At 72.4% G+C, this 55,153-nt stretch carries 58 protein-coding genes (1 of these 58 cut by a window edge); 22 read left to right on the top strand and 36 right to left on the bottom strand.

Translation table 11 applies throughout. The annotated features are described in order from the left end of the window. The first annotated feature begins 270 nt into the window (after positions 1-270). Positions 271-774 carry an MFS transporter gene (locus tag ABZ459_RS47620; protein WP_357986376.1) on the top strand — a complete coding sequence of 168 codons (504 nt, stop codon included), beginning with the start codon at positions 271-273 and terminating at the stop codon, positions 772-774. Positions 775-909: 135 nt separating this feature from the next. Here ABZ459_RS47620 and ABZ459_RS47625 read toward each other — a convergent pair whose 3' ends face one another. Next, positions 910-2,055 (bottom strand): NAD(P)/FAD-dependent oxidoreductase, encoded by a 1,146-nt coding sequence (locus ABZ459_RS47625; RefSeq protein ID WP_357986379.1) that lies wholly within the window; start codon positions 2,053-2,055, stop codon positions 910-912. A gap of 57 nt (positions 2,056-2,112) precedes the next feature. Between ABZ459_RS47625 and ABZ459_RS47630 the strand changes: the two genes are divergently transcribed. From ABZ459_RS47630 to ABZ459_RS47640, 3 genes are all read left to right on the top strand, one after another. Next, positions 2,113-2,715, top strand: coding sequence for a TetR family transcriptional regulator (locus ABZ459_RS47630; protein ID WP_357986382.1), 603 nt, complete (start codon positions 2,113-2,115; stop codon positions 2,713-2,715). 27 nt (positions 2,716-2,742) lie between these two features. Next, the gene (locus ABZ459_RS47635; RefSeq protein ID WP_357986385.1) at positions 2,743-3,561 is read left to right on the top strand and encodes an SDR family oxidoreductase; all 819 of its coding nucleotides are present in this window, start codon (positions 2,743-2,745) and stop codon (positions 3,559-3,561) included. A 100-nt stretch (positions 3,562-3,661) separates the two neighbouring features. Continuing rightward, on the top strand, positions 3,662-4,486 hold the full coding sequence (locus tag ABZ459_RS47640; protein ID WP_357986388.1) for a GNAT family N-acetyltransferase: 825 nt from the start codon (positions 3,662-3,664) through the stop codon (positions 4,484-4,486). Here ABZ459_RS47640 and ABZ459_RS47645 read toward each other — a convergent pair. The 11 genes from ABZ459_RS47645 to ABZ459_RS47695 all read right to left on the bottom strand — a co-directional run bounded on the left by ABZ459_RS47645 (position 4,432) and on the right by ABZ459_RS47695 (position 18,065). Next, entirely contained in the window at positions 4,432-5,106 is a 675-nt protein-coding gene (locus tag ABZ459_RS47645; RefSeq protein ID WP_357986390.1) for an ATP-binding cassette domain-containing protein, read from the bottom strand. The two genes, ABZ459_RS47640 and ABZ459_RS47645, sit on opposite strands and share 55 nt — an antisense overlap. Further along, positions 5,106-6,905: a dipeptide/oligopeptide/nickel ABC transporter permease/ATP-binding protein gene (locus ABZ459_RS47650; RefSeq protein WP_357986393.1), complete on the bottom strand. Its 1,800-nt coding sequence runs from the start codon at positions 6,903-6,905 to the stop codon at positions 5,106-5,108. The genes ABZ459_RS47645 and ABZ459_RS47650 overlap by 1 nt, the downstream gene beginning before the upstream one ends. Continuing rightward, positions 6,905-7,834, bottom strand: a complete 930-nt coding sequence (locus tag ABZ459_RS47655; protein ID WP_357986396.1) for an ABC transporter permease — start codon at positions 7,832-7,834, stop codon at positions 6,905-6,907. The genes ABZ459_RS47650 and ABZ459_RS47655 overlap by 1 nt, the downstream gene beginning before the upstream one ends. Continuing rightward, positions 7,835-9,412: an ABC transporter substrate-binding protein gene (locus ABZ459_RS47660; protein ID WP_357986399.1), complete on the bottom strand. Its 1,578-nt coding sequence runs from the start codon at positions 9,410-9,412 to the stop codon at positions 7,835-7,837. Between the two features lie 96 nt (positions 9,413-9,508). Beyond that, a complete protein-coding gene (locus ABZ459_RS47665) occupies positions 9,509-11,092 on the bottom strand; it encodes a helix-turn-helix domain-containing protein (RefSeq protein ID WP_357986402.1) in 1,584 nt (527 codons plus the stop codon). A 29-nt stretch (positions 11,093-11,121) separates the two neighbouring features. Then, positions 11,122-11,976, bottom strand: a complete 855-nt coding sequence (locus ABZ459_RS47670) for a serine hydrolase (RefSeq protein WP_357986404.1) — start codon at positions 11,974-11,976, stop codon at positions 11,122-11,124. After that, on the bottom strand, positions 11,969-13,288 hold the full coding sequence (locus ABZ459_RS47675; protein ID WP_357986407.1) for a serine hydrolase domain-containing protein: 1,320 nt from the start codon (positions 13,286-13,288) through the stop codon (positions 11,969-11,971). Before ABZ459_RS47675 ends, ABZ459_RS47670 begins: the two co-directional genes overlap by 8 nt. Positions 13,289-13,297: 9 nt before the next feature. Further along, on the bottom strand, positions 13,298-14,611 hold the full coding sequence (locus ABZ459_RS47680; protein WP_357986410.1) for a serine hydrolase domain-containing protein: 1,314 nt from the start codon (positions 14,609-14,611) through the stop codon (positions 13,298-13,300). Beyond that, positions 14,575-16,422 carry a S9 family peptidase gene (locus tag ABZ459_RS47685; RefSeq protein ID WP_357986413.1) on the bottom strand — a complete coding sequence of 616 codons (1,848 nt, stop codon included), beginning with the start codon at positions 16,420-16,422 and terminating at the stop codon, positions 14,575-14,577. The genes ABZ459_RS47680 and ABZ459_RS47685 overlap by 37 nt, the downstream gene beginning before the upstream one ends. 100 nt (positions 16,423-16,522) lie before the next feature. Next, a complete protein-coding gene (locus ABZ459_RS47690) occupies positions 16,523-17,029 on the bottom strand; it encodes a pyridoxamine 5'-phosphate oxidase family protein (RefSeq protein ID WP_357986416.1) in 507 nt (168 codons plus the stop codon). Between the two features lie 97 nt (positions 17,030-17,126). Beyond that, positions 17,127-18,065 carry a LysR family transcriptional regulator gene (locus ABZ459_RS47695; RefSeq protein WP_357986419.1) on the bottom strand — a complete coding sequence of 313 codons (939 nt, stop codon included), beginning with the start codon at positions 18,063-18,065 and terminating at the stop codon, positions 17,127-17,129. A gap of 116 nt (positions 18,066-18,181) precedes the next feature. Here ABZ459_RS47695 and ABZ459_RS47700 point away from each other — a divergent pair, with 116 nt between their 5' ends. Together ABZ459_RS47700 and ABZ459_RS47705 are read left to right on the top strand one after the other, a co-directional pair. Beyond that, positions 18,182-19,099 (top strand): NAD(P)H-binding protein, encoded by a 918-nt coding sequence (locus ABZ459_RS47700; RefSeq protein WP_357986422.1) that lies wholly within the window; start codon positions 18,182-18,184, stop codon positions 19,097-19,099. After that, complete coding sequence (locus ABZ459_RS47705) at positions 19,089-19,454, top strand: darcynin family protein (protein ID WP_357986425.1); 366 nt, start codon at positions 19,089-19,091, stop codon at positions 19,452-19,454. Before ABZ459_RS47700 ends, ABZ459_RS47705 begins: the two co-directional genes overlap by 11 nt. Before the next feature lie 17 nt (positions 19,455-19,471). On the opposite strand, the gene rox is transcribed toward ABZ459_RS47705, so the two are convergent. Then, positions 19,472-20,929, bottom strand: a complete 1,458-nt coding sequence (gene rox / locus ABZ459_RS47710) for a rifampin monooxygenase (protein WP_357986427.1) — start codon at positions 20,927-20,929, stop codon at positions 19,472-19,474. Between the two features lie 182 nt (positions 20,930-21,111). Further along, the gene (locus tag ABZ459_RS47715) at positions 21,112-22,107 is read right to left on the bottom strand and encodes a WYL domain-containing protein (protein WP_357986430.1); all 996 of its coding nucleotides are present in this window, start codon (positions 22,105-22,107) and stop codon (positions 21,112-21,114) included. A 103-nt stretch (positions 22,108-22,210) separates the two neighbouring features. Here ABZ459_RS47715 and ABZ459_RS47720 point away from each other — a divergent pair, with 103 nt between their 5' ends. Continuing rightward, positions 22,211-22,606, top strand: a complete 396-nt coding sequence (locus ABZ459_RS47720) for a RidA family protein (RefSeq protein ID WP_357986575.1) — start codon at positions 22,211-22,213, stop codon at positions 22,604-22,606. Between the two features lie 227 nt (positions 22,607-22,833). On the opposite strand, the gene ABZ459_RS47725 is transcribed toward ABZ459_RS47720, so the two are convergent. The 3 genes from ABZ459_RS47725 to ABZ459_RS47735 form a co-directional block, all read right to left on the bottom strand. After that, positions 22,834-23,316 carry a carboxymuconolactone decarboxylase family protein gene (locus ABZ459_RS47725; protein ID WP_357986433.1) on the bottom strand — a complete coding sequence of 161 codons (483 nt, stop codon included), beginning with the start codon at positions 23,314-23,316 and terminating at the stop codon, positions 22,834-22,836. A gap of 44 nt (positions 23,317-23,360) precedes the next feature. Continuing rightward, a complete protein-coding gene (locus ABZ459_RS47730) occupies positions 23,361-23,834 on the bottom strand; it encodes a carboxymuconolactone decarboxylase family protein (protein ID WP_357986436.1) in 474 nt (157 codons plus the stop codon). Positions 23,835-23,934: 100 nt separating this feature from the next. After that, positions 23,935-24,534 carry a CGNR zinc finger domain-containing protein gene (locus tag ABZ459_RS47735; protein WP_357986439.1) on the bottom strand — a complete coding sequence of 200 codons (600 nt, stop codon included), beginning with the start codon at positions 24,532-24,534 and terminating at the stop codon, positions 23,935-23,937. 87 nt (positions 24,535-24,621) lie between these two features. Between ABZ459_RS47735 and ABZ459_RS47740 the strand changes: the two genes are divergently transcribed. Both ABZ459_RS47740 and ABZ459_RS47745 read left to right on the top strand, forming a co-directional pair. After that, the gene (locus ABZ459_RS47740; RefSeq protein ID WP_357986443.1) at positions 24,622-25,410 is read left to right on the top strand and encodes an MBL fold metallo-hydrolase; all 789 of its coding nucleotides are present in this window, start codon (positions 24,622-24,624) and stop codon (positions 25,408-25,410) included. A 76-nt stretch (positions 25,411-25,486) separates the two neighbouring features. Further along, positions 25,487-26,752: an MFS transporter gene (locus tag ABZ459_RS47745; RefSeq protein WP_357986446.1), complete on the top strand. Its 1,266-nt coding sequence runs from the start codon at positions 25,487-25,489 to the stop codon at positions 26,750-26,752. Positions 26,753-26,755: 3 nt separating this feature from the next. Here the strand turns inward: ABZ459_RS47745 and ABZ459_RS47750 are convergent, their stop codons facing one another. Next, positions 26,756-28,243, bottom strand: a complete 1,488-nt coding sequence (locus ABZ459_RS47750) for an FAD-dependent monooxygenase (protein WP_357986449.1) — start codon at positions 28,241-28,243, stop codon at positions 26,756-26,758. 202 nt (positions 28,244-28,445) lie between these two features. On the opposite strand from ABZ459_RS47750, the gene ABZ459_RS47755 reads away from it, so the two are divergent. Further along, positions 28,446-29,534, top strand: coding sequence for an ArsO family NAD(P)H-dependent flavin-containing monooxygenase (locus ABZ459_RS47755; protein ID WP_357986452.1), 1,089 nt, complete (start codon positions 28,446-28,448; stop codon positions 29,532-29,534). 55 nt (positions 29,535-29,589) lie between these two features. Here the strand turns inward: ABZ459_RS47755 and ABZ459_RS47760 are convergent, their stop codons facing one another. Then, the gene (locus tag ABZ459_RS47760; RefSeq protein WP_357986454.1) at positions 29,590-30,171 is read right to left on the bottom strand and encodes a TetR family transcriptional regulator; all 582 of its coding nucleotides are present in this window, start codon (positions 30,169-30,171) and stop codon (positions 29,590-29,592) included. 123 nt (positions 30,172-30,294) lie between these two features. Between ABZ459_RS47760 and ABZ459_RS47765 the strand changes: the two genes are divergently transcribed. The 4 genes from ABZ459_RS47765 to ABZ459_RS47780 all read left to right on the top strand — a co-directional run bounded on the left by ABZ459_RS47765 (position 30,295) and on the right by ABZ459_RS47780 (position 34,069). Then, positions 30,295-31,257 carry a VOC family protein gene (locus tag ABZ459_RS47765; protein WP_357986457.1) on the top strand — a complete coding sequence of 321 codons (963 nt, stop codon included), beginning with the start codon at positions 30,295-30,297 and terminating at the stop codon, positions 31,255-31,257. A gap of 224 nt (positions 31,258-31,481) precedes the next feature. Further along, on the top strand, positions 31,482-32,558 hold the full coding sequence (gene rsgA / locus ABZ459_RS47770) for a ribosome small subunit-dependent GTPase A (RefSeq protein WP_357986460.1): 1,077 nt from the start codon (positions 31,482-31,484) through the stop codon (positions 32,556-32,558). Between the two features lie 89 nt (positions 32,559-32,647). Continuing rightward, a complete protein-coding gene (locus ABZ459_RS47775) occupies positions 32,648-33,160 on the top strand; it encodes an N-acetyltransferase (RefSeq protein ID WP_357986463.1) in 513 nt (170 codons plus the stop codon). Between the two features lie 165 nt (positions 33,161-33,325). After that, a complete protein-coding gene (locus tag ABZ459_RS47780; protein ID WP_357986466.1) occupies positions 33,326-34,069 on the top strand; it encodes a glucose 1-dehydrogenase in 744 nt (247 codons plus the stop codon). Positions 34,070-34,097: 28 nt separating this feature from the next. Here the strand turns inward: ABZ459_RS47780 and ABZ459_RS47785 are convergent, their stop codons facing one another. Next, entirely contained in the window at positions 34,098-34,583 is a 486-nt protein-coding gene (locus ABZ459_RS47785) for a hypothetical protein (RefSeq protein ID WP_357986469.1), read from the bottom strand. A gap of 101 nt (positions 34,584-34,684) precedes the next feature. Here ABZ459_RS47785 and ABZ459_RS47790 point away from each other — a divergent pair, with 101 nt between their 5' ends. Next, a complete protein-coding gene (locus ABZ459_RS47790; protein ID WP_357986472.1) occupies positions 34,685-36,016 on the top strand; it encodes a tetratricopeptide repeat protein in 1,332 nt (443 codons plus the stop codon). Here the strand turns inward: ABZ459_RS47790 and ABZ459_RS47795 are convergent, their stop codons facing one another. From ABZ459_RS47795 to ABZ459_RS47805, 3 genes are read right to left on the bottom strand one after another with little or no spacing between them, the layout of a single operon-like run. Then, positions 36,017-37,255 carry a DUF6596 domain-containing protein gene (locus ABZ459_RS47795; protein ID WP_357986475.1) on the bottom strand — a complete coding sequence of 413 codons (1,239 nt, stop codon included), beginning with the start codon at positions 37,253-37,255 and terminating at the stop codon, positions 36,017-36,019. Further along, positions 37,252-37,575 carry a YciI family protein gene (locus ABZ459_RS47800; protein ID WP_357986478.1) on the bottom strand — a complete coding sequence of 108 codons (324 nt, stop codon included), beginning with the start codon at positions 37,573-37,575 and terminating at the stop codon, positions 37,252-37,254. The genes ABZ459_RS47795 and ABZ459_RS47800 overlap by 4 nt, the downstream gene beginning before the upstream one ends. 41 nt (positions 37,576-37,616) lie before the next feature. After that, entirely contained in the window at positions 37,617-38,237 is a 621-nt protein-coding gene (locus ABZ459_RS47805; protein WP_357986481.1) for a dihydrofolate reductase family protein, read from the bottom strand. A 148-nt stretch (positions 38,238-38,385) separates the two neighbouring features. Here ABZ459_RS47805 and ABZ459_RS47810 point away from each other — a divergent pair, with 148 nt between their 5' ends. The 3 genes from ABZ459_RS47810 to ABZ459_RS47820 all read left to right on the top strand — a co-directional run bounded on the left by ABZ459_RS47810 (position 38,386) and on the right by ABZ459_RS47820 (position 41,188). Further along, positions 38,386-39,369 carry an AraC family transcriptional regulator gene (locus tag ABZ459_RS47810; RefSeq protein WP_357986484.1) on the top strand — a complete coding sequence of 328 codons (984 nt, stop codon included), beginning with the start codon at positions 38,386-38,388 and terminating at the stop codon, positions 39,367-39,369. A 101-nt stretch (positions 39,370-39,470) separates the two neighbouring features. Continuing rightward, positions 39,471-40,694, top strand: a complete 1,224-nt coding sequence (locus ABZ459_RS47815; RefSeq protein WP_357986487.1) for a styrene monooxygenase/indole monooxygenase family protein — start codon at positions 39,471-39,473, stop codon at positions 40,692-40,694. Then, the gene (locus tag ABZ459_RS47820; RefSeq protein WP_357986490.1) at positions 40,691-41,188 is read left to right on the top strand and encodes a flavin reductase family protein; all 498 of its coding nucleotides are present in this window, start codon (positions 40,691-40,693) and stop codon (positions 41,186-41,188) included. The genes ABZ459_RS47815 and ABZ459_RS47820 overlap by 4 nt, the downstream gene beginning before the upstream one ends. 16 nt (positions 41,189-41,204) lie before the next feature. On the opposite strand, the gene ABZ459_RS47825 is transcribed toward ABZ459_RS47820, so the two are convergent. The 8 genes from ABZ459_RS47825 to ABZ459_RS47860 all read right to left on the bottom strand — a co-directional run bounded on the left by ABZ459_RS47825 (position 41,205) and on the right by ABZ459_RS47860 (position 49,791). Then, positions 41,205-41,807, bottom strand: a complete 603-nt coding sequence (locus tag ABZ459_RS47825; protein WP_357986493.1) for a methyltransferase domain-containing protein — start codon at positions 41,805-41,807, stop codon at positions 41,205-41,207. 142 nt (positions 41,808-41,949) lie between these two features. Then, positions 41,950-43,677, bottom strand: coding sequence for an ABC transporter ATP-binding protein (locus ABZ459_RS47830; RefSeq protein WP_357986496.1), 1,728 nt, complete (start codon positions 43,675-43,677; stop codon positions 41,950-41,952). Beyond that, positions 43,674-45,107 carry an ABC transporter ATP-binding protein gene (locus ABZ459_RS47835; RefSeq protein WP_357986499.1) on the bottom strand — a complete coding sequence of 478 codons (1,434 nt, stop codon included), beginning with the start codon at positions 45,105-45,107 and terminating at the stop codon, positions 43,674-43,676. The genes ABZ459_RS47830 and ABZ459_RS47835 overlap by 4 nt, the downstream gene beginning before the upstream one ends. Positions 45,108-45,265: 158 nt before the next feature. Further along, positions 45,266-47,248 carry a serine/threonine-protein kinase gene (locus ABZ459_RS47840; RefSeq protein WP_357986502.1) on the bottom strand — a complete coding sequence of 661 codons (1,983 nt, stop codon included), beginning with the start codon at positions 47,246-47,248 and terminating at the stop codon, positions 45,266-45,268. 95 nt (positions 47,249-47,343) lie between these two features. Next, positions 47,344-47,862 carry a DUF402 domain-containing protein gene (locus tag ABZ459_RS47845; RefSeq protein WP_357986505.1) on the bottom strand — a complete coding sequence of 173 codons (519 nt, stop codon included), beginning with the start codon at positions 47,860-47,862 and terminating at the stop codon, positions 47,344-47,346. Positions 47,863-47,989: 127 nt separating this feature from the next. Then, positions 47,990-48,394, bottom strand: a complete 405-nt coding sequence (locus ABZ459_RS47850; RefSeq protein ID WP_357986508.1) for a hypothetical protein — start codon at positions 48,392-48,394, stop codon at positions 47,990-47,992. Positions 48,395-48,647: 253 nt separating this feature from the next. Continuing rightward, the gene (locus ABZ459_RS47855; protein WP_357986511.1) at positions 48,648-49,181 is read right to left on the bottom strand and encodes a hypothetical protein; all 534 of its coding nucleotides are present in this window, start codon (positions 49,179-49,181) and stop codon (positions 48,648-48,650) included. A 106-nt stretch (positions 49,182-49,287) separates the two neighbouring features. After that, positions 49,288-49,791: a helix-turn-helix domain-containing protein gene (locus ABZ459_RS47860; protein ID WP_357986514.1), complete on the bottom strand. Its 504-nt coding sequence runs from the start codon at positions 49,789-49,791 to the stop codon at positions 49,288-49,290. 80 nt (positions 49,792-49,871) lie between these two features. On the opposite strand from ABZ459_RS47860, the gene ABZ459_RS47865 reads away from it, so the two are divergent. Next, complete coding sequence (locus ABZ459_RS47865) at positions 49,872-50,468, top strand: dihydrofolate reductase family protein (protein ID WP_357986517.1); 597 nt, start codon at positions 49,872-49,874, stop codon at positions 50,466-50,468. Then, positions 50,462-51,298, top strand: coding sequence for an MBL fold metallo-hydrolase (locus ABZ459_RS47870; protein WP_357986519.1), 837 nt, complete (start codon positions 50,462-50,464; stop codon positions 51,296-51,298). The genes ABZ459_RS47865 and ABZ459_RS47870 overlap by 7 nt, the downstream gene beginning before the upstream one ends. Positions 51,299-51,377: 79 nt before the next feature. Here the strand turns inward: ABZ459_RS47870 and ABZ459_RS47875 are convergent, their stop codons facing one another. The 5 genes from ABZ459_RS47875 to ABZ459_RS47895 form a co-directional block, all read right to left on the bottom strand. Then, on the bottom strand, positions 51,378-52,370 hold the full coding sequence (locus ABZ459_RS47875; protein ID WP_357986522.1) for an MBL fold metallo-hydrolase: 993 nt from the start codon (positions 52,368-52,370) through the stop codon (positions 51,378-51,380). Positions 52,371-52,576: 206 nt separating this feature from the next. Further along, positions 52,577-52,774 (bottom strand): hypothetical protein, encoded by a 198-nt coding sequence (locus ABZ459_RS47880; RefSeq protein ID WP_357986525.1) that lies wholly within the window; start codon positions 52,772-52,774, stop codon positions 52,577-52,579. Between the two features lie 119 nt (positions 52,775-52,893). Beyond that, positions 52,894-53,154 carry a hypothetical protein gene (locus tag ABZ459_RS47885; RefSeq protein ID WP_357986528.1) on the bottom strand — a complete coding sequence of 87 codons (261 nt, stop codon included), beginning with the start codon at positions 53,152-53,154 and terminating at the stop codon, positions 52,894-52,896. A gap of 9 nt (positions 53,155-53,163) precedes the next feature. Then, entirely contained in the window at positions 53,164-53,352 is a 189-nt protein-coding gene (locus tag ABZ459_RS47890) for a hypothetical protein (RefSeq protein ID WP_357986531.1), read from the bottom strand. Positions 53,353-53,553: 201 nt separating this feature from the next. After that, positions 53,554-54,018 (bottom strand): MarR family transcriptional regulator, encoded by a 465-nt coding sequence (locus tag ABZ459_RS47895; protein WP_357986534.1) that lies wholly within the window; start codon positions 54,016-54,018, stop codon positions 53,554-53,556. A 131-nt stretch (positions 54,019-54,149) separates the two neighbouring features. On the opposite strand from ABZ459_RS47895, the gene ABZ459_RS47900 reads away from it, so the two are divergent. Both ABZ459_RS47900 and ABZ459_RS47905 read left to right on the top strand, forming a co-directional pair. Then, positions 54,150-54,971 (top strand): NAD(P)H-binding protein, encoded by an 822-nt coding sequence (locus ABZ459_RS47900; RefSeq protein ID WP_357986537.1) that lies wholly within the window; start codon positions 54,150-54,152, stop codon positions 54,969-54,971. 151 nt (positions 54,972-55,122) lie between these two features. Then, a protein-coding gene (locus ABZ459_RS47905; RefSeq protein ID WP_357986540.1) for a hypothetical protein crosses the window boundary here: on the top strand, positions 55,123-55,153 show its beginning. It continues 1,391 nt past the right edge of the window; the window shows 31 of its 1,422 coding nt (coding positions 1-31); it begins with the start codon at positions 55,123-55,125; its stop codon lies off the right edge, out of view.

Below are 55,153 nucleotides of genomic sequence, written 5' to 3' on the forward strand. Positions count from 1 at the left end.
TTTTCACCTACCCATAAACTCCATCTCCCCCCGGGCGGGCGGTTCCCCACTATACAAGCCCCCCGGCCGCTTCTCGCGCAACGCGCGAGAAGCGGCCTTCTGCATGTCAGGCCCAGAGAGCCGCCGCTCCCGAGCGCGGCCCGACGCGGCCCGGGGTCGAGGACCGACGGGACAGCCGTCGGCGGTACGGGCGCGCACGAGCACGTAGGACCCTGGTGTGCACAGGCCCTCTGAACGTCCCTGCCCCTCGGGCTGCAGCAGCTGCGGGGCATGGGCGCCACACCGGCCGGTCTGGGGCTGTCCGCCGGAGCCATCACGTGGGTTGTCGGCGCAGGTCTGCAGGCCAGGCGGGACAACGGGAAGAACAGCACGCGCACGGCTGCCACCGTGCTGGGCTTCGCCGTCCTGCTGGCGGGCGTCGCCCTGATCGCGCTGACGATCCTGACCAGCGCACTCCCCTCCTGGCTCGCCCTGGTCGGATGGGCCGTCGGCGGCCTCGGCATGGGCATCGGCTTCAACGCCTCCACCACCGCCACCCTGGAGCAGGCCCCGCCGGAGCGGCAGGGTGAGGCCAGCGGCGCACTGCAGCTCGCCCAGACCCTGGCGACCGGGGTGATCGCCGGGCTCGGCGGCGCGGCCATCGCGTTCGCCCAGAACTACGGCGGCTCCACCCGCACCGCACTGCTGGGCGTCTTCGTCCTCACCGGCCTGCTGGCCATCGCGGGCATGCTGATCGCCCGCAGGCTGCGCCCCGAGGCGGCACGGCAGGGCTGACCTCCGTAGCGCCCGGTGTTCCGCCGGAGGGGCTCGGCCGAGGCCGCCGTCCCCCGCTCGCTGTCGTGCCGCGCGCGGTCGAGATGCGCGTCCCGCCGTTGCTCCTGCCGGCCGCCGACGGCGGGCGGCGCAGCCCTAGACGCGCCAGAGGGCGGCGAGCTGGCGGGTGGCCAGCCGGGACGGCACCGCGCGCAGCAGGGCGTCGCGCAGCGCCGCGGCGAGGCCGGTCCGGGTGGTCAGCCACGACTGCCGGGACGCCGCCCGCATCATGCGGTTGGCGCTGGGCCTGCGTTCGGCGTCGTAGCGCAGGAGCCGCCGGGCGGCGTCCGCCGGCTCGGCGCCGGTCAGGTGGCGGGTCAGTGCGGCGGCGTCCTCGAAGGCCTGGCTGGAACCCTGGCCGAGGTCGGGTGGCATGGCGTGCGCGGCGTCGCCGAGGAGCGCGATCCTACCGACCGCGTACGAGGGCAGGGGCGCGGCCAGGTGGGTGATCGGGTCGACGTAGATGTCGGCCGGCGGGGTGGCCTCGATCAGTGTCGCGACGAGGGGATGCCAGTCGGCCATCAGAGACGACATCTGCCGGCGCGCCTCCTCCGCGTCCGGCGGCTCGCCGTGCAGGGCGGAGTCGGTGAACCAGTACAGCAGGTCCGCGCCGACGGGATACAGGCCGAACATCGCCCCGTTGCGGCGGTCGACCAGCTGGCTGGTGAGCAGGTCCGCCGGCAGTCCGGGCGGACGGGGCAGCATGCCGCGCAGATCCAGCCGGCCGGTCCGGCGCACCCCGGGGTGGCCGGGGAAGAGTTGTGCCCGCAGCCGGCTGCCGATGCCGTCGGCGGCGATCACGGCGTCCGCTCTGGCGACGGGCTCCCCGCCGGCGATCACGGTCACCCCGGTGGAGTCGGGTTCCAGGCGCTCGACCGGGGTGGAGGTGCGCACCAGCTCGGCGGGAAGCGGGGCGCGCAGCGCCCGGTGCAGCCGCGCCCGGTCGATGATGACGGGTATCCCGATCTGCTCCCGCACCCGGTCCATGTCGGTGATCAGCAGCGGCCGTCCGCGCCGGTCGCGCAGCCCCCCGCGGCCCTCGTGCACGACGTGCGCGCGAACCTCCTCGCCCAGCCCCAGCGCGTCCAGCGCCCGGAGCCCGTTCGGCATGACCACGATCCCGGTTCCCGCCTCCCTGAGCTCGGCGCCGCGCTCGACGAGCGTCACCTCGTGACCCCGGCGATGCAGACCCACCGCGGCCGCCACTCCTCCGAGCCCGGCGCCGACCACCACGATCCTCACAGGGCCTCCCTATTCACTACGCTCGTACTAGTACGACTATTGGTTTAGCATGGCCGTATGCCGCCCACGAATCCGGCCCGTCGCCGCGCCCTGACCGATGCCGCCATCGCGCTGCTGGCATCGTCGGGCGTGCACGGGCTGACCCACCGCGCGGTGGAGAAGGAGGCGGACCTTCCGCCCGGGACCGCCTCCAACTACTTCCGCAATCGGGAGGCGCTGCTGGTGGCCGCCGCGGAGCGCATCGTCGAGCTGCACCTCGCCGACACCGGCCGGGCCACCGACCTGGCCGCCGAGCAGCCCGCGACACTGGCCGACCTGCTGACCGAATCGCTGCTCACGGCGGCGACCACACTGCGCGACCGCTACCTGGCGATCTTCGAGCTCCAGCTGGAGGCCGTGCGCCGTCCGGTGCTCGCCGCGGCCCTCGCGGGCCTGTCGGGCGCGGCGGCCAGGATCACCGCCGGGCAGCACGACAAACTCGGCCTCCCCGTCCCCCGCGAGCGGATCCCCATCCTGATCGCGCTCTACGAAGGGGCGCTGTTCACCCTGGTCACCGCACCGCCGCAGAACGTCCGCAGGGACGCCGTCCAGGCCCTGGTCCGCGCCATCATGGACGGCTGCGGACCGACTGATCCGGCGGATCGCGCTACTGTTCCGTAAACGGAACGCCTGACGAAGAGGAGCCACATGACGTCCCAGGAAGACAGGGCGATCCCCGGCCGCCCCGTGCACGCGGGGCCCGCCGGTCCGGAGGCGCCCCTGGCCGGGCAGGTGGCGATCGTCACGGGCGGCTCGGCGGGGCTCGGCCGGGCCATCGCGCAGGGGCTGGCGTCCGCCGGATGCACGGTGGTGCCGGCCGGCCGGCGGTTGTCGGCGTGCCAGGAGGCGGCGGCCGAGATCACCGCCGCGACCGGCGTCGCCGCCACGGGCATGGCCTGCGACGTCACCGACGAGGACGCGGTCCACGGTCTGGTGCGGGACGTCGTCGCCGCGCACGGCCGCCTGGACGTGCTCGTGACCAGCGCCGGAATCCAGGCCCGCGGCGAACTGGACGCCCTAGACGCCGCCACGCTGCGCCGCTGCCTGGACGTCAACGTCGTCGGCACCTTCCTCGCCTGCCAGGCCGCCGTACCGGTGATGCGCGCGGCCGGGTACGGCCGCATCGTCACCCTGGCCAGCGCTCTCGGGCTCGTCGGCGCCGCGGGCCGGGCGGGCTACGCGGCCAGCAAGGGCGCGGTCGTCCAGCTCACCCGCAGCCTCGCCGTCGAGCTCGCGGGCACCGGAATCTGCGTCAACGCCCTGGCCCCCGGCCCCTTCCGCACCCCGCTGAACGAGGGCGTCGAGGACGACCCGCACGTGCGGGAGTTCCTCGACCACCAGGTCCCCATGAGGCGCTGGGCCGACCCCGGCGAGCTCGTCGGCGCGGCGGTCCTGCTGGCCGGTCCGGCGGCCTCCTACCTCACCGGCGCCGTGCTGCCGGTCGACGGAGGCTGGACCGCCCACTGAAGGCGTCCGACCGCTGTCTGATCCCACGAAGCCCCGGGTGCTCTTTGGTGTCCCGCACGATTCGGTCCCGCCGCACGGTGCCGTAGCGTCACCGTGACACTTGAGCATTCGGAGGGCCGGCACGTTGATCGCGATCAGGGAACTCCATGGGATCGCGGAGTTCGAGCAGGTCAGTGAGCTGTTCGACGGGATCTGGCACTTCGACCCGGACAGCCGGCCGATCACGGTCGAGCTGATGCGGGCGATGTCGCACGCGGGCAACTACGTGGCCGGCGCGTACGACGACGCGGGCCGCCTGGTGGGCGCCTCCGTCGGCTTCTTCGGCGCGGCCAACACGTTGCACTCCCACATCACCGGCGCGGCGAGCGGCCACGGCGTCGGCTTCGAGCTGAAGCTGCACCAGCGCCGCTGGGCACTGGAGCGCGGCATCGACCGCATCACCTGGACCTACGATCCGCTGGTGCGCAGGAACGCCCACTTCAACCTGGCCAAGCTGGGCGCACGTCCCGAGGAGTACCTGCCGAGCTTCTACGGCGTCATGACCGACGCCATCAACCAGGGCAGCGACTCCGACCGGGTGCTGGCCTCCTGGTCGTTGTCGGCGCCGCACGTGGCGGCCCTCGTACGGGGCGAGCCCTGCCGGCGGCCCCTCCCGGCGGACGCCGCGGTCGTGCTGGCCGACGAGGACGGACGGCCGGTGACGCGCGACAGCGACGCCTCCACCCTGCTCGTGGCGTTGCCGGAGGACATCGAGGCGCTGCGCGTCGCGGACCCCGGAGCCGCCAAGGCATGGCGGCTGGCCGTCCGGGAGGTCCTGGGCGGCCTGCTCGTGGAAGGCGGCGTGGTGACCGCCTTCCACGACAAGGCGTTCTACGTGGTGGAGCGGCCCAGCCTGGGCACGGCCTCCAGCAGCGACCGGGTGTAGCCGTGGGTGGGGGCGCCGACCACTTCCTCGGTCGGCCCCAGCTCCACGATGCGCCCCTGGTGCAGCACCGCGACCACGTCGGAGACGTAGCGCACCACTGCCAGGTTGTGCGAGATGAACAACATCGACAGGCCCAGCTCGTCGCGGAGCCTGCGCACGAGGTTCAGCACCGAGCCCTGGACGGACACGTCCAGGGCGCTGGTGATCTCGTCGGCGACCAGCAGGTCGGGCTCGGCGCCCAGCGCCCTGGCGATGGCCACGCGCTGCCGCATGCCGCCTGACAGCTCGCGCGGGTAGCGCCGGGCCACCTCGGGCGGCAGGGAGACGAGCGACAGCAGCCTCTCGACCGATTCCTTGCCGCAGCCCTCGGCGACGGACGCCCCGACCCTCATCCGGGGGTCGAGCGAGGCGTAGGGGTCCTGGAAGACCATCTGGACGCGGCTGGCGCCGGTGATGGTGCCGGTGTGCGGCACCAGGCCGCTCACCGCCCTGGCCACCGACGACTTGCCCGACCCCGACTCGCCGACCAGCCCGACGATGGACCCGCTCGGCACCTCCAGGGTGATGTCGTCGACGGCGGTGAACGAGCCGAACCGCACCGTCAGGTTCTCGATGATCATCAGACCTCCCAGCAGGCGACCTGGTGCGCCTTGCCGTACGTCGTCAAGGGGGGACGCTCGCCGGCGCAGCGGGCCGTGGCGAGCTCGCAGCGGGCGGCGAAGGCGCAGCCGTCGCCCACGTCGGAGGGGGCGGGCTGTCGGCCGGGGATGCTGGCCAGCGGCAGTGACCTGTCGGTGTCCATGTCGGGCAGCGAGTCGATGAGCGCCCGCGTGTAGGGGTGCGCGGCGCCGCCGGCCAGCAGCTCGACCGGCAGTTGCTCGACGACGCGGCCGGCGTACATGACGACGACCACGTCGCACAGCTCGCCGACGACGGCGATGTCGTGGGAGATGAACAGGGCCGCCGCGCCGGTCTCGTCGGTGACCTCGCGCAGCAGCTTGAGTATCTGCCGCTGCACCGTCACGTCGAGCGCGGTGGTGGGCTCGTCGGCGATGAGCAGCCTGGGGGTGCCCATGAGGCCCATGGCGATGACCGCGCGCTGCCGCATGCCGCCGGACAGCTCGTGCGGGTGCCGGCGCGCCACCCGTTCGGGCGCGGGCAGGTGCACGTGGCCGAGCCGGTCGACGGCGCGCTGGTGGGCCTCCGCCTTGCCGGCGCCCTGGTGCACGATCGCGACCTCGGCCAGCTGGCCGCCGACCTTCAGCGCGGGATTGAGCGAGGCCATCGGGTCCTGGAAGACCATGGCGAGCGCGGTTCCGAGCTCCTTGGGCGACATCTCGGAGATCTCCTGGCCGGCCAGCGCCAGCCTGCCCGCCGTCACCACGCCCGGGTACGGCACCAGCCCGCCGATCGCGGCCGCGGTGAGGCTCTTGCCGCTGCCCGACTCCCCCACCAGCCCGGCGATCTGCCCGGGCGCGACGGTCAGCGACACCTCGCGCACCGGCGTGATGCCGCCCGGGAAGGTCACCGTCAGGTCCTTGACCTCCAGCACCGCCTCGGGGTCCGGCTCGCCGGGGACGGGCGGCGCGGCGGGCCTGGCCTCGCGCGTGTGCACGGCGGTGCGGGAGGCGGCCTTGGCCAGCGCGTCACCCAGCAGGTTGAAGCCGATGCCGGCCAGCGCGACCGCCAGGGCGGGCCCCAGCGCCACCTCGGGCGTGACGTAGATGCGGCCGAACCCGTCGAACAGCAGCCGCCCCCAGTCGAAGGCGGGCGGCTGCACGCCGAGCCCCAGGAACGACATCCCGGCCAGGCCCAGCAGCGCGCCGCCGAGCGCCTGGGTGAGGTTGAGGATGAGCGGCTCGGCGATGTTGGGCAGCACGTGCCTGGTCAGGATGCGCATGCGTGGCACGCCGAGCATCCGGGCGGCCGCCACGTAGTCGGCGCCCGCGACGGTCGCGGCCAGCGTCTGGGTGAGCCGGGCGAAGCCCGGGGCGATGGCCACGCCGATGCCGAGCACCGCGCCCTTGGCCCCGAGCCCGGCGACCACCGCGGTGAACATGGCCAGCAGCAGGCCGGGGAAGGCGACGAGCGCGTTGACGGCGCCGGTGACGAAGCGGGCGCCGCGCGCCGGCAACACCGAGGGCAGCGCGCCGAGCACGGTGCCGACGGCCGCGCCGAACAGCGTGGCCGCCAGCGCGAGCAGGAGCGAGAAGCGGCCCGCGACCAGGACCCTGGCCAGCAGGTCGCGTCCCAGGTTGTCGGTGCCGAACGGATGGGCGGCCGAGGCGCCCTGCAGGATGGCGCCCGCGTCGATCTTCTCCGCCGCCGCGCCCCAGATCGGCGGTCCGACGACGGCCAGGACCACCATGAGCGTGACCAGCACGGCTCCGGCGACGGCGGCCGGGGTGCGCAAACGCATCAGTTTTCCTTGATCTTGGAGGTGGGGTCGAGCGCGCCCAGGATCAGATCGACGGCGAGGTTCACGACGAGCACGATCGCGCCGTAGACGAGGATGACGCCCTGGGCGACGGGATAGTCCTTCTGCGTGATCGACTCGACGATCTTCAGGCCGAGCCCGGGCCAGGCGAAGACGTACTCCACGAGCACGCTGCCGGCGATCAGCGAGGTGAGCAGCAGCCCGCCCACGGTGAGCGTCGCGGTCAGCGTGTTGGGCAGCACGTGCCGCAGGTGCAGACGGGCTGCGGGCAGCCGTTTCGACCGGGCCAGCCGCACGTAGTCGGTGGCGAGCTCGCGCAGGGTCTCCACCCGGGAGATGCGGGCGATCATCGCGACCGGGCCGATCGCCAGCGAGGCCACCGGCAGGATGTACGACATCGCCCCCTCCTTGCCGGCCGGCGGGAACAGGCCGAGCCCGATCGAGAAGACCGCCACCAGCGCGATGGAGTAGAGGAACTCCGGGACGGCGACGGCGGTGCCGGTGACCGAGCTGAAGGTGATCTCGGTGCCCCGGTTCCTGCCGTTCTCCGTGCGGACGGCCGCCCACATGCCGAGCGGCACGGCCAGCAGCAGCGCCACCACGGTGGCCAGCAGCGCCAGGCCCAGCGTGTTGGGCAGCCGGGCGGCGATGATGTCGCCGACCGGCTCGCCCGTCAGGAACGAGGTGCCGAAGTCGCCGGTGAAGATGTGCCCGACGTAGGCGGCGAACTGCTCGGGCAGCGACTTGTCCAGCCCGAGCAGCTGCTCGCGGGCTTTGACCAGCTCGACCGGCGCGGCCGGGCCGAGCGAGGCCCGCACCGGGTCGCCGGGGATGAGGTGGATCATCGCGAACGACGCCACGAGCAGCACCGCCAGCGACACGACGAAGCGCACGAGGCGCCGTACGGTCACTCAGCCTCCCTGGGTGAGGCGGATCGTCGAGGGCAGGAACAGGCCGGCCATCGTCCGGAAGGTGGCGCCCTTGGTGGCGGTCAGCGTGTTCATCTCCACCACGGGCACCAGGTCGGCGTTGTCGAACAGGGCCGACTCCGACGCCAGCCACTTGGCGCAGCCCTCGGGGCCGGTCAGCTTGGCGGCCTCGGCGACCAGCCGCTCGTACTCGGCGTTCTTCAGGTGGGCGAAGTTGGCGCCCTTGGGGGCGGCGGGGCCGGACAGGAAGCCGACCAGTTGCGAGGGCAGCGTGACGCCGATGGGCAGCCAGACGACGTCCCAGTCCTGGGTGGCGTTGAGCGACTCCGACAGCTTGGTGTCGATGACGCCGTCGAGCTTCACGTCCACCCCGATCTTCTTCCACACCGCCGCCATGTACTCGGCGGCGGCCACCATGCTGGGGCCCTTGGTGGTGGCGTACAAGAGGCGCAGGGAGAGCTTCTTGCCGTCCTTCTCCCTGACGCCGTCGGCCCCGGTCTTCCAGCCGGCCGCGTCCAGCGCCGCGGTGGCGGCCGCCGTGTCGAAGGTGGGAACGTGACCGGTGACGGTGTCGCCCTGGCACGGGCGGGGCGGCGGCACGAGCGCGGTGGCCGGCTTGCCGGTGCCGCCCGTGGCGATGCCGCCCAGCTCCTTCATGTCGAGCGCCTGGGTCAGCGCCTTGCGCACGGCGGGATCGTGGCCGGGCCTGTCCTCGCCCTGGTGGTAGAAGAACTGGCCGTTGCCCTGCGGCTCGATCATCTTGCCGAGGGCGGGGTTGGCCTCCAGGCGGGTCCGGTCGGGGCCGAAGAAGGTGGCCGAGTTGAGCGAGCCGGCGAGGAGCAGGTTGGCCGCGGTCTGCTCGTTCGGCACCACCTTGAGCACGAGCGTCTCGGGGAGGTCCTTGGCGGTCGCGCCCTCCGGGCCCCAGGCGTACTCCCGGCGCACCTTGAAGGTGTAGTGGTCGCCGGGGACGGCCTCGGTGAGCTTGTACGGGCCCGTCCCTGAGGTGGTCCGCGCGATGAGCGAGCGGTCCTTGACGGCCTTGCCGCAGACGATGAACAGCAGCCGCGAGCTCTCCAGGATGAAGCTGAACGGCTCGGGCGTCGACAGGGTCACGGTGCCGGCGGTCTCGTCGGGCTCGGCCTTCATGCCGACCGGTACGAGCACGCCGTAGATGGGCGATTTCGTGGCGGGGTCGGCGATGTGGTTGATGTTCTCGGCGACGTCGGACGGGGTGAGCTTGGAGCCGTCGGAGCAGGTGACGTTCTTGCGCAGGGTGAAGGTCACCCTGTCGGGCTTGACGTCCCACTTCTCGGCCAGGGCGGGCACGGTCTTGCCGTCCGCCGAGACGGACACCAGGGTGTCGTAGGCCACCGACAGGACCTCGTTGGTGACCGAGAGCACGCCCGTGGCGGGGTCGAGCACCCCGGGGTCCGCGCTGATGGCGGCGGTGAACGTGCCGCCCGTGACAGGCTTGCCCGTGCTGCCCGCCGTACCTCCGCCGCTGCCGCACGCGGCCGCTAGCAGGGCCAACGCGGTGAGCACCGCTGTCTTCTTCATGGCGACTCCAGGAGAGCGTGGGGTGGTGACCCACCTTCGTCCCTCGCGGCCCGACCTTCTTCGTCGCCCTTCACAAAAAGCGCGGACGGCCTCGTGCTAGCGTCCGAAGATCCGCATCTGCAGCATCACCGTGAGTCGCGCGTCGGGGTCGGACAGGTCGAGCCCGCTGATCTCGGTGAGCCGCTTGAGCCGGTAGCGGAAGGTGTTGGCGTGCACGTGGACCTTCGCGCAGGCGGCGTTGACGTCGCCGAACGCGTCGAGATAGGCCCGCAGGGTGGCCACCAGCTCGCTGCCGTGCTCGGCGTCGTGCGCGAGCAGCCGCTCGTACGGGCCGGTGGGCACCTGCTCCTCGGCGGCGACCACGTCGGAGACCTGGAGCAGCAGCGACTCGAAGTGCACGGCCGTGTAGCCGGCGACCTGGCCGGCCAGGCCGCGGGCGCGCAGCACGCGCAGCGCCCGGTCGGCGTCGGCGCGGGCCCGCGCGACCTGGGAGAGGTTGGCGGCCAGCCGGCCGACCCCGATGTTGGCCGCGTGCCGCGGTCCGACCCTGGACAGGAACGACTCGGCGACGCGCACGGCACGCGTCTCCTCGTCGCCGCCCGAGCTCAGCGGGAGGACGGCGTAGGCGACCGAGCCGATCATCGCGGCGGCCGCCTTGGGATGGATGGCGCCGACGTGCAGCGCCAGGGCGTCGCAGAAACGTTGCCGGTCGCTCTCGGCGCGCGCCGGGTCGGCCGCGTCGCCGTCGGCGAGCTGGGCGGCGAGCACGCACAGGCGCTCGGTGGCGATGCCGAGCCGGCCCGCGGCGTCGGCCGCGTCGGAACCGCCGGCCAGGACCGTGGACAGCAGGTCGGCGCGCAGCCGCCGCTGGGTGTCGGCGCCGGCGCGCTCGCGCAGCAGCTGCAGCGCGACGATCTTGGCCGCGTCGGCCAGGGCGCGCTCGCGCTGCGGGGTGAGCGGCTCGCGCACGGCGACCCAGATGGAGCCGAGGATCTCGTCGCCGATCCGCACGGCCACGGCCGCCCGGTTGATGCTGTCGCCGTCGAGCTCGATGTAGATCGGGTCGCGGCTCTGGTAGAGCTTCTTGAAGAAGCCGCGCTCGTCGAGCATGCGCTGGAAACGCTCGGGCACCTGGCGGCCGAGCACGGTCTCGACCCGGCCGGGGTCGGCTTCGTCCTGCCGGCCGGAGAAGGCCAGGACGCGGGTCGACCGGTCCTCGATGGTGACGGGCGCGTCGAGCAGCGCGCAGACGGCGTTGGCCAGCGCGAACAGGTCGCCCTGCGGCCCCTTCTCGGGCATGGCCAGGTCGCCCTCGGCCAGCAGGGAGCGCAGCAGCGCGGCGACCTGCGACCAGGACGCGGCCCTGGTCAGCCCGAGCACGGCGACGCCGGTCTCCAGGACCTTGCTGCGCACCTGCTCGTCGACGTCGACCGGCAGCTTGACGACGATGCCGCTGGCCTCGCGGGCGGCGTCGAGCAGGCCGCAGATGGCGGTGGCGCCCTGCACGCCGACGGCCAGCAGCAGCCCGCCCGGCGGCACGTACAGCTCGTCGAGCGGGTCGTAGATGTGCACCCCGGTGACCTCGGTGTCGAGGTCACCGGGTGAGGCGGCCACGTCGAGGACCGTGCTGCCGAGATCGAACAGGATCCGCTCAAGGCTGGCGCGCGGACGGCTGTTCATCCGCTCACGATAGTCGACGTAGACCGTCATCAGCCGCGCAGGTGCTCGACGGCGAGACGGGCGGCCTGGCCGATGGCGGCGTCCGCGGCCGGAATGCGGAAGGCCAGGTTGTCGCCGTGCAGGAACACCGCGACGGCGTACCGACCGCCGTCGGGGTACTCCACGACGCCCGCCTCGTTGCGCACGCCCCACAGGGTGCCGGTCTTGGCCGACACCCGCACCTCGTCCGGGAAGCCCGAGGAGAGGCGGTGCGGCCAGACCTGCCTGCTCATGATGTCGCGCACCTCCGCGCACGCCTCGGCGGGGCCCGCCTCGTCGCGCCAGAGGAGACCGAGCAGGGTGGTGATCTCGCGGGGCGTGCCCGCGGTGGTCCGTTCCGGATCGCGTACGGCCAGCGCCCTGATCCGCTCCTCGGGGATGCCGGCCACGTCGATGGTGCCCAGCTCCTCGATCACGGACTCGAACAGCGTCGCGCAGCCGCCGATCAGGCGGGTGCGCCTGAGCCCGAGCTCCTCCAGCGTGGCGTTGACGCGATCCAGCCCCACCCGGCGCAGCAGCACGTCGGTGGCCGCGTTGTCGCTCATGGACATCATGAAGTGGGCCAGGTCGCGCAGCGTCAGCGACACGTCGTCGGCGCAGCCCGAGGTGCCGATGCCGCCGTCCTTGTCCGCCGCGGTGACGGTGAGCCGTTCGGTGCGGTCCACCTCGCCCGCCGCGGCCTGCCTGGCGTACTCCAGCAGGATCGGCAGCTTGAACACCGAGGCCAGGACGACCGGGGCGTCCGGGTCGAGCCCGGTCTCGGCCTCGCCGTCCACGTCGCGGGCGTGCACGAAGCCGCGCACGCCCGCCGCCGCGAAGACCTTCCGCGCGTCCTGCTCAAACACGGGGGACCGCGCGGCTGTTGTGCAGGTGCGTGGCGATCCCGTCGCGCACGACGAACGTGACGGTGTCGTGCCTGCCCTCCTCGGGCTGCTCGGCGATGAAGGTGTCCTCGGCGAGGTGGACGTACCTGGCGGTGGTGCCCTGCTGGCCCATGCTGGCCATGAACGCGCCGGGGATCAGGGTGACCTCGACGCCGCCGTCCGCGGGCGAGACCTCGTAGGCCATCTGCGGCCCCTCGTACCGGCCGGTGTACGGCGCGGCGTCCACGGCGCGCGGCTGCTCCGGCGGGGCGGGCAGGTCGGGGGCTGCCAGCCCGCCCTCCCTGAGCAGCGGCAGGAGCAGGTCGTTCATGACGCCGAAGAAGTTGCCGCCGTTCACGCTCATCGCGATCGCGTACGAGCCGTCGTCGGCCACCCGCCAGAACGTGCTCTGGCCCGGGGTCCCGCCGTCGTGGCCGTAGGCGCCCCAGGTGAACAGCTCGAAGCCGAGCCCCCAGTTGGCGGCCATCAGGCCGGGCACGCCCGGCACCGCGGCCTGCGGGGTGCGCATCGCGGCGACGCTCTCCGCCGACAGCACCCGGGTGCCGTCCTCGGCGAGGCCGCCCGCGGCGAACATGCGGCCGAACCGCACCAGCTCGCGCGGGGCCAGGCACATGGTGGACCCGGCGGGCGCGTTGGAGCGGGGCATCTGCCACTGGGGGCAGACGTCGTTGCCCGGCCTGATGTGCCCGGCCGCCGCGCGGAACAGCACGGCCTCCTCGGCCAGCAGCGCCGCGTGGGTGGCGCCGAGCGGCTTCAGCAGGTGCTCCCACATGGCCTGCTCCCAGGTCATGCCGCGCAGCCTGGCCACGATGGCGCCGAGCACGCAGTAGCCGGCGTTGCAGTACGAGAACAGCTCGCCCGGCTCGTGCACCTTGCCCGCGCCGTGCAGGTAGGTCACGAACTTGTCGAGGCTGTCGTCGCCGCGCCCGGTGTCCTCGAACAGGTCGCCGTCGAAGCCGCCGGTGTGCGTCAGCAGCTGCCGGACGCTGATCACGGCGTCGTAGGACAGGGCGAACTCGGGCAGGTACGCCCCGACCTCCTCGTCCAGGTCGAGCAGGCCCTCCTCGGCCAGCTGCATGATCAGCGCGGCCGTCCACACCTTGGTGGTGGAGCCGACCTGGAAGACGCTGTCGGGGGTGGTCTCGACGCCGGTGTTGCGGTTGACCACGCCCGTGGCCGCCTCATGCAACTGGCCGCCGGTCCACACGGCGATGGCCGCGCCCGGCACGTCGTGAGCCGCGGCCGCTTCGTCGAGGCGTTTCTGCAGGTCCATGCGGTCTCCTCAGGCGATCTTGGGGGTGGCGCGGACGCCGAGGTGGAAGTAGGGCGAGCCGTCGTCGAGCTGGTAGAACACGCCCGAGACCCAGTCGGGGTCGCCCTCGCGACGGCCGACGAAGGTGACGTCGTCGACCGCGACGAGGTCGAGGTCGAACGGCTCCTGAAGGGCGGCGAGCGCGCCGGTCGACTCGACGCGCAGCCTGAGCGCGCCGTCGTGCACGCTCGCGGTCATGCGCGCGCCGACCCGCTCGTAGACGCCGGCGTAACGCTCGACGTCCACCTGCACGGGGGTCTCCGGCGGGCCCAGCACCGGCGGCACGGCCAGGCCGTCGAGCTCGGCGAACAGCTCGGTGGCCACGGCGTGGGTGAGGGCGCCGCTGTGGCCGCCGTTGGTGGTCACGCACACGACGGTGCCGGTGTCGGGCACGACCCAGAGCATGGCGTGCTGGCCGATGGTGTTGCCGCCGTGCGAGATGACGCGGTGGCCCGACCACTCGTCCAGGATCCAGCCGATGCCCCACTGCCTGCCCAGGGTGTGCGGGTTGGGGATGTCGACCTGCGGCTCCCACATCGCCCGCGGGTCGTCCAGCAGGCCGCCCTCCAGGTGGGCGCGGCCGAAGGCGACCACGTCCCGCGGACGGGCGCAGATGAGGCCGGCCGGGCCGCACGAGCGCATGAGGCCCCACACCGGGGCCGCCTTGCCGTCCTCGACGTGGCCGTGCGCGGCGCGGAAACGCAGCACGTCCTCCGGCAGCGTCCAGGTGTGGGTCAGGCCGAGCGGCTCGCAGATGTTCTCGCGCAGCACCTCGTCCCAGGTCTTGCCCTCCAGCACCTCCAGGATGCGCCCGGCGATGACGAAGCCGGAGTTGCAGTAGGACTGGGTGGCGCCGAGCGGGTGGTTCTGCGCCAGGTCGGCACAGGCCTCGACGTACTTCTCGATGCAGTCGTCGCCGCGGCCGGTGTCGAGGAACAGGTCCCCGTCGATGCCGCTGGTGTGCGACAGCAGGTGCCGGACCGTGACGGTCTTGGTCACCTCGGCGTCGGCGACCCGGAAGCCGGGCAGCAGCTCGGCGACCGGGGTGTCCAGGGTCAGCCGGCCGCGCTCGACCTGCTGCATGAGCAGGGTGGCCGTCCAGACCTTGGAGACCGAGCCGATCTGGAACAGGGAGTCGGGGGTCGCCTCCACGCCGGTGTCGACGTTGAGCACGCCCGCGGCGAACTCGTGCAGCTCCCCGTTGTGCAGGTAGGCGAGCGCCGCGCCCGGGACCTCGTACTTCTCGATCAGTTCGGCGAGACGCTGACCCATTGTTCCAGCCACGCGAGGATCCTTTCGTTGTAGTCGAAGCGGTGTGATGGCCGTCCGTTGAGGATAAAAAGGTGTGAACCACCGGGATACCGGACCAGACGGACCGGCACCCGGCGCTCGCGCAGCGCCTCGAACCACTGCTCTGCCTGGCCGATCGGGCAGCGGTCGTCCGACCCGCCGTGCAGGATCAGCGTCGGGGTGACGACGTCGCCGGCGTAGGTGATCGGCGACTGGTCGACGAACTCGTCCCTGACCTCGTGCTTGGCCAGGAAGTAGCCGAGGTCGGCGGTGCCGGCCATGCTGCGCAGGTCGACCACGACCCCGCCGGGGACGGCCGCGGCGAAGCGCCCGGTCCTGCCGGTGAGCCAGCAGGTCATGTAGCCGCCGTAGCTGTAGCCGGTGACCGCCAGCCGGGCGGGGTCGGCGACGCCCTCCTCGACCAGGACGTCGAGCGGGGTGAGGAAGTCGTCCTCGTCCGAGAGGCCCCAGGCGCCGGCCGTGGCGGTGTAGAACGCCTCGCCGTACCCGTCGCTGGCCCGGGGGTTCACCAGCAGCACGGTCCACCCCTGGGCGGCGAGCGCCTGGTGGTAGAGGTGCACGCCGTCGAACACGGGCGCCCAGGCGTTGTGCGGGCCGCCGTGGATGTCCAGCAGCAGCGGGCCCGGCTCGGTGAGCGTCTCGTCGCGCAGCACGAACGCCTCGACCGGCGTGCCGTCGGGTGCGGTGAAGGTGCGGCTGCGCGCCTGGAACAGCTCGACGCCCTCCGGGGCGTGGTCGGTGAGGGCGTCGCCGTCGAGGTAGACGTCACCGGCGCTGCGCGGCGTGGCGGCGACGTAGGCCACCCGGCCGGCGGCGACGCTGACGCCGGCCACGTTCCGGTCGGCGTCGACGATGCGCTCGGCGACGCCGCCGGGCGCCAGCCGGTACAGATGGGTGAATCCGCGGTCGCGGACGCAGAACAGCAGGTCGTCGCCGCTGAGCGTGGGCGTCGCCCCCGGGTAGCCGGGCGCGCCGATCATCACGTTGCGGTCGAGGCCGGTCTCGATCTCGGCGAAGTCATCCCCTTCCAGGGCGAACAGCCGGGTGTGGCCCTCGGGCACGCCGCGGTAACCGGCCACGATCCAGCGGCCGCCCAGCCACCAGACGCCCATGCAGATCACGCCGTCGCCGCCCACGCGTTCGAGGGCGCCGTCCTGCTTGGGCTCGACCAGGTAGAGGCCGCCGCAGATGTCCAGGTCGCGGTCGGGGTCCAGGCCGGCGGTGAAGGCCAGCAGGTCGCCGTCCGGGGCCCAGGCGGGCGCGCCGGCGTGGAAGTCGCCCGAGGTCACCTGTGCCGAGGCGCCGTCCTCGACGTCGACGACGAACAGGTGCGTGGTCAGGCCGCACAGCAGCCCGGCGCCGTCTGCCTTGTATTCCAGCGTGTCGATGACGATGGGCGCGTTCGGGTCCACCTCGCCGGACGGCCCGGCGTAGGCGATGCGGGTGCCGTCGGGCGACCAGACGGGCACGCCGGCGCCGAGCGGCGCCGAGGTGAGAACGCGCGGCTCACCGCCGTCCATGGGCAGCAGGTGGATCTGCGGCGGCCCGCCGGCCGGGCGCAGGAAGGCGAGGGTGCGGCCGTCGGGCGACCAGCGGGGGGCCGCGCCGGTGGCCAGCCTGCGCGGGGCGGCGCCCGGGGTGGCCAGCCAGATCTCGGTCACGTTGGCGTCGGACTTGCGGTCCGCGGTCGTCAGGGTGTAGGCGACGGCGGAGCCGTCCGGACGCAGTTGCGGATCACCGGGTACGGCCAAACCGTACAGGTCGTCGAGGGAGAGGCGGCGCATGACCGAACGCTAGGCCAGGCCGCCGCAGTCCTCTTCATCGTGGACGACGAATAGCGTCTGAGACCTTGTGCCCGGGGCCAAAGCGCCCCGGGCCGCCCTTCTACCGCGTCGTGGCGCTCTCGCGCTCTGCCCGCTCCCTGATCAGCTCCTCGACCGCGCTCGGCAGGGTCGTCTCGAAGTCGATGAGCTTCACCCACGTCGGGGTGACGACGATGCGGACCATGCCGTCGTAGAGCGAGCGGACCTCGGCCTCCCACTCGACCCGCTGCTCGGGCGTCATCTCGTACGAGCCGTTCATCTGCAGGAACTCCTCCGGGATGCCGTCCACGACGTCCAGTTCTGCCCGGCCGCGGATCAGCAGGATCTTGGGCGGGTGCACCTCGGTGTCGATCGTCAGGGCGACCATCGGGTTCGCGCGCAGGGCCGGGAGCTTGGGGGCGTTCTTCGTGGTGCACATGACGATCCGGGAACCGTCGTAGGTGAACGAGATCGGGACGTTGCGCGGCGTGCCGTCCTTGGCCACGTACGCCAGCCGGGTCAGGTCGCGGGCCAGCAGCTCCCGGCTGATCGGCCGGTCCAGGATCTCGGTGATCTCGTTCGTTCGCATGGTCGTCCCTCCAGGGTTGTCGTGTTCCGCCCCTGGGACGGAGCCGCCGGAGCGTTCTCGACATCCGCCGGCGGAGATTTTTTCGGCCTGCCGGTGGCTACCGTCGCCGGTCCGGACGGAATACCCGGCGCACGGCGTCACGCAACCACCGGTGGGCCCCGTCGGCAGTGTGGCGCGGGTGCCAGGCCATGCCGATGGTCAGCGGCGGCAGCGGCATCGGGATCTCCAGCAGGCGCAGCCCGAGCGCGCGCGCCGCGTCGCCGAGCGGCGAAGGCGGCTCCCCCGGCAGCTCGGCCGGCACCAGGCAGACCACGTCACCGGCCGCGGCCAGCGCCATGGCCGCCAGATGTCCGGGCAGGACGGCGCTGACCCGCCGGCTGAGCCCCTGCTCGGCGAGGGCCACGTCCAGCGGGCCGGTGAAGCGTCCCCGGCGGCTGACCGTCACGTGCTCGGCGGCGGCCAGCCCGGCGGGCGTCAGGGATTGCCCGGCGAGCGGGTGCCCGTTCCTCACCCCGGCGGCCATCCGCAGCGTGACCAGCTCCTCGACCCGGGTCTCCGGGTCGACGTGGTCGATGGCCCCGATCTCCAGGTCGACGCGGCCCTCGCGGAGCGCGGGGCCCGCCTCCCACTCCTCGGCCAGCACCCGCAGCGAGACGCCCGGCGCCCCGCGCCGGGCCAGGTCGAGCAGGCCCGGCGCGAGCGCCGCGCCGACCAGGTCCGACGCCTGGACGGTGAAGGTGCGCCGCATCGCGGCCGGATCGACCCCGCCGCTCGGGGTGAGCAACGCCTCCAGCCGGCGCACCACCGCGGCGGCCTCGTCCCGCAGCGCCTCGGCGCGGGGCGTGGGCACCATCGCCTGCCCCGCCCGCACGAGCAGCGGGTCCTGCAGCACCCGGCGCAGCCGGGCCAGGGTGCGGCTCATCGCCGCGGGTGACGTTCCCAGCCGGGCGGCGGCACGGGTGACGCTCTGCTCGGTGAGCAGGGCGTCGAGGGCGACGGCGAGGTTGGCGTCGAGGTTCGCGGCTGTGCTGGTCAACGGCGTCATTCCAGTTCCGGCAAGGATTGCATGCTGAAGTTCCCATTGTGGCAATAGGGGCCGGATCTGCACGATGAAAGCGCTGTACCGATCCGACACGAACCGCGAGGTTTTTCATGATTGTCATCACCGCCCCCACCGGGAACATCGGCCGGCGGCTGCTGTCCCTGCTGGTCGAGGCCGCGCCCGCCCGCGGAGAGGAGGTGCGCGTCGTGGTCCGCGACCCCGCCCGGCTCCCCGCGGCCGTCCGCGGCCGGGTCGAGGTGGTCACCGGCTCGCACGGCGACGCCGCGACCGTCGAGCGCGCCTTCGCCGGGGCCGACGCCGTCTTCTGGCTGGTGCCGCCGGACGCCTCGGTCACGCCCGAGGAGGGGTTCAGCGGCTTCACCCGACCGGCCGCGCGGGCGTTCACAGCCTCCGGCGTCGGCCACGTCGTCGGCGTCTCGGCGCTCGGCCGCGGCACCCCGCAGGCCGTCCGGGCCGGGCTGGTCACCGCCTCCCTGGCCATGGACGACCTGATCGCCGCCTCCGGCGTCGCCTACCGTGCCCTGGCCTGCCCGTCCTTCTACGAGAACCTGCTGGAGGAGGCCGGCTCGATCCGCGCGGACGGCGTCTTCACCGACACCGCCGCCGCGGACCGCCCGGCCCCGATGGTGGCCGTCGCCGACATCGCCGCGACGGCGGCCGGGCTGCTGCTGGACCGCTCCTGGACCGGCGTCGGCAGTGTTCCGGTGCTCGGCCCGCAGGACCTGTCGCCCGACGACCTGGCCCGCATCATGACCGAGGAGCTGGGCCGGCCGGTCCGCTACCGGCGTCAGCCGCTCGGCGAACTGCGCTCGGCCCTGCTCGGCCACGGCCTCGACGAGGCGTTCGTCGAGGCCGTCGTCGACATGAAGCGCGCCAAGGACGAGGGCCTGGACGCGGGCGTCCACCGCGCGCCGCAGGCCGCACAGGCCACCGGATTCGCGCAGTGGTGCGCGCGCACGCTCAGGCCCGCCGTCCTCGGCACGCCGGAGGCAGCCGATGCCCGCTGACCGGACCGAACCGCCCGTCACCGCGTTCATGCTGGTCAAGACCACGCCCGAGTGGCTGGCGATGACCGTGGCCGAGCGCGTGCACGCCTTCACCACCCAGGTCGTCCCGGTGATCGAGGCCCGCACCCGCGGCGTGCGCTCCCGCTTCTACGACACGGAGTTCTACTCGGCCCGGGTCACCGACATCTGGGTCTGGGAGGCCGACGACCACGACGCCTACCGGCTGCTGATCGACGCGCTGCGCGAGACCCCCTTCTGGGACCGTTACTTCGTCGTCGTGGACCTGCTCGTGGGCACCGAGAACGGCTACGCCCGCACCTACGGCGTGGCGCCGGTGGCCACCCTCGCCACCTGACCCCGCTCAGGGGGACATCAGCCGGCGGGCCTGCCGAACCAGCGGGACAGGTGGCCGTCCAGGTCGCGCTGGTCGTCGCCGATCCAGGCGACGTGGCCGTCCGGACGCAGCAGGACGCACGGAACGTCCAGGGCCGCGGTGGGATCCGCGAGGTGGTCGACCCGGTCCGACCAGCCGCCGGGAGTCAGGCGTTCCGTGCGGTCCAGCAGCAGGCCGCGGCCGCGGCGCAGCAGATCATAGAGGCGGCCCTGTTTCACGTCGATGTCGCGCAGGCGGCGGCCGAGCAGGTCGGGCCCCTCGCCGAAGTCGTAGCGGACGCCGATCGCGGTGATCTTCTCGATCAGATGCCGGTTCACCTCGTCGAAGTCCATCAACTCGGTGAGCAGCCTGCGCACGGCCCGCGGCCCCGGTTCGGCGGACAGCAACTCCGCCTGGGCGCGGGTGTTGTCCAGCACGTCCGCCGCGACCGGCCGGCGTTCGGCCTGGTAGGTGTCCAGGAGCGGGTCCGGCGCCCAGCCGTGGATCTGCGCGGCCAGTTTCCAGCCGAGGTTGACGGCGTCCTGAACGCCCAGGTTCAGGCCCTGTCCGCCGATGGGCGGGTGGATGTGCGCCGCGTCGCCGGCCAGCAGCACCCGCCCGACCCGGTAATGCTCGGCCAGCCGGGTGGCGTCCCCGAATCGCGACAACCAGCGCGGGGAGTGCACGCCGAAGTCGGTTCCGGCGACGGCGCGCAGTTGTCGCCGGAACTCGTCGAGGGTGGGCGGCTCCGCGCGGTCGCCGACCTCGGCGGCGGGCACGACGACGCTGTAGACGCCCTGGCCGAAGGGCCGGAGCCAGAACGGCTGAGGTTTGTCGCGCATCCCGGCCACCGTGGCGGCGATCTCCTCCTGCGGTACGCCCACCTCCATCTCGCCCATCAGCGTCCCGGTCCGCGAGGGCTCGCCCGGGAAGCCGACGCCGAGCAGTTTGCGCACTGTGCTGCGCGCGCCGTCGCAGCCGACGAGAAAGCGGGCACGCACCCGTTCCCCGTCGGCCAGTTCGACGGTCACGCCCTCGTCGTCCTGGTCGAGACCGGCCACCGCGCGACCGCGCCGGACGTGCGCGCCCAGTTCGAGCGCGTGTTCTTCGAGCAGCCGCTCGATGACCGGCTGCGGGATGCCCACCATGTAGGCGTGCGCGGAATCCAGGCTCTTGGGCGCGGGCTTGTCGATGGCGGCGAAGAAACCGGCGGCCGGACGCTGTCGTCCCTGCTGGAGCACGCGTTCCAGCAGGCCGCGCATCGCCATCAGCTCGAGGCTGCGGATGTGCAGACCGACGATGCGGACGAACGACTTGGGCTCGGTCTCCTTCTCCAGGACGAGGACCCGTACGTCGTGCAGCCGCAGTTCGGCGGCGAGCATCGCGCCGGTCGGCCCGCACCCGGCGATGACCACGTCGTAGGCGAAAGGTTCTGCGGTGGACTGCGGAGAATGCATGGTTGTTGCCTTTCGGGAGTGCCTGCTGGCGCGGCGCTCCCGGCGACACCTGCCTCAGTCGCCGACCGTGACCCCCAAGGGGAGCACCCATGTCGTTGCTGTGTCCACGGGTACCACCTCCTCGATCTCCTGCACGGCCACCGGCAAACTAGCAGTGGCCGCCGCGGTCCGCCAACGGGTTTTCACGCAGGCTCCTGGCGACAGGCGGACGGCGCCTGGTAGCGGTCGGCGAGCGCGGTCGCGCGGGTGTGCAGGGAGTCGCGCAACCACTGCGGGGCCAGGGCCTCGGCGTCCGTGCCGAGCTGCCACAACGCCCAGACGGCGTGCCTGTCGTCCTGGAAGGTCACCTCCAGCCGCAGCCGGCCGTCGGCGTCGGCCTCCTCGGCGAGGACGGCCAGCGCGGTGCCCAGCAGCTCCTCCCGCCGCCTCGGGGCCATCCGTACCAGCACGGTGACCTGGTCGCCGCCGGTGCGGAACCGGGTGCCGCGTTCCTGCCAGGCCCGGTCCAGGTCGACCCGGTCGGGCCGCTGCGCGGGTTCGGGGAGCGCCCTGGCGGCCTGGACGCGCGACAGCCGGTAGGTGCGGTCGGCCCCGGACCTCGTGGCCAGCAGGTAGCCCCGGTCGCGGATGGTGACCAGGCCGATGGGGTCGACCGTCCGCCACTCCGGTGCTCCGCCGAAGGGCGCGTAGTGGATCTCCAGCTTGCGTCCGGCGAACACCGCGCGCAGGACCTCGGCCGCCACGGCGTCGGGAACCTCCTCGGCGGCCAGCCGGCGGGACAGCAGGTCGGTCTCCGGGTCGATGAGCAGCCGCTCGGCCGCGCCGGCCGCGGTGTCCCGGTAGCTCTCGGGGAGCGCGTCGACCACCTTGAGCATCGCCGAGGCGAACGCCGAGCCGAGGCCGAACGCCTGAGCGCCGCGCCGCGATCCGGCGACCAGCAGGGCGAGCGCCTCGTCGGGGTTGAGGCCGGTGAGCTCGGTCCGGAAGCCGGGCAACAACGCGAAACCGCCGTGCCGGCCGCGTTCGGCATAGACCGGGACGCCCGCCGCGGACAGCGCCTCGATGTCGCGCAGCACCGTGCGGGTGGACACCTCCGGCTCGCGGGCGAGGGTGGTCGCGGACAGCCGTCCGTGCTGCCGCAGCAGCAGCACCAGGGAGACCAGCCGGTCGGCACGCATGCGAAAACCCTACCGAGATACACGACACAGGATGTCGTGATTCGTTGGGAGGCTGATCACCATGACGTCGAAGAACGTGACATCGAACGGAGCTGACGTGACATTGGAACGAACGGCGATCAACCCGGTCACCTGGTCGGTCGAGATGGGATTCAACCAGGGCGAGCTGGTCTCCGGGCAGACCCGCACCCTGTACTGCTCCGGGCAGACCGCGATGGGCGACGACGGCACGCCCCGGCACGACGGTGACATGGCGGCGCAACTGGCGTCGAGCCTCGACAACCTGGAGGCCGTCCTCGCGAAGGCCGGCATGTCCTTGGCGAGCCTCGTCCGGCTCAACGTGTACACCACGGACGTGGATCTGCTCTTCCAGCACTACGGCGTGCTGGCGGCGCGGCTGGGGGCCGCCGGGGCGGCGCCGGCCACCACGATGCTCGGCGTGACCCGGCTGGCGATCCCCACCTTGATGGTCGAGCTGGAGGGGACCGCGGTCGCCTGACGACCGCACCGCCGGCGGCCGGTGTCGGTCGAGCGACCCGAGGTCGGTGCCGACCAGGGTGACGGTGCCGCCGCCGGCCTGGTCGAGCCCGGCCAGGCAGCGTCACAGCGTGGTGGCGGTCGGCGCGGCCATGGTCGCCAGGCGGCGTGCTGGACATCATCGGCCGCACCCAGACCCCGGGGAACGAACCCGGCCTGCGGTGACGGGCGCGGTGTCACCTCAGGCGATCAGCCCGCCATCCCGGCGAACATGCCGGGCTCGTAGGAACCGCCGGGCTTCCGGACGATCACGTTGAGCCGGTTGTTCGCGTTGATCATGGCGACCAGGGAGACCAGCGCGACGGTCTGGTCGTCGTCGTAGTGCCTGCGCACCTCGGCCCAGGTCTCGTCCGACACGCCGTGGTGGCCGTCGGCGATCCGGGTGCCCTCCTCGGCCAGCGCCAACGCGGCCCGCTCGGCCTCGGTGAACACGGTCGACTCACGCCAGGCGGCGACCAGGTGGATGCGGGTCGCGCTCTCACCGGCGGCCGCGGCGTCCTTGGTGTGGTAGTCGACGCAGAAGCCGCAGCCGTTGATCTGGCTGGCCCGCAGCATCACCAGGTCCTGGACGGTTTTGGGCAGCGGTGACTTCTCGATCAGCACGGCGACGTTGTAGATGCGCTTCGCGATCTTGGCGCCGAGTTCGTTGGTCAGCAGGTCGAGACGTTCCATGACGGGGGTCCTCACTTCGCGGGGCTGTGTGTCGTCGGGGTCGTTCACCGGGCGGCGGGCTGGTAGGCGCCGCCGCGCTGCCGGTTGATGACGGCGAAGCGGTTGGTGGCGTTGATGAGCGCGATGAACGCCACCAGGGCGGCGAGCTGGTCGTCGTCGTAGTGCTCGGCGGCGTTCGCCCAGGCCTCGTCGGTGACGCCGCCGGCGTCGTCGGCGATGCGGGTGCCCTGCTCGGCCAGCTCCAGGGCGGCGCGCTCGGCGTCGGTGAACACCGTCGACTCACGCCACGTGGCGACCAGGTTCAGGCGGGTGATGCTCTCGCCGGCGTGCGCGGCGTTCTTGCCGTGGACGTCGGTGGCGTAGCCGTCGCCGTTGATCTGGCTCGCGCGCAGCATCACCAGGTTCTGGGTCGCGGCCGGCAACGCCGACTCCTGGATGAGCACCGGGGCCACTGCGCCGTAGTGCCCCATGGCCTTGGCGACGACCGGGCTGCCGAAGAGGTTCAGGCGGGTTTCCATGATGTGCTCCTTGCTTCTCAGTGGTTCGACCAAGAGATGCCGGAGACCCGCGTCCTGTGACAGATGAGAACGTGACGTGCGTCACACCAGCGCGGAACGGTCAGCCAGGAGCCGGCTGGGTGCGCCGGGCGTAGGCGCGGGCGGCGCGGGCGCGGTCGCCGCATCGCGTGGAGCACCAGTGGCGGCGGCCGTGCCGCAGCAGGTAGCGGTTGCACGGCGGAGATCCGCAGCTGGTGAGGCGTTCGGCGTCGGGGCCGGTGAGCAGGTCGGCCGTGTCGGCGGCCAGGGTCGCGAGAGCGCGGTCGAGGATCTCGTTGGTGGGGCACGGCGTCGCGCGGTAGGGGCCGTTCTTCTCGTCCCAGTACAGCAGGGCGGCGGTGGGGGCCTTGCTCAGCGCGTCGTTGACGGCGGACAGGGCCGTGGGCAGGACGGGCAGCCCCGCGACCCGCGCGCTGAACAGCGCCCTGACGTGCTCGCGCAGCGAGCGCAGCTGCGTCGCGCACATCTCCTGCACCCCGGCGTCGGCCGGCGCGAGGCCGCGTTCGGTGAGCCAGCGGTTCGTCGCCGCGGGGGTGCCGAGGAGGTCGATGAACTGCCCTCCGGGCAGCGCGATGGCGCTGTTGACGAAGTCGAGGGCGAGGTGGTCCTCCGCCCCCGGCGCGGGCGGCAGCACGGACTCGGCGGTCGGCGTCTCGCTCATGTATCTCATGGTACGGCTTGCGCTCGTCCGTGAGACACCGTTACCTTCATCACGGATAAACCACTTCTCATCCGTGAGGTATTGCGCATGGCCAGTTTCGGCGCGCCCATCGAGCAGATCCCCGTCCGCGTCCTGGGCGGTCCCACCGCCCTCTTCGAGTACGGTGGCCTGCGATTCCTGACCGACCCGACCTTCGACGCCCCCGGCGACTACCACGTCCCGGGCGGCCGGCTGACCAAGACGGCTCCCCCCTCCGCCACGCCTGCCGACCTCGGCCGCATCGACGTGGTCCTGCTCTCCCACGACGAGCACCCCGACAACCTGGACCATGCGGGCCGCGCACTGCTGGCCGACGTCCCGCTCACGCTCACCACGCCCGGGGGCGGGCAGCGCCTGGGCGGCGGGGCCAAGGGCCTGGCCGACTGGGAGTCGGTCGAGCTGGACCGCCGCGACGGCGGCACGATCACCGTCACCGGTGTGCCCGCCGTGCACGGCCCCGGCCCGCGCGAGGAGGTCGAACCGATCACCGGCCAGGTCGTCGGGTTCGTCCTGACCGGGGAGGGCCTGCCCACGGTCTACGTCAGCGGCGACAACGCCTCGCTGGACGCGGTCCGGCAGATCGCCGACCGGTTCGGCCCGGTGGACACCGCCGTGCTCTTCGCCGGTGGGCCCCGGTTCTCCGTCCTGTTCGACGGGCGGCTGATCGTTCTCGACAGCGCGCAGGCCGTGGAGGCGGCCGGGATCCTCGGCGCCCGCCGGGTGGTGCCCGTGCACTATGACAGCTGGGCCCACTTCACCGAGGGCCGCGACGAACTGGTGGCCGCCTTCACCGCCGCCGGCCTGCTCGACCGCCTGGACCTGGGCGACCGAGCCTGACCACGCCTGCGGCCCGGGCAGCCGTCCGGGCCGGAGCCCACGCCGTCGACGGCGACCACCTCTCGAAAGAACTCTCGTGACCACCAATGTGCCCGTCCGGACATACGACGTCCCGCGCGTCGAGGCGCAGCGCCACTCCCTGATCGTCCTGGTCATCGCCCAGGTTCTCAGCGGCGTCGGGCTGGCGGCCGGCGTGACCGTCGGCGCCCTGCTCGCCCAGGACATGCTCGGCTCCACCGGCCTCGCCGGGCTGCCCAGTGCCGTGGGCACCGCCGGCTCCGCCCTGGCGGCCGTCGCCGTAGGGCGCGTCTCCCAGGCCCGCGGCCGCCGCCCCGGCCTCGCCCTGGGGTATCTCGTCGGCGCCGTCGGCAGCGGCGGCGTCATCGTCGCCGCCGTCGCCGGCGCCCCCGTCCTGCTGTTCCTCTCACTCTTCCTGTACGGCGCCGGCACCGCCACGAACCTCCAGGCCCGCTACGCCGGAGCCGACCTGGCCGCTCCCGCACGCCGGGCGGGCGCCGTGTCCACCGTGCTGGTCGCCACCACCCTGGGCGGCGTGGCGGGGCCCAACCTCGCCGCGCCCACCGGCAGCCTCGCGGCCGTCCTCGGCGTCCCGTACCTGGCCGGGCCGTTCCTGCTCGCCGGGGTCGCCTACGCGCTGGCCGCCCTGGTCCTGGCCGTCTGGCTGCGTCCCGACCCGCTCCTGCTGGCCCGCGTCCTGGAGGCCGGCCCCGCGGCCACCCCGCACGCACAGCCGGACGACGCCGGCAGCCGGACCCGGCCGCCCGTCGCGAGGCGCCGTCCCGGCGTGCCGGTCGGGGCGCTGGTCATGGTGCTCACCCAGGTCGTCATGGTCGCGATCATGACCATGACGCCCGTCCACATGCACGACAGCGGGTCCGGCGCCGCCGCGTCGGGCCTGGTCATCGCGATCCACATCGGCGCGATGTACCTGCCCTCGCCCCTGACCGGCCGGCTCGTCGACCGTCACGGCCCGCTCGCGGTCGCCGCCGCCTCCGGGCTGGTGCTGCTGGCCGCCGGTACGCTCGCCGCCGTCGCCCCCGACGACTCCGTCGCCGCGTACGCGGTGGCCCTGGCGCTGCTGGGGCTGGGCTGGAACCTCGGCCTCGTCACCGGCACCGCGATCATCACCGACGCCGTCCCCCTGGCCACCCGTGCCAGGACACAGGGCTGGGTCGACGTGTCCATCGCGATCGCCGGCGCGGTCGGCGGCATGGCCTCGGGCCTGGTCGTCGCCGTCGCCGGTTTCCCTCTCCTCGCCGTCGGCGGCGGCGTTCTGGCGCTGGCCATCGTGCCGGTGGTCGTCATCGCACGCAGACGGTGAGCGTCACCCCATGCGGGCGGGCGCGCCCGCCCACCGCGTCAGGGCGTCGGTGAGGCCGGAGACGTCGGCGACGGAACCGGCCCAGCAGACATGACCGTCGGGCCGTACCAGGACGGCGTCCGCCCCGAGCTCCGCCTGCCCGTGCACCCGGCCGATCCTGGCCGACCACGGCTCGGCGGCCCTGGCGAACGCGGCCTCGTCGGCGGTCGTCAGCAGCAGGCCGCGGCCGTCGCGCAGCAGCCGGGCCACCCGGCCGGGCCCGGACGCCGTCACCAGGTCGAGGTCGGGGACGTGGCGTCCCAGCAGGTGGTGGCGCCGGCCGGGCAGGTCGTAGCGGATGTCCAGCCCTGAGATCATCCCGGCGACGATCCGGTTGGCCTCGGGCACGCGTACGAGCTGCTCGACGATGTCGCGCAGGGCCAGGTTCTCCTCCTCGGGCACGATCAGGAGGGCCTGCGCCCGGGTGTTGGCCAGGACGCGCGCGGCGACCGGATGCCGTTCGGAGTGATAGGTGTCGAGCAGCCCCTCGTGCGCCCACCCGCCGATCTCCGCCGCCAGCTTCCACCCCAGGTTGACCGCGTCCTGCAGCCCGAGGTTGAGTCCCTGCCCGCCCATGGGCGAGTGGATGTGCGCGGCGTCCCCGGCGAGCAGGATCCGGCCGTGGCGGTACCGTTCGACCTGCCGCGAGGCGTCGGTGAACCGGGACGCCCAGCGGACGGCCGTCAGCCGGACCCCCGGGCCGAACTCGTTGTGCAGCGCCCGCTGCACCTCCTCCTCGGTGATCGGGGTGTCGCGGGACAGCGCCTGCTGCTCGGCCCCGTAGAACAGGAACCGGTGGACGCCGTCGCCGATGGGCGCGATGTAGCCCTTGCCGGTCTTGTCGGGCGTCATGACGGGCAGGGTCCAGGTCTCCGGCACGGCGCCGTCCGGGTCGGAGATCGTGATGTCGGCGACCACCGAGAGCAGCCTGCCGTCCAGGCCGGGAAAACCGACGCCCAGCAGCTCGCGGACGGTGCTGCGGCCGCCGTCGCAGCCCACCAGGTAACGCGCCGTGAGCCGCGACCCGCCGCCCGCGGGCCCGAGCAGGGTCGCCTCGACCCCGTCGGCGTCCTGCGACAGCGCGGTCACCTCGTGCCCGCGCAGGACCCGGACGCCCAGCTCGCCGAGCCGCTCCTCCAGCAGGGCCTCGACGCGCCCCTGAGGGATGCCGATCGAGTACGGATGCCGGGTGTCCCAGGCCGTGTAATCCAGTCGAAGCCCCGCGAAATGCCCGCCGGGCACCCGCTGGATCGCCCGGTCCATGAGAGGTTCGAGCAGACCTCGTAACTCGAGCGCCTCCGCGGAGCGGGGCTGGATGCCGAGCGCCTTGGACTGCCCGCTGCGCCGGGGAAGCCGTTCGACGACCACGGCCGCCACCCCTGCGAGGCCCAGCTCTGCGGCGAGCATGAGCCCGGTCGGCCCGGCTCCGACGACGATCACATCGACGTTCATCACGGATGCTCCGTTCGACAGGGATCGGCGATGAGGTCGCCGACCGCTGCGCAGACGGTAACGGCGAGGGGGCCGGTTCCCGCAACGATAGTCACCAGCGCCGGAACGCCGATGGCCGAGATCCGCACCTCCTGCGGCGATCTATAATTTCGACTGGTATCGAATCAAGGAGTCGTGTCATGGCCGCCCCCGGCAGTGTCGTATGACCGAGAACCCGCACCTGGCCGACGTCGTGGTCATCGGTGCCGGCCAGGCCGGACTGGGGGTCGGATACCACCTGCGCCGGGCCGGCGCCGACTTCGTCATCCTGGACGCCCAGGAGGCCCCCGGCGGCGCATGGCGGCACGTCTGGCCGTCACTGCGCCTGTTCACCCTCGCCCGGCACAGCTCCCTGCCCGGCCGCATGATGCCGGCTCCCCCAGGCGACGGCTACCCGGACGCCCCGCACGTCGTCTCCTACTTCACCGACTACGAGCGGCGTTACCGGCTGCCGATCGTCCGCCCCGCCGCCGTGCGGGCGGTGCGGCGCGCCGACGACCGCCTCGCCGTGGAGAGCACCGCCGGGCTCTGGCACGCCCGCATCGTCGTCAGCGCCACGGGCACCTGGTGGCGGCCGTACGTGCCGTACTATCCGGGCATCCGCGACTTCCGCGGCGAGCAGTTGCACACCGCCGGCTACCGCGGCCCGGAGCCCTTCCGCGGTCGCCGGGTGCTGGTCGTCGGCGGCGGCAACTCCGCCGCGCAGATCCTCGCCGACCTCTCGCGGGTCACCGAGGTCGCCTGGGCGACCTCACGCCCGCCCCGGCTGATGCCCGACGAGCTGGACGGCCGCGCCGTGTTCGCCCTGACCGCCCGCCGCTACCGGGCCGTCCTGGCCGGGCAGGATCCCGGGGACGTTCCCGACCTGGGTGACATCATCGCCGTCCCGCCGGTGCGCGAGGCCCGTGACCGGGGTGTGCTCAAGGCCGAGCCCATGTTCTCCCGGATCACTACCGACGGGGTGACGTGGTCCGACGGCAGCGCGGCGGCCTTCGACGCCATCGTGTGGGGCACCGGTTTCCGTCCCGCCCTCAACCACCTGGCCCCGCTGCGGCTGCGCGGCTCCGGCGGCGTGATCGCCACCGAGGGCACCCGCGTCCTGGCCGAACCCCGCCTGCACCTGCACGGCTACGGCGAGTGGACCGGCCCCGCCTCCGACACCCTCATCGGCGCCGGCCACAATGCCCGCCACCTCGCGACCGAGATCGTCACCCAGTTGCGACTCGAGCCGCCGCGCCGGCGCCCCGCGTAGTCTCATCGGCCGAGCAGGCCGGCGCCGACTCCACCGTACGCAGCAGGCAGCCGATCTACGTGCGGTTCAGGCCGGCTTCCAGGTGTGCCAGTGCTGTGTCGATTTCGGCGGGGCCGTCCAGGCCGGGATCGTGGGCCCACTGCATCCAGACCATGGCCACGATCCCGAAGACCGCGCCGACCGCGTCGCGTACGCGCGGGTCGTCAGGAGCACAGCCGGCCTTGTCGGCCACGAGCCGGCAGACCTCTGCGATCAAGCCGGGACTCCTGCGCACGTTGGCGGCCAGTAGTTCGGGCACGGTGACCGCGAACACCTCCCGGGCGTGCCCGGCGGCGATCTCCTCCGGCGACAGGGCGGCGAAGGCGGCCCGGAACGCACCCCGCAGCAGGGGGACGGGGGCGTTTGGCGGCTGAGCGGCCAACGCCTCGGTGAGAGGCGGGAAGCCGTCGAGGACGACCAGATGCTCCTTGGTCGGGAAGTAGCGGAAGAAGGTGGCCGGAGAGACTTCAGCGGCCTCGGCGATCATTTCGGTGGTGGTGGCGTGGTAGCCCCGCTCACGAAAGAGCCTGAACGCCTCACGAAGGATCGTCTCCCGTGTCCTGGCCTTCTTGCGTTCGCGCAACCCGCCCTCTCCCATGCGGGACACTCTATCGAAGCAATAATGAGAGTGCACTATCTAAAGATAGTGTACTCTCAGAATTCCTTGAAGTCCGATCGGGGCGACCACACCCCAGGACCGCACGCATGGAGGCTCTTCACCATGGGCGACGACATCACCGGCCTGCACCACGTGGGCCACATCGTGCACGACATGACCCAGGCCATGGACACCTACCGCCGACTCGGTTTCACCGTTGCCGCGCCCACCTACCCCATGCTGCCGCGGGTCGCCGGAGGAGCCGCCGAGCCGTTCGGCGTGGCCAACGCGCACGTGCAGTTCCCGCGCAACTTCATCGAGCTGGTGGCCGTGATCGACGACGTCGGCCACCTGCCCGGCGAGGCCCGGCCGATCCCGCTGCGGGTGCCCGACGACAGGCTGCCTGGACTGCTGGCCGCCATCGGCGCCACCACCGCCAACATCGCGTCGTTCCTGCAGCGGTTCCAGGGCCTGCACATCATGATCGCCGACACGCCGGACATCGACGTCATCGCCGCGGGGCTGACCGCGGCCGGCGTCGACCATGCCGGCGTGCACGCCGTGCAGCGCCCCGTCGAGACCCGCACCGGCACCACGATGGAACCGGTCCGATACCTGGAGATCTCCGCATCCGGCCTGCCCGCCGGGCGCGTGCCGGAAGGCAGGATCGGGTTCGCCGAGAACGCGCCGGCCCGACCGGGCGGCACCCAGCCGCACACCGTCCACCCCAACGGCGCCACCGGGCTGGTCGAATGCGTGCTGTGCGTCGCCGACGAGGCGCTCCCCGCGCTGACGCGGCGTTATGCCACCTACTTCGGGCAGGCGCGCGACGGTCGGCCGCACACCTTCGACCGGGCGGACGTCACCGTCGTCTCTGCCTCGACGCTCGGCGACCTGCTGCCCGGTGAGCGGCCCGCGGCCCTGCCCGCGTTCGTCGCCTGCACGGTGTCGGTGCGCGACATCACCGCCACGCGACAGCACCTGCGCGACAACGACGTCCAAGTACGCGTGACCGGCCGCCAGGAGATCTTCGTGCCCGCCGAGGCCGCGTCGGGCACCGCGATCATCTTCCGCCAGGAAGAGTGAGCCCCACTGCCCGGCCGAGATGCTAGGCTGCCGTTCGTTCGGTACTGGATCTGTGTGGATGGGAGGTGAGGTTCGATGACCGCGGTGAAGACCGCTGCCCCGTGCAGCGCCCGGACCAACCTCACGTCCCGGGCCCCGGTCTGACCCACTTCCTCTCCCTGCCATGAATCAGGCGGGGTGACGTCCACGTCTCGTCGGGGCCCCTTCTCCGCAAGGGTCTCACGTTGTCACACACGTACACCGATCCATCCGGCCTGTCCCGGTACGGGTGGACCGGCGCACTCGACCGAACCTTCACCGAACACTACGAAGCGGGCCTCGTCCCGGCCCGGATCTCCCGGGTCGACCGCGGCCTGTGCACGGCGGTCACCGCATCGGGCCCGGCGCGGGCCACGTTCGCCGCGCCGCACCCGTCCGACCCGCTCCTGACGCCCTGCACTGGCGACTGGGCCGCGCTGCGTCCCGGAGCCGAGCCGCACCTGGTGACGCTGTTGCCGCGGCACAGCGCGATCGTGCGCTCGTCGGCGTCCAGGTCCTCCCACGGACAGGTGCTCGCCGCCAACGTCGACACGGTGCTCATCGCGCTGTCCCTGGCCACGCCCCTGGACGCGGCCAAGCTGGAACGGCTGCTCGCCCTGTCCTGGGAGAGCGGGGCGCAGCCGGTGATCGTCCTGACCAAGGCGGACCTGGCCCACGACGCCGAGGCCGTCCTCGCCGAGGCCGAGTCGCTGGCACCCGGCGTGGACGTCCTGGTCACCAGCGTCGCCACCGGTCACAACATGGACGTGCTGGCCGGGCTGGTGCGCGGCACCACCGTGCTGCTCGGCCCCTCGGGCGCGGGCAAGTCCAGCCTCGGCAACACGCTGCTCGGCGCGGAGCTGCTGGCCACCGGCACGGTGCGCGCGCAGGACGGCAAGGGCCGCCACACCACCGTCCGCCGCGAGCTGCTCCCCCTGCCGGGCGGCGGGATCCTCATCGACACGCCCGGCCTGCGCGGGATCAGCCTGCACGACGCCGCCGACGGCCTGGAGCAGGTCTTCGCCGAGATCGAAGAGCTCGCCGCCGCCTGCCGCTTCGCCGACTGCGCCCACGACACCGAACCGGGATGCGCGGTCCAGGCCGCCATCCGGTCCGGCGAGCTGTCCGGACGCCGCCTGCGCAGCTACCGGAAGCTGCAACGGGAGAACGCCTGGGCGGCCTCGCGTACCGATGCCCGGCTGCGCGACGAGCGCGTCAACCACAAGAAGGCCATCACCAGTCACCTGCGCGCCACCTACAGGTTCCGGGACCGGCAGTCGTGACCGGCCACGTCCCCCGACCGTCCGTTCCGTCCACCACAAGCACCGGCCAGGTCCCGCATCCGCAGAAGGACAAGGAGACGAACCCGATCATGACCACTTCCTGGATCACCCGTCCCGAGAACGCCGCCGACGCCGCCGCCGTCCGCGAGATCAACCTCTCGGCCTTCCCCGGCCCGCATGAGGCCGACCTCGTCGAGGCGCTGCGGGCCGACCCGCAGGCGTGGCTGCCCGGCCTGGCCTGGCTGGCCGAGGCACCCGGCGGCGAGCTCGCCGGATACGCGCTGCTCACCCGCTGCCACGTCGGCGACTCCCCCGCCCTCGCCTTGGGCCCGTGCGCCGTCCGGCCCGGACACCAGCGACAGGGCGCGGGTTCCGCCGCCATCCGCGCCGCCCTGCAGGCGGCCCGCGAGCAGGGCGAGAACCTGGTGGTCGTGCTCGGTCACGCCGAGTACTACCCGCGCTTCGGCTTCTCCCCGGCCTCCGGGTTCGGCATCCGGCCGTCGTTCGAGGTCGAGGACAAGTACATGATGGCGCTCGCCCTCGACCCCGAGCGCCCGGTCCCGAGCGGCGTCATCCGCTACGCGGCGGCGTTCGGCGTCTGACCTCCCGCTCCTCGCCCGCGCCGGACGGCCTCCAGCACGGCTGGGGGCCGTCCGGCCGAGCATGTCGTGATTTTCTTCGGCACGGACGTCGAGACCGGCACCCCCGCTCCGACTCCCCAGTGAGTCGCTCCGAAAAGCGGAGCGGCCGACGGCAAGGGAGCCGACATGGGGACGCTGGAGAACAAGAACGCACTGGTGACCGGCGGGTCGCGGGGAATCGGGCGGGCGATCGTGGTGCGGCTGGCCCGTGAGGGCGCGGCGGTGCTGTTCACCTACCACCGCGACCAGGCGGCGGCCGAGGCGGTGGTGGCCGAGGTGGCGGCCTTCGGCGGGCGGGCGATCGCCGTACGGGCGGACCAGGGGCGCACGGAAGACCTCAAGCACCTCTTCGGCGAGGTCGACCGCTGCCTGGACGGCCTGGACGTGGTGGTCAACAACGCGGCGATCAATCCGATGGGAGACATCCGCGACGCCGTCGAGAGCGACTTCGACGAGGTGATGGCGGTCAACACCAAGGGGCCGTTCTTCGTCATGCAGGCCGCCGCGGAAAGGCTCGGCGAGGGCGGACGGATCGTCAACATCTCCTCCACGGGCGCGGCGCCGGGCCTGGCCCTGTACTTCGCCAGCAAGGCGGCGCTGGAGTCGATCACCGCGGTCGCCGCCCGCGAGTTCGGCCCCAGGGGCATCACGGTCAACAGCGTCTCCCCCGGCGCCACCGACACGGACATGATGCGCGCCGCCGCCGGTGAGCATCTGGAGCAGGCCATCGCCCACACCGTGGCCCTGACGCCGCTGCAACGGCTCGGACGCCCCGAGGACATCGCCAACGTCGTCGCCTTCCTGGCCGGGCCCGACGCCCAATGGATCACGGGCCAGAACCTGCGGGTCTCCGGCGGCCTGGTGATCTGACCGGCGGCAGCGGGCCGTCCCGCCCCGGTCAGGAGCCGTTGAACGGTTCCAGAGGGCGGGCGCCGAGCACGCACCGGGCCGGCACGTGCGGCAGGCAGGCCTGCACACCGGCGACCTCCTCCTCGCCGATCGTCCAGTCCATGGCGGTCGGGCCGCCGCCCAGGAGGACCGCCTCCATGAAGTCGTTCCAGCGTCCGTACGAGCTGAGCAGGACCAGGTCGTCCGGCACGTCCAGGTCCAGGACGACGTAGCGGGCGTACTCCTCCTCGGTCTGCGGGCACAGGAGGGCCTCGGCCGTCACGGCCACCGTGTCGTCGCGGGTGTCCGGGCCGGGCCACGCCCACACCGGCGGACGGCCCCGGCAGTCGAGGCCACGCCTGGCCATCTCCCCCGCCATCTCCTCGTAGACCGGCCGGTACGACGGGATCGACAGCCGGGCCCAGTCGCCGGCCAGTTCGCCGTCGGTCTCCAGCGTGACCAGGACCGCCCGGTGCTGCACCGTCCACAAACGCATCGGACGATTGTGGCAAGAACGGCTGCCGGCGATCTCGTGTATCGCGGATGTATCGAAAAACGCATACATCACGGCAACGGCCGTCCCCCTTCACTGGAGGCATGGAAAGGGAGAAGGCTTCGGCCGATGACGGGAGATGGGACCGGCGTTCGCTGTTCCGGGGGGCCGCCGTGCTGGCCGGCGCCGCCGCGACCGCGCCGCTGCTGGACGGGACGGCCACGGCGCTGGCCGACGGCGGCGACGCCGACGCGCTGTTCAAGGCCGGGAAGTTCGAGCAGGCCGGCCGCGCGTACGAGGAGATCCTGAAGAAGGACCCCAGGAACCTGCACGCGGCCCGCCGGCGCGGCCATGTCGGGCTGCTGTCCAACCGGTTCCCCGAAGCCGAGAAATACCTCAAGATGGCCGTCCGCCTGGCGCCCGCGGACAAGGAGGCCAACGAGCTCCTGGGCGACTGCTACATCCGGCAGGACAAGTTCGCCCTCTCCGTTCCGTGCTGGCAGGCGGCCGGCGCGGAGGACTACGCCAAGTGGTTCGCGGCGATCAGCGGGGAGCCGTACCAGATCAAGGGCGACGTCGGCCGGGCGCGGTTCCTGCAGATGGACCCGCGGCCGCTGGTGGAGGCCTCGGTCAACGGCGGACCGGCGAAGCGCTTCACGTTCTACACCGGCGCCCCGAACCTGAGCCTGACCGCGTCGGCGGCCAAGGAGGCCGGGCTGAAGGCCGTCGTCAGTCAGAAGACCGACTTCGAGGGCACGCCCATCTGGGTGCACTACGGGGTGCTGGACTCCTTCAGGCTGGGCGGCATCGAGATACGCAACGTCCCCGTGGGCTGGTCGTCGACGGAGTCGGGCGCCGACGTCGGCACCGACGGCGACGGCCTGATCGGCACGTGGCTCTTCTACCACCTGCTGACCACGTTCGACTACGCGGGCCGGCACCTGATCCTGCGCCGCCGCACCCCCGAGACGGCCGGCGAGGCACGCGCCGCCGCCGCGCGGGCGGGCGCCGAGCCGCTGCCGATGTGGCTGGCCCGTGACCACAACGTGCACAGCCTGGGCAGCATCGCGGGGTCCGGCCCGCGGGTGGTGGGCGTGAACCTCGGCGGGGTCGGCGAGGTCGCCGCGGGCATGCCCGGAGAGGTGGCCGAACGTCTGGGGGTCCGGACCGACCACGAGCGCCCGATCGAGACGTTCGCCCACAGCCACCCGACCATCACCCACCCCTGCTATCCGGAGGAGATCCGGCTCGGCGGCGCCGTCGCCGAGCGGGTCTACTGCGAGGCGGACCCGAACATGCCGGTCAACGTGCCCTGGCCCTACGGGACGGGCTTCGACGGGATCGCCCACTTCGCCCACTGCTTCTTCAAGCCCTACAACCTCACCCTCGACTTCACCGACATGAAGCTCTACATCGCCCGCGGCAAGGCCACCTGATCATCTCGACCGCAGCCGGTCGCGGCGGCGGGTCAAAGAGGCGGTCTCGGCGGTGTTGCCGGCCAGCTCGATGGCCTTGTCGTAGGCGGCGCGCGCCTCCTGATCGCGGTCCAGCCGGCGCAGCAGGTCGGCGCGGGTGGCGTGGTAGGCGTGGTAGCCGGCCAGCCTGTGCCCGAGACGGTCGACGGCCGCCAGCGCGACCTCCGGCCCGTCGAGCTCGGCGACCGCGACGGCCCGGTTGAGCGCGACGACCGGCGAGGGGTCGAGGCGGACGAGCTGGTCGTAGAGGGCCAGGACCTGCGACCAGTCGGTGTCGCGCATGTCGCGGGCGGAGGTGTGCACGGCGTTGATCGCCGCGAGGATCTGGTAGCGGCCCGGCGCCACCCCGGCGGCGGCCGCGGCCAGGCGCTCGCGCACCAGCCGGTGGCCCTCGGCGATCAGCGCCGCGTCCCAGGCCCCACGGTCCTGCTCGTCGAGCGCGACCAGTTCGCCGTCGGCCGAGACCCGGGCGGGGCGGCGGGCCTCGATCAGCAGCATCAGCGCCAGCAGCCCGGTCACCTCGCCGTCGTCCGGCAGGAGGGCGCGGATCAGGCGGGTGAGCCGGATCGCCTCGGCGGTCAGCTCGTGCCGTACGGGATCGGTGCCGGGGCCGGTGGCCAGGTAGCCCTCGTTGAAGACCAGGAACAGGACGGCGAGCACGCCGGAGACACGCGCCGGGAGATCTTCGGCGGACGGCACCCGATAAGGGATGCGCGCCGCCTTGATCTTGGCCTTCGCGCGGGTGATCCGCTGCCCCACGGCGCTCTCCTGCGCCAGGAAGGCGCGCGCGATCTCGGGCATCGTCAGGCCGGCGACCAGGCGCAGCGTCAGCGCTGTGCGGGCCTCCATCGCCAGCGCCGGATGACAGCAGGTGAAGATCAGCCGGAGCCGGTCGTCGTCGATGGCGCCGGCAGGCTCGGGTGGGTCGTCGTGGGACATCTGAGCCTTCCTGTGCTTGTCGTCGCGCTTGTTCTCGCGCCGGATCCGGTCGATGGCCTTGCGGTTGGCGGTGGTGGTCAGCCAGGCGCCCGGATTGGGCGGCACGCCGTCGGCCGGCCACCGTTCGACGGCGGTCGCGAACGCCTCGGCGGCCGCCTCCTCGGCGATGTCGAGGTCACCGAAACGCCTGGTCAGGGCGGCGACCACCCGGGCCCACTCCTCGCGGTGGGCCCGGGTGACCGCCTCGCGGGCGTCGTTCACAGGAACGGTCGCACCTCGACCCTGCGGTTGCAGTGCTTCGACCCGTCGGCGGCGAGCCGGAGGGCCACGTCGAGGTCGGGGGCCTCGATGATCCAGAAGCCGGCGAGGTACTCCTTGGACTCCAGGAAGGGCCCGTCGGTGACCATCACCTCCGCGCCCCGGTTGTCGATGACGGTGGCCGTGCCGGGCGCGGCGAGGCCGCCGGCGAAGACCCAGTGGCCCCCGGTCCTGAGGCCCTCGCTGAACACGTCGATCGCCGCGCGCTCCTCCGGGGTGGCCGAGTTGGTCCTGTGGTCGATCACTGAGATCAGGTATCGCATGTGCAGATCGTCTCCTGTGGGGCCAGGGCAGCGGGCATGACTCAGGTCGTGGCGTACTGCGGGCGCCCGGCCGGCCGGTAGACCTGGATCGTCACGCCCTTGGAGTCGGCCCGCGACTCGATCAGGTCGAGCGCGAGATCGGGGCCGGCGTCCGGGAACAACCGCGCGCCCTGGCCGAGCACCACCGGAACGACGATCAGGGTCAGCTCGTCGACCAGGTCGTTCGCCAGCAGCCACCGGACCAGCGTGCCACTGCCGTGCACCTGCACCTCACCCCCCGGCTCCGCCTTCAGTGCCCTGACGGCGGTCCTGAGGTCGCCGGGCAGGACGGTGGTGCCCGCCCACGCCGGATCGGTGAGCGTGGCCGACGCCACGTACTTGGGCCGCGTGTTCAGCGCGCCCAGGACGGTCTCCCAGCCGGGGACGTCCCGGGCCGTCAACGACCCCCACGAGCCGGCGAACAGCTCGTAGGTGCGCCGCCCGAACAGGAACGCGTCGGCGCGCCCGTAGGTCTGGTTGATGAACGTCGTGGTCTCGTCGTCACCCCTGCCCAGGGCCCACCCGCCGCGCTCGAAGCCGTTCCTGCGGTCCTCCTCCGACGCGCCGCCGTTGCCCTGCATCACTCCGTCGACGGTGACCTGGGTCATGGTCGTCAGCTTCATGGTCGCGCTTCCTTAGCCTGTGGCGCCGCCCCTTGCGGGCGGTCTCACCCCTGCTACGAACGCCGCCGCCGCGATCCGACACCGCCGCCGGATCTTTTGTGCGTACTTTTACGTGGAACGCCGAGGGCGGGACGCCCGATCATCTGGTGTGCTCCTCAGCAACCGTGCCGTCTTCGCCAGCTCCGACCTCGACGAGGTCCGCGGCGAGGTCGCCAAGGTGTTCTGCCCGCACCGGCTGGACCTGGCCGGGGACGCGAACCTGCTGTCGGCCCGGTTCAACTCCGTGCAGCTCGGCTCGGTCCGCGTGAGCTACCTCGACTACGGGGCCGACGTGCACATCGAGCCGGGCGACCTCGACACGTTCTTCCTGGTCATGATCCCGCTCGCCGGACGCAGCCTGATCCGCGCCGGCGGCGAGGAGATCGTCTCCACCCCGTTGCTGGCCTCGCTGCCCTCGCCGACCCGCCACCTCGACATGCGCTGGGCCGCCGGCTGCCCGCAGTTGCTGGTCAAGTTCGAGCGCTCGGCGATCGAACGCTCGCTGGAGCAGATGCTCGGCGAGCCGCTCGACGGCCCGGTCGTCTTCGACCTCGGCATGGACCTGACGACGGGCTGGACCCGTTCCTGGCGCGACATGGCCGACCTGCTGGTCAGGGAGGCCGAGCGGGAGGACGGGCTGGCCGGCCACCCGCTGGCCATCGCCCATCTGGAGAACGCCCTGATCACCCTGCTGCTGACCATGCAGCCCTCCAACTACCTGGAACGACTGACCGCTCCCAGGCCGCCCGCGCTGCCGAAGGTCGTGCGCCGGGCGATGGAGTTCATCGAAGGGCACGCCCACCTCCCGCTGAGCACGACGGACATCGCCGGCGCCGTCGCGGTCAGCAGCCGCTCACTCCAGGAGGGCTTCCGCGCGCATCTCGGGCTGTCCCCGATGGCCCACCTCAGGCAGGTCCGGCTGACGCGCGTGCACGACGAGCTCAGGACGGCCGACCCGGCCAGGGCCACGGTGACCACGGTGGCCGCCCGATGGGGATTCCTGCACCAGGGACGATTCGCCGCCCAGTACCGCGAGAGGTTCGGGCAGCCGCCGTCGGAGACGTTGCGCAGAGGTCCCGCGTCAGGCGGATGAGATCCGCGCTCAGCGGATGGCACGGGCGCACGCGCCGCCCGTACCGTTCTTGTCAGGCGCCGATCAGATCCTCCACACCACACCACCAGAAGGACACCACCATGCGCGACATCCTCATCGTCGGCGCCGGCCAGGCCGGTCTCCACCTGGCCATCGGCCTGCTCCAGCACGGCTACGACGTGACCGTGGTCTCCAACCGCACCCCCGAGTCCATCCGCGACGGCCGGGTGATGTCCGGCCAGGCCATGTTCGGCACCGCGCAGGCCCACGAGCGCGAGATCGGCCTCGACTGGTGGGCCGACGTCTGCCCGCCCATCGAGGGCATCGCGCTCACGGTCCCGAGCCCGGAGGGCGGCAAGGCCCTCGACTGGGCGGCGCGGCTGGACGTCCCCGCCCGCTCGGTCGACCAGCGGCTGAAGATGCCGGCCTGGCTGGGCGAGTTCGAGCGGCTCGGCGGCAAGCTCGTCCTGCACGACGCCACCCCCGATGACCTGGAGAGCTACGCGGCCCGGTACGACCTGGTTCTGGTCGCCGCGGGCAAGGGCCAGATCGCCTCGCTCTTCGAACGGGACCCCGCCCGCTCCCCCTACACCACCCCGCAGCGCGCGCTGGCCGTCACCTACGTCAACGGCCTCGCCCCCCGTCCCGGTCATTCGGCGGTCTGCTTCAACCTGCTGCCCGGCGTGGGCGAGTACTTCGTCTTCCCCGCGCTCACGCACACCGGCCCCTGCGAGATCATGGTGTTCGAGGGCGTGCCCGACGGCCCCATGGACTGCTGGGGCGACGTCCGCGGCCCCGCCGAGCACCTGGCCCGCAGCCGCCGGATCCTGGAGACGTTCTTCCCGTGGGAGGCCGAGCGCTGCGCCGGGATCGAGCTCACCGACGCCAACGCGGTGCTGACCGGCCGCTTCGCCCCCACCGTCCGGCGCCCGGTTGCCGTGCTGCCCTCCGGCGCGCCGGTGCTCGGCGTCGCCGACGTGGTGGTGCTCAACGACCCGATCACCGGGCAGGGCAGCAACAACGCCGCCAAGTGCGCCGCCACCTACCTGCGGGCCATCGTGGAACGCGGCGGGCAGCCGTTCGACGCCGACTGGATGCGGCAGACCTTCGACCTGTTCTGGGCGCAGGCCCAGCACGTCACCAACTGGACCAACGCCCTGCTCGCGCCGGCCGAGCCCCACCACCTGGCGCTGCTGGGCGCCGCCGGTCAGCGCCCAGAGATCGCCTCCCGGTTCGTCAACGGCTTCGACGACCCGGCCGACTACGCCGAGTGGTTCATGGACGCCGGCCGTGCCGAGACCTATCTGGGCAGGGTGACGGCATGAGGTCGCTGCGCGAGGCCTTCGGGCAGTTCGCCACCGGGGTGGCGGTGATCACGACGGTGACCGCCGACGGGGAGCGGGCCGGCGTGACCGTCAACTCCCTCACCTCGGTCTCGCTCGATCCGGCGCTGCTGCTGTGGTGCCTGTCGAACCGGGCGCCCAGCGCGCCGCTCTTCCTGCGGGCCGGGCGGTTCGCCGTCAACATCCTGGCCGCCGACCAGGGCCACCTGTCCAGGCGCTTCGCCACCCCCGCGGCCGACAAGTTCGCCGGGGTGGAGCTGCTCGGCACGCCGCTGCCGATACTCGCCGGGGCGCTGGCCAGCTTCGTCTGCCGCACCGAGCGCGTCCACGACGGCGGCGACCACCACATCCTCGTCGGGGCGGTGGAACGTTACCAGCGGGCCGGGGGCGAGCCGCTCGTCTTCCACTCCGGCCGGTACCGGGAGTTCTGGCCCGAGATGAGCGCCGGCGAGGGCCGCGTGGCCAGCCACGCGTGACGGCCGCCGGGGGGTGTCACTTCTGCCCCGGCGCCGCGGCCACGGTCGGGCGCCGGCAGACGTACGTACGCGCGGGCGGCAGGTTGCGCCAGACGGTTCGGGTCGTCAGCACCTCGTCGAAGGCGGCGTCCAGCCGGCCGCGGAACCGCCTGCCCGGGCCGGACCGCGTGCCGGTCAGGTAGGCGATCGTGGTGAAGCTGCCGCCGGGCGCCAGGACGCGCGAGACCGCATCGAGGATGCGCTCCTGGGCCCGTTCCGGGATGAGGGTCCACGGCAGCGCGCTCACCACGGCGTCCACCTCGCCCGCGCCGATGCGTGACCCCAGGTCGGCGGCGTCCATGTGCAGCACCTCCAGCCACGGACGGGTCTGCGCCAGATGGTCGACCATCGCGCGGTCGGTCTCCACCGCCACGAACCGTGCCCGGGACGGCAGCCGGGACCGGATCAGCCCGCTGATCGCGCCGGTCCCGGGCCCCAGCTCCAGCACGGTCGGCGCGCCGCGCTTCGGCACCACCTCGACGAGCTGCGCGGCCAGCAGCTCCGACGTGGGGGCGAAAGCGCCGATCACCAGGGGCCTGTTCGCGGCCGCCCTGAGGAAGACGCCAAGATCAGATCGCATGCCTCGACGCTAGTGACGCGCCGGTCCGGACGACTCCTGCCTGGTGGCGATTCCCCGCCTCCGACCATGAGCCGGGCTCGGCGGCCGGCCGGCCGGACCGGTCCTCCGCCCGGAGGACCCGTCCCGCCCGGCAGGCCACCCGCTAAGGGCGTGAGCCGTGCCAGGAGTTCCACAACTCCTGATAGACGCCGCCGGCCGCAAGCAGTTCGTCGTGCGCGCCGACCTCCACGACGCGTCCGCCCTCCATCACCACCACCCGATCCGCGTCCCGCGCCGTGTGCAGCCGGTGCGCGATCGCGATCACCGTGCGTCCGTCCAGCACCGCCGCCAGCGACCGTTCGGCGCGCCGGGCCGTACGCGGGTCGAGCATGGCGGTGGCCTCGTCGAGGATGACGGTGTGCGGGTCGGCCAGGACGACCCGGGCCAGGGCGAGCTGCTGCACCCGGTCGGGGCCGGGTTCGGCGCCGGAGGCGTGCGGGCCGAGCTCGTCGTCCAGCGAGGTCACCCAGTCGGCGCCGACCGCCGCCAGGGCCTTCTCCATCCGGTTGTCGTCGGCCGTGGGGTCGGCCAGCTGGAGGTTGTCGCGGACGGTGCCGAGGAACAGGTGCTGCTCCTGGGTGACCAGCACGACGTGCTTGCGGAGCTGGGCGGGCGACAGGTCGGCGACCGGGATCGAGCCGACGGTGACCGTGCCGAGGCGGGGCCGGTCGATGCCGGCCAGCAGCTTGCCGAGCGTGGACTTGCCGGCTCCAGAAGGGCCGACGACGGCCAGGCGCTCGCCTGGCCGCACGGTCAGTTCCACGCCGGTGACGACGTCGCCGGTGGATTCGTAGGCGAAGTGCACGCCGGCCGCCACGATGTGGTCGTCCTGGGGGTCGGGGGCGGCCACGCCGGTCCGCGCCGCCGGGGTCCGGAGCCCTTCGATCCGGGCGAAGGAGGCGCCGCTGCTCTGCAACTGTTCCATCCACATGAGGATGGTCTCGATGGGCTGCTGGAGCTGGCGCAGGTAGAGCACGCACGAGACGACCGCGCCGAGGGTGACCTGGCCGCTGTCCAGCAGTGCGCCGCCGAGCAGCAGGACCAGCACCGGCGGCAGGAGGGCGGAGACCTCGACCGACGGCCAGAGGACACCGCGCAGGAAGAGGGTTCGCAGCTGGGCGACCCGGCTGCGCTCGATCACCCGCTCGGCGGCGCGGGTGCGCCGGTCCCGCAGGCCGAGAGCCTCGATGGTGCGGGCGCCGGCGGCGTTGGCGGCCAGGTGCTCGGCCAGTTCCGAGCGGGCGGCGCCCTCCTCCAGGTAGGCGTCGCGGGCGCGGCGCAGGTACCAGCGGGAGGCGGCGGCGACGCCGGCGAGCGCGACCAGACCGCAGGCTCCCAGCAGCGGGTCGACCACGAAGACGGCCGTGACGAGGAAGATCGCCTGCAGGGCGGAGATCAGCACGGCCGGGGCGGCGTCGCGCAGGGTTCGCCCGACCACGCCGACGTCCGTGGTGCCGCGGGCGGTCAGGTCTCCGGTGCGGATGTGCTCGACCGTGGCGGCGGGCAGGGCCAGCACGCGGTCGAGGAACTCCTGCCGGATGTGTTCCTGGACGCGCTCGCTGAAGCGGGTGCCGGTCCGCTCGGCGTATCGGGACAGGACGAGCTGCAGCAGCGCCCCGCCCACGGCGACCGCGGCGAGGAGGTCGATCGCCCCGCCGGCGGAGATGGTGTCGATGATGCGGCCCAGCAGCCACGGGCTGACCAGGGCCGCGGCCGCCGCCAGGCCGTTGAGGAGCAGGGTGGCGGTGAACCCGGGGACGTCGCGGCGGATCAGGCGCAGGGCCGCCTGCCGTACGCGCCTGCGGTCGGCGACGGGGAGGTCGCGGGTCACGACACCACCGCCCGGTACTCGTCGCTGGATTCCAGCAGGTCGCGGTGGGTGCCGGTCGCGGCCACCCGGCCGTCCTCGATCAGCACGACTTCGTCGGCCTGGGCGAGCAGCAGCGGCGACGTGGTGGCGACGACCGTCGTACGGCCGGCACGCGCCGTACGAAGGCGCTGCGCGAGCAGGGATTCGGTGTGCGCGTCCAGCGCGGAGGTGGGGTCCACCGCCAGCAGCAGCTCGGGATCGGCCACCAGCGCCCTGGCCAGGCGCACCCGCTGGCGCTGGCCGCCCGACAGGTTGCGGCCGCCGGGCTCGATCACGGAGTCCAGGCCGTGGCGCAGCCCGGCGACCACGTCCTGGGCGGCGGCGACGGTGACGGCGCGACGGATGGTCTCGTCGTCGGCCTCGCCCCGGCCCTGCAGCACCTCGCGCAGCCTGCCGGCGAACAGGGCGGCGTCGTGGTCGGCGATCAACGACGTGCCGTCGAATCCGCCGAGGCCCTCCAGCAGCGCCACGCTCTCCTCGGGGCGGGCGCTGACCAGCCCCACGAAGCTGCCCGGCGTGATCTCCAGCCCGGTGGAGCGGGGCCGGTCGCCGGGCCGCAGCGCGAGGAAGCGGGTGACCTGCCGGGCGGAGACCAGGCCGTGGCTGATCTGGAAGCTGCCCTCGATGAAGAAGGACACCGGAACCACCAGCATGGCGATGTATCCGTACACGCCGACCAGCTCGCCCACCGTGATCGTGCCCTCCGCGGCCAGCCTGGCGCCCAGCCAGGTCACCGCGGCCAGGAACAGCGCCGGCAGCCCGACGCCCAGCGCGCCGATCCAGCTCGTCAGCGACGCCACCCGGTACCCCTGCTCGCGCAGGCGTGCCGAGTCGGCGAGGTGACGCTCGGCGTAGGCGGCCTTGCCGCCGAACGCGTTGAGCACCCGCAGCCCCTCGATCAGGTCCACCAGGCGGGCGGTCAGCCTGCCCTGGCTCTCGCGGTAGCCGTTCTGCACCTTCATCAACCGCCCGAGCAGCGGCCCGAGCACGATCCCCAGCACCGGCACGCCGAGCAGCACCACCACGGCCAGCACCACGGAGACCTGCAGCAGCAGCGCCGCCACCACCCCGTAGCTGATCACCGCGCCCACCCCGGGGCCGGTCACCGTCAGCGCGGCGGCGATGGTGATGACGTCGCCGATGCCGATCGTCACGACCTCGCCCGCCGAGGTGCGCCTGTTCAGGTCCGCGCCAAGCGTGTTGATCTGCTCCACCAGGGCGCGCACCGTGCGGAAGTTGGCGTCCATCCGGATCTTGGTCATCGTGCGGTGCCGCATCATCGCCAGCCAGGCGTTGACGAGGCCGGCGCCGAGCAGCGCCAGCACCCAGCCGGGCGCCAGGTCGTCGTCGATCGCCCGGGACAGCAGGTACGGCGGGAGCGTGAGGCCCACCGTCCACAGGGTGCCCAGTGTCGCGCCCAAGGCGACCCGGCCCTTCTGCGCCCACGCCAACCAGCACAAATACCGAGCAGCCGCCTTCATGGCGATCACGCTAGACCATGGCTTCACCGACCCGCCGACGGGGGTTTCCCTCTTCTCCCGGGCGGCGTTCAGGACGGGTACGGCGGGCCGAGCGACCAGACGTCGGCCCCGTACGCCTCTCCGGCGAGCAGCACCATGCGATCGCCGACGCGGCCGATCGCCATGGATTCCGGCCCGTAGACCGGTTCCATGGGCGGCGCGAGCGGGCGGCCGGTGTCCAGGTTCCACACCTGGATGCCGTTGTGGCTGGTGTCCTCGTCGTCCTTCAGGCTCACCGTGCTCACGGCGACGGGGACGTCACCGAGCTCGCCGATGGCCACGGAGCCGGAGACGGTGTCGCCGATGTTGTCGATCTCCTTGATCAGTTTCCGCGTCCGCAGGTCCCACACGCGCAGATCGCTGGAGACCACTACGGGGGAACCGTTGAGCAGGCCGACCGTCAGCCCGTTGCCCGACCGGGTGGTCAGCGGGTCGCCGACCTGCCGCCCCGTCGTCGCGTTCCACACGCGCAGGACGCCGTCCACCCCGTCCAGCGAGACGGCCACCGCCGACTTGCCGACCTCGATGAGCGCCAGCGCGTCGATCTCGTCCAGGTCCCCCGTGAAGGTACGCAGGAGCTTGCCCGACGACACCTCCCACATCTTGATCGTCTTGTCGGCGCCGCCGGTGAGCGCGAAGAGCTGCCCACCGAGCGTGCCGAGGGCGACGGCATCGACCCGCTTCGTGTGCCCGGTCAGTTCGGTGACGGTGCTCCTGCCGCGGACGTCCCAGACTTCGACCGTGCCGTCGAACCGCCCGGTGAGCGCCGTCGCCCCGGACGCGGCCAGTGCGGTGATCGGGCCGCGATGCGGTGGTGGATAGGAGAGTGACAGGGTCTCGTCCGCGACGAGGTCCCAGAACGTCACTCCCTCCTCGTCGGCGACGAGGGCGACGGACCGGCCGTCGTACTGCGCCATGGCCACCGCCTGGGCGTGGGCGTCCTTCCCGCTCGGGATCTCGCCGAGGTGGGCGCCGAACCCGGTTCCCTGCCGCGACCACACGATGGCGGCGGCCACGGCGACCGCCACGGCCACGGCCGCCACCGCTGCCGTCATCCGCGACCGCGGCCGCGCCGCGCCGGGCAGGCCCCGAGGCGCGGACCGCGGCCGGGCAGGGGCGGCCGGTACGGAGGGCGGTGGGAGGCTTCGGGGGCTTTCGTCGTGCACCAGTGTCCGCCGACCGGCCGCGTTCTCCCCGGCGAGCGGATCGTGTCCTAACAGCCGCAGCAGCACCTCGTGCGCCGCCGGCCGGTCCGCCGGCCGCTTGGCCAGGCAGCGCCGTACGATCTCGCCGAGTTCGCCCGGTAGGGCGGGCAGTTCGGGCTCATGGTGCATGACCCGGTGCATCGCCAGCGCCGCGTTGTCGCCGCCGAACACGGTGCGTCCCGTGGCGGCGAACAACATCGTCGCCGCCCAGGGGAACAGGTCGGAGGCCGGGCCCACCTTCTGGCCGGAGATCTGCTCCGGTGACATGTAGGCAGGCGTGCCGACCAGCCCGCTGCTGGTGGAGGCGGTGGACTGCACCGCCTTGGCGATGCCGAAGTCGATCACTCGGGGCCCGTCGGGCCCCAGGATCACGTTGTGCGGCTTGAAGTCGCGGTGCACGATGCCGGCCCGGTGGATCGCCGCCAGCGCCGTCGCCGTGCCGATCGCCAGCCGTTGCAGCGCGCCGTCCGCCAGCGGGCCCGTCCGCCTGACCGCCTGGTCGAGCGACTCGCCCTGGATGAACTCGCTGACGATGTACGGCAGCCCCTCGCTCACCCCGGCGTCGAGCACCCGGGCGGTGCAGAACTCGGCGACCTGCCTGGCGGCCTCGGCCTCGCGCAGGAACCTGGCGGCGACGTCGGGGTCGCCGTTGAGCCTGGCGTGCAGCAGCTTGATCGCCACCCGTTCGCCGGACGGCCCGTCAGCCAGGTAGACCGCGCCCTGCCCGCCTTCGCCCAGGGCGCCGAGGAGACGGTAGCGCCCGACCTGGACGGGCTCGCCGGGGCGCAGCGGACGCGGCTCGGCCACGCATCCTCCAAGATCGGTCCTACGGACCCGGCACATCATAGATCGCCGCCCGCACCGGCGGCGAACGGCTCGGCCTCACGGTTCTGGACGTGCTCTCATCCGGCGTCGAAGGGCGGCAGGTCGGCCAGGTCCAGAACGGCCGCGGGCGGGAAGTCCGGCCACGAGCTCGGCGGATCCTGGTCCAGGTTGCGCAGGTGCCGGTCGATGAAGCGCTGGGTGTCGCGCAGAACCCTGACCGTGGTGGCGGCGTCGATGGCGCCGTTCTGCAGCGCGTCGGCGAGCTCGTCGAGATCCAGGATCTCGTAGCGCCGGCCGGCCGGGAGCACGACGATGTCCACGTAGAGGTCGCGGACCGTCAGCCGCTTCGGCCCCGCTTCCTCCACTTCGACCAGGTCGACGTACCAAGCGCCTTCGAGTGCGTCCACGAAGGTGACCGGCCTCCGGATCTGTACCCCCTCGTCGGCGAGCACGAAGCAGCGGTCGGTCGTGGGACGGCCGGGAACCCGCCACGGGGGAAGGATCTCGACGTCGTAGGCCACGATGTCGTCGCCGGTCCGGACGCCGGAGCACCATTGCCCGGTGCGGTGGTGGACACGTACCTCTTCAAGAGTCACGAACCGCAGTATGGCCGCGCCGGGACACGGCTGCTCCGACTGCCGTGCATGGTCATCGGTCCGGAGCGCAGGCGTTCACGTCAGCGGTGCAGCGCCCCCTTCACCACCAGCCGGCGTTTCCACCCGGTCAGGCGTTCCCAATCGCGTTTCCAGGTGCCGTCGTTCGAGGGGCGCCCATCAGCATGAACGGTCGCGCCAGTCCGCTGTCGGGGATCGGGAGGAACAGGCTGCCGTCCAGGTTGATCCCCGCGTGTACCCGGGCATCCTGCACCATGGTCTCCGGGACGGCGGCCCCGCCGATGGACTGGCCCGCCATCGCGATCCGCGCCGGATCGCTCAGGGCGCTGCCCTTCCACACGGGCCGCGGCCCGGTCAACTGGTCGAGTACGAAGCGCATGTCGATCGCCCGGCTCCTGATCACCCTCTGGCCGAAGTCGGCGTCGTTGACGTTCGCGCAAGCGGCGCAGGTGGCGACCCGCCCGTCAGGGAAGGTGGTGGCGAAGTTCTCGTAGGTGTGGTCGACGCCGGCCACCACGTACCCCCCTGCTCGCCAGGTCCTCGGGTGACGCCGGGCGACAGCAGTACGAGCGGCAGGCCGCCCCGGCGTCCGGAGGGCTCGGCGCCTTCGAGGGCGTTCGTACGGGTGCGGCTCAGCCTCCTTGGGGGAGCTCTCTGGTCCTGGCCGCGGGGACCCACGGGTCGGGGCGGGAGGTGTCGGTCAGGTGCAGGGACGTCGTGCCGACCCGGTGTGGGCCGGTCGGCGTCGGGAGATGCGGCGTACCGGGCTAGTCAGGCTGCGCGCCGCGGCCCAGCCGGTGCCGCACCCATTCTCGATGGGCGTCGCCGACCTCGATGCTGTTCTCGTCGAGAGCGTTGGCGATGTGGAAGCGTCCCGTATCGAAGGCGAACTCCACCGCGAGGGTGCCGTCCGCCACGTCGGGACGTGATGGCCGCCACTCCAGCAGGGCAACCTCGCGCAGTTCCTGGCCGACGAACGACTCCAGCCGTTCATCGGCGCCGGACCACGCCGGGGTGAGTTCTTCGTACTCCTCCCAGCCGGTGATCGGGGCCGTCGTGTCGATGGCGTTCCAGCTGATCGACAGCTCATCGAACTTCGAGTGGCAGATCTCCACCTGGACGCCGTCGAAGTCCAGGACGACGGGGCAATCGGCATACCAGTCCCCGTCCTCGACGAAACGTACGAGCGCGAAGCCGCTCAGACGCCGACCGGCAAGCGCGGCCAGGCCCGGCCCGTGTTGCCCGCGGATGGCTTCGAGTCCGACGAGAAAGGTCGGCTCGAAGCCGGAGACACCCATCACGACAGGCGATTGTCCAGGTTCACCGCGAAATCGGCCAGTCGATGTCCACCGCGGCGCCGTTTCGGCGTGGCACCAGGGGCAGGCCGGGGAAGGCGTCGCCCGCTTGTCACCGTTGATCGGCGTGGTCTTGCGGGGTGGCCGCGGCGCGGGCGGCGTCGAGGCGTTCGAAGGGGCCTGGGCCGTCGTGCGGCTTCGGCGGGGCGTCGAGGTGGCGGACGCGCAGCTCGTCCATGAGCTCCTCGATGAACGCCGGACCCTCGTCCCGCATGGCCTGCTGCCGGCTCCGGAGCTCGTCGCTGCCCGGACGCCAGTCGAGGCCCCAGTTGCCGAGGGCGTAGATGATCGGCAGGGTCTGGATGCCGGCTTCGGTGAGGCTGTAGCGAGCGCGCTGCCCCCGCGCGGCGGTGCCGCGGGCGAGGATCCCCGCCTCGACGAGCCGCACGAGGCGGTCGGCCAGGATGTTCGAGGCGATGCCCTCGATCGACCCGGTGAGCAGCGCCCGGAAGTGGCGGCGGTCGCCGAAGATGACGTCGCGCAGCACGAGCAGCGTCCAGCGATCTCCGAGCACCTCGACGGCGGCGTTGATCGGGCATCCGGACCGTGGTTCCACGATTCCTCTCCTCCTTGACAGGGTTTTCGCTCCCCCTATAGTAGTTGCAAATTGCAAGCGCTTTTTCCGAGGAGGAGCTGATGGGTCGCTTCGTCTACTCGATGCAGGTGTCCCTCGACCTGCGGATCGAGCAGGTTCCGGGGGACGCCGGCGCCGGCGAATGGCTGCGTGTCGACGAGGAACTGCACCGCGAGGCCAACGCGCGGATGCGGGCGCTCGCGCTCATGGTCCACGGCCGGGTCTACTACGAGGTCATGGAGGAGCACTGGCCACGGTCGAGCGAGGACACGTCGCTGCCGGACTTCATGCGTGAGTACGGCGAGATCTGGACCGCCAAGCCCAAGGTGCTCGTCTCCCGCACGCGCCGCAGCGCCGATCACAACACCCGGATCATCGGCGGGGACGACGCGATCGAGCAGCTCGCCGCCCTGCGTGCCGAGACCGACGGCAGCATCAGCGTGGGCGGCGCGGCGCTCGCGACGCAGCTGCTCCGGGCCGGGCTTCTGGACGAGTTGCTGCTCTTCACCCACCCCGCGATCCTCGGATTCGGCAGGCCGCTGTTCGACGACTACGACCTGCCGATCGACCTCGACCTGATGGAGCAGCGAACGTTCGAACATGGCGTCACGATGCATCGCTACGCCATCCGGGACGCGAAGGAGGCGAGCTCGTGCTGAGGCAGGTCGCGGAGGGCGTGTGGGTCCACGAGAGCGCGTTCGTGCAGAGCAACGCCATTGCGGTGCGGGGCCGGGCCGGTGTGCTGCTCATCGACCCCGGGGTGACCGGCGCCGAGATCGACTGCCTCGCGAACGATCTCCGCGAACTGGGCCAGCCCGTTGTGGCGGGGTTCTCCACGCATCCGGACTGGGATCACCTGCTCTGGCACGATCGGCTCGGCGAGGTGCCCCGTCACGGCACGGCGCGCTGCGCGGCCACCGTCCGCGAGCAGCTGCCGGACGAAGACGCGAAGACCCGCGTCGCCGACCACCTGCTGGAGACGGAGATCGCCGGCCAGGTACCGCTGGACCTGCTCGGCCGCATCACCGGCCTGCCCGCCGGAACCACGCAGATCCCCTGGGACGGCCCCGAGGTCCGGATCGTCGAGCATCAAGCACATGCCCCTGGCCATGCGGCGCTGTTGATCGAGGAACGCCGGGTTCTCGTCGCCGGCGACATGCTCTCCGACGTCCTGGTTCCGATGCTCGACCTGGACGGCACCATAGACCCGATCGAGGACTACCTCGCCGCCCTGCGGCTGCTGGAGGACGTGGCGGGCGGCGTCGACGTCGTCGTCCCCGGCCATGGTTCCGTCGGCGGATCCGACCAGGTGAAGGCGCGGATCGAACAGGACCGGGCGTACGTGCTCGCGTTGCGGAGCGGTCACGTCGCAGCCGATCCGCGGATCGGCCCGTCGGCCGAGCCGGGCTGGGAGTGGGTGGGCAGCGTGCACGAAGGGCAACTCCAGAGCCTCGCCCGGAGAAGCGAGCGCGACGGGACGTCCCACTAGCGGGTGCACACAAGCCACCAGGCACGCCGACGCTCAGGCCCGGGAGTGATCACGGCCCGCAGAAGCCCGCGGGCGCTCGTCAGCAGCAGGCGGGGGTCGGTCGGCCGCGGGCGGCGGATGTCTCCTCGTCCTGGGCGATGCGGCCGCGCATCATGACCTCCATGACCTTCATGAAGCGCTGCGTCCTGGCCCGGCCGATGACGAACGGGTTGGCCGCACCCGTCGTTCCGGCGCGCAGCCGCTCGATGCGGGTCAGGCCGTCGTCGACGCCGCCGTGGTTGGTCAGCTCGACCTCCACCCCCGCCCGCCGCATCGTGGCGGCGAAGCCGAGCACGGAGGCCAGGGTGGTGCGCTTGTCGGCGGTCGCGGCGGGCGGGTTGGTGCCGCCCCAGAACATCGCGGTGTGCCGCCGTCCCTTCCAGTGCACGGGGAAGATCGACGAGACGGTGCCGGGCGTGTGCCCGGGAGTGTGGTGGAAGACGATGGTGGTGCCGCCGACGGTGAGCTTCTGGCCGTCGGCGATCTCCAGGTCGCGTTCGGGCGCGTTCGCGGGACGTTCGGCGGCGATGAGGTTCCAGTCGCGCCGGCTCATCATGACGCGGGCGCCGTAGCGGTCGGCGAGGAACTGGGCGCCGCCGAAGTGATCGGCGTGGCCGTGGGCGACCACCACGTACTTGATCTGCGCGGGGTCGGCGCCCACGGCGCGCAGCCCCGGGACGATGATCTTATCGGCGTCCTCCGGGGATCCCATCGCGTCGACGAGCACGATGCCCCCGGCGGTGAACAGCGCCGTGGCCTGTACGAAGGTGGTGCCCAGCACCGCCACGTCGTCGAAGACGCGCAACGGGCCGAGGGGCTTCGGCTCCGGCATCGTGAGGTCGGGCGCGAGCGCCTTGACCAGGGCCCGCAGGACGGGGTCGTCACCGGCCAGCGCGGCCGCGCGGTCGTAGTGGTGCTGAGCACGCTTGGGAACGGTGGCGGCGGCGGCTTCGACCGGGCGGCCGGCCAGCGGCAGGAGAGCCGCGGCGGCCAGCAACGCACGGCGGGACGGGACGGACTGCCCGAGGGACATGGTCGAACACCTGCTCTTTCCCGGGCACAGATCTTGATCTGATCGGCCCAGAGGGACGTCGATGCCCGTCCAGCAGATCAGAACAGATCTTGTGGCGTCCAATACTGGTATGGGACGTCAGCCGATAGGAAAGTGGATATCGATGCTGTTCCGCCAGGCGGACGATTGCCGCCGCCACCTCATCCAGGGCCGGAAGGCGTGCCCCGTCAGCTGCCGAACTCCTCGGCGATTCGCTGCGTGATGGCCTCCACCTTGGGGGTGTAGGCCCGATAGAAGTCCTTGCCGCACTCCAGGTCGTCCAGGGCGGCCTTGATCTCCTTGGCCAGGTACGGCTGGGCCTGGGCGGGGGTGAGCATGGCGCCGAAGGTCCGCTTGGTCTCGCCCTTCCTGGCGGGCGACGGCACGTCGGGGACGTCCTCGCGCTGCCGGCGGCCGACCTCGTCCTCCTGATCGAGGAACGCGAGGCGGCCACGCTGCGACAGCTCCGTCGGCCTGGTGCTGGAGATCTTGTACCCCTTGCCCGTCAGACGGCCGCGACGACGGCGCAGGCGTTCACGGCCTTCCAGTAGCTCTTGCGCTGAGCCGGGGAGAGCTTCGTCCAGATACCCCCGTTGGGGTCGGCTTTTGAGAGGTCGGGCATGCTGTCGGGGCTGTCCGGGCCCTTCGGGTGGACGTACACCGAGAAGACCTCGAAGCCGTACTTCGTCCGCTGGGCCTTCAACGCCTCGTAGTCGCCGGCTCTGCGTTTCAGCTCATCGTCGGTCAGGGGATCTTCCTGCGGCACGTGGGCGACCTACCGGAAGCCCTCCTTCTTCATGCAGTCCGCCTTGACGGATTCGAACTGGCGCCGCTTCTCCTGTGCCGTCGCGGCCGACTTGGCGGGAGGCGAAGCAGCCGTCCCGGTCGGCTCGGCGTCGCCGCCGCAGCCGCTGAGCACGGCTGTCGCAACCAGCGCCAAAGCGGTCTTTCGGATGGTGTTCATGGTCGGCCCCCCGGCATCTCATACGTCACGCGCGCATGCGACCGCCCGGGCATCTGTACGGCCCGTGGTGGCGTCCGGCGGGTGATCTGCTTCAGCGACCCACGCGGCTAGCGCCCAGCGCTGCCGCGGTTCAATGGAGTATGGTCAATCGCGACCCGAGTGGACGGCGCGAGGCCGGCCCGGACGCCTTCGAGACACGCTTCAGGCGGAAGTCGTGAGGCGCTGCGCCTGAGCGCGACCCACCGAGGCGGCCCGCTCGAGATAGTCGGCGATCAGGGCGAGCGCGTCGTCGTCGTAGTGGTCGAGCATCTCGACGAACGCCCTGCCCGGAACGTCCCAGGCCGAGCCGATCCGAGCGCGGGCCTCCGGGGTCAACGCGACCAGGGCACGCCTGCGGTCGGCCGGGTCGGCGTGCCGTACGACGAGACCCGCCTTGTCCAGGCGGTCGACCAGGCGGGTGGCCGATCCGGGGGTCAGGCCGGCCAGGCGGGCGATCTCGCCGGTGCTGATCGGCCCCTGCTCCAGGTCGAGCAGGGCCACACACTGCAGGTCGGTGGGGTGCAGGCCGAGCCGGTCGGCCATGGCCTGGTTGAACAGCGTGTAGGCCGCGTAGTGGCGCTGACTCTCGTCACTGATGCGCTTGAGCATCTCGGCTCGATTTGACACGTGCGGCTCCATCGTCCTCATAATGTTCGTCACGCAATACTTGTGTGACGCAACTTCTGTGTCGCGCTTTCATTCTATCGACAGGCGTCGCGCTCAGGTCGCGAAGAGCCTGCGAAGGGATCTGTACCGATATGACCATTCTTGTCACGGGCGCTCGCGGCTCCGTCGCGACCGCCCTCATCGGCCTCCTGCGCGAGCAGGGCTTGTCTGTACGACCGGCCTCCAAGGCCCCCGCCGACCCGTCCGTCGTCCGGTGCGACCTGCGCGATCCGTCCACCTTCGGCGCTGCGCTCGCAGGCGTGACCTCGGTGTTCCTCTACGCCGAGCCGTCACACGCGCAGGAGTTCGCCGCGGCGGCCGAGGCGGCCGGGGTCGAGCACGTCGTGCTGCTGTCCTCCGCCGCCGTGCTCGTGCCCGACCCCGACAGCAGCCCTTTGGCCGCCTCGCATCTCGTCTCCGAACGCGCCCTGGCCGCCTCGCCCGTGCCGAGCACCGTGCTGCGGCCCGGCACCTTCTGCGGCAACGCGATGGCGTGGTCGTGGGCGATCAAGTCGGGAACGCCGATCACCCTGCCCTACCCGCACGCGCACGTCGACGCCATCCACGAAGCGGACATCGCGGCGGTGGCGGCCGCCGCTCTGGCCGACCCCGCCCTCGGCGGCAGGACGTACACACTGACCGGGCCCCAGTCGCTCACGTTCACCGACCAGATCGGGATCCTCTCCCGCGTCACCGGGCGGGACATCGCGATCACGCCCGTCACCCGGCAGGAGTGGACGGCCGAAATGGCGCAGTACATGAACGCGGCCTTCGCGGCCGCCCTGCTGGACTACTGGCAGAGCTGCGACGGCCGTCCGATCGAACTCACCTCGGTCGTGGAGGAACTGACCGGGACACCCGCGCGGACGTTCGCCTCCTGGGCCGAGGAGAACCGGGCGGCGTTCCTCGGCTAGCAGATCGAGCGCGCCGCTCGATGGACACCACCGGCCGCGCGGCCCTTGCGACTCCGGTCGCAGGCGGATCGCGGAGGTCATACCGGGGTCGCAGGCAACTCTCGGCCTCGGGCCCGATGTCCGGCCGAGCTCATTGCGCCACGGTGATCACATGAATGTGACCGTGTTCGGCCTGTCCCTCG

It is taken from the genome of Nonomuraea sp. NPDC005692, from assembly GCF_040631115.1.
Taxonomy (GTDB): domain Bacteria; phylum Actinomycetota; class Actinomycetes; order Streptosporangiales; family Streptosporangiaceae; genus Nonomuraea.

Coding starts and splice junctions, on each gene's coding strand:
- ABZ459_RS47750 (WP_357986449.1), bottom strand. CDS start 28,243: ATGAACGTCGATGTGATCGTCGTCGGAGCCGGGCCGACCGGGCTCATG.
- ABZ459_RS47780 (WP_357986466.1), top strand. CDS start 33,326: ATGGGGACGCTGGAGAACAAGAACGCACTGGTGACCGGCGGGTCGCGG.
- ABZ459_RS47765 (WP_357986457.1), top strand. CDS start 30,295: ATGGGCGACGACATCACCGGCCTGCACCACGTGGGCCACATCGTGCAC.
- ABZ459_RS47725 (WP_357986433.1), bottom strand. CDS start 23,316: ATGGAACGTCTCGACCTGCTGACCAACGAACTCGGCGCCAAGATCGCG.
- ABZ459_RS47690 (WP_357986416.1), bottom strand. CDS start 17,029: ATGCGAACGAACGAGATCACCGAGATCCTGGACCGGCCGATCAGCCGG.
- ABZ459_RS47805 (WP_357986481.1), bottom strand. CDS start 38,237: ATGAAGCTGACGACCATGACCCAGGTCACCGTCGACGGAGTGATGCAG.
- ABZ459_RS47825 (WP_357986493.1), bottom strand. CDS start 41,807: ATGCGATCTGATCTTGGCGTCTTCCTCAGGGCGGCCGCGAACAGGCCC.
- ABZ459_RS47660 (WP_357986399.1), bottom strand. CDS start 9,412: ATGAAGAAGACAGCGGTGCTCACCGCGTTGGCCCTGCTAGCGGCCGCG.
- ABZ459_RS47790 (WP_357986472.1), top strand. CDS start 34,685: ATGGAAAGGGAGAAGGCTTCGGCCGATGACGGGAGATGGGACCGGCGT.
- ABZ459_RS47715 (WP_357986430.1), bottom strand. CDS start 22,107: ATGCGTGCCGACCGGCTGGTCTCCCTGGTGCTGCTGCTGCGGCAGCAC.
- ABZ459_RS47760 (WP_357986454.1), bottom strand. CDS start 30,171: ATGGGAGAGGGCGGGTTGCGCGAACGCAAGAAGGCCAGGACACGGGAG.
- ABZ459_RS47665 (WP_357986402.1), bottom strand. CDS start 11,092: ATGAACAGCCGTCCGCGCGCCAGCCTTGAGCGGATCCTGTTCGATCTC.
- ABZ459_RS47705 (WP_357986425.1), top strand. CDS start 19,089: ATGCCCGCTGACCGGACCGAACCGCCCGTCACCGCGTTCATGCTGGTC.
- ABZ459_RS47735 (WP_357986439.1), bottom strand. CDS start 24,534: ATGAGCGAGACGCCGACCGCCGAGTCCGTGCTGCCGCCCGCGCCGGGG.
- rox (WP_357986427.1), bottom strand. CDS start 20,929: ATGCATTCTCCGCAGTCCACCGCAGAACCTTTCGCCTACGACGTGGTC.
- ABZ459_RS47650 (WP_357986393.1), bottom strand. CDS start 6,905: ATGCGTTTGCGCACCCCGGCCGCCGTCGCCGGAGCCGTGCTGGTCACG.
- ABZ459_RS47865 (WP_357986517.1), top strand. CDS start 49,872: ATGGGTCGCTTCGTCTACTCGATGCAGGTGTCCCTCGACCTGCGGATC.
- ABZ459_RS47620 (WP_357986376.1), top strand. CDS start 271: ATGGGCGCCACACCGGCCGGTCTGGGGCTGTCCGCCGGAGCCATCACG.
- ABZ459_RS47675 (WP_357986407.1), bottom strand. CDS start 13,288: ATGGACCTGCAGAAACGCCTCGACGAAGCGGCCGCGGCTCACGACGTG.
- ABZ459_RS47645 (WP_357986390.1), bottom strand. CDS start 5,106: ATGATCATCGAGAACCTGACGGTGCGGTTCGGCTCGTTCACCGCCGTC.
- ABZ459_RS47755 (WP_357986452.1), top strand. CDS start 28,446: ATGACCGAGAACCCGCACCTGGCCGACGTCGTGGTCATCGGTGCCGGC.
- ABZ459_RS47820 (WP_357986490.1), top strand. CDS start 40,691: ATGAGGTCGCTGCGCGAGGCCTTCGGGCAGTTCGCCACCGGGGTGGCG.
- ABZ459_RS47700 (WP_357986422.1), top strand. CDS start 18,182: ATGATTGTCATCACCGCCCCCACCGGGAACATCGGCCGGCGGCTGCTG.
- ABZ459_RS47775 (WP_357986463.1), top strand. CDS start 32,648: ATGACCACTTCCTGGATCACCCGTCCCGAGAACGCCGCCGACGCCGCC.
- ABZ459_RS47815 (WP_357986487.1), top strand. CDS start 39,471: ATGCGCGACATCCTCATCGTCGGCGCCGGCCAGGCCGGTCTCCACCTG.
- ABZ459_RS47875 (WP_357986522.1), bottom strand. CDS start 52,370: ATGTCCCTCGGGCAGTCCGTCCCGTCCCGCCGTGCGTTGCTGGCCGCC.
- ABZ459_RS47890 (WP_357986531.1), bottom strand. CDS start 53,352: ATGAACACCATCCGAAAGACCGCTTTGGCGCTGGTTGCGACAGCCGTG.
- ABZ459_RS47730 (WP_357986436.1), bottom strand. CDS start 23,834: ATGGAAACCCGCCTGAACCTCTTCGGCAGCCCGGTCGTCGCCAAGGCC.
- ABZ459_RS47685 (WP_357986413.1), bottom strand. CDS start 16,422: ATGCGCCGCCTCTCCCTCGACGACCTGTACGGTTTGGCCGTACCCGGT.
- ABZ459_RS47785 (WP_357986469.1), bottom strand. CDS start 34,583: ATGCGTTTGTGGACGGTGCAGCACCGGGCGGTCCTGGTCACGCTGGAG.
- ABZ459_RS47740 (WP_357986443.1), top strand. CDS start 24,622: ATGGCCAGTTTCGGCGCGCCCATCGAGCAGATCCCCGTCCGCGTCCTG.
- ABZ459_RS47800 (WP_357986478.1), bottom strand. CDS start 37,575: ATGCGATACCTGATCTCAGTGATCGACCACAGGACCAACTCGGCCACC.
- ABZ459_RS47900 (WP_357986537.1), top strand. CDS start 54,150: ATGACCATTCTTGTCACGGGCGCTCGCGGCTCCGTCGCGACCGCCCTC.
- ABZ459_RS47635 (WP_357986385.1), top strand. CDS start 2,743: ATGACGTCCCAGGAAGACAGGGCGATCCCCGGCCGCCCCGTGCACGCG.
- ABZ459_RS47630 (WP_357986382.1), top strand. CDS start 2,113: ATGCCGCCCACGAATCCGGCCCGTCGCCGCGCCCTGACCGATGCCGCC.